Genomic DNA, 48754 nt, shown 5'->3' on the forward strand with positions numbered 1-48754 from the left:
ACCACTTGAACTAAGATCACTTTTATTACATAGATACTGATCGAAGTGGTTCTGATTTTTCATCAGAAAGAACGGAGAGCAGGACTGGCCTCATCTAAACGGTACTACATTTGCTTTCCAAAAAACAATACTATATTATCGGTTTCTGCTAGACAAAAAAAGCTTTCCGGTATGCCCAGAAAGCTTTAAAATATTTAATAAGGAATTTTACCAGTAAATACCGTAAAGGGCTACCAGTAGACCGATAATGATCAAAGCACCAACCGCAAAGCTGGTAGTGGTTTTAAACATTTTCGAATCGATTTCCAATCCTTTAGGATTTACACCGTTTTTATTCTCGAATAAACTGATAATTACCATTCCGATGATACAGAATACGAATACAAAACCCATCCTGTCTAAAAAAGGGATTTCGTAAATGCCCGCTCCATTTTTAACCGAAAAGCCCATGCCTGATAACCAGGAAAGATCGGTCCAGCCTGGAAGGAATTTTAACAGTAAGGATAAACCAAAACCGCCAATGGTTGCAAAAAGTGCTGCGTTTGAAGTTGCCCGTTTCCAGAAGAAACCAAGGATAAACATGGCAAAGATACCCGGCGATACAAAACCGGTGTACTCTTGGATATACTGGAATCCACCTTTTTTATCAATACCCAAATGAGGGGCAATTAAAACGCCCAAAACCATGGCTACAACAACTGCAATTTTACCGGTTAATACCAGGTTTTTTTCAGAAGCATCGGTTTTTAATACTTTTTTATAGATATCTAAAGTAAAAATGGTGGCAATACTATTTGCTTTACCTGCTAACGAAGCTACTACTGCAGCCGTTAATGCTGCAAATGATAAACCTTTTAAGCCTGCAGGCAATAAGTTAAGCAGTACCGGGTAAGCACGATCAGGGTTAACCGATCCGCCCTGCAACATCTCGGTTTGAAAAGCACCATCTTTATATAATACATAAGCAGCAATACCTGGCAATACCACGATAATCGGCATTAGTAATTTTAAGAAAGCCGCGAATAAAATACCACCTCGTGCAGTTTTTAAATCAGCACCTAAAGCGCGTTGAGTAATGTACTGGTTACAGCCCCAATAATTCAGGTTAACAATCCACATACCGCCTACAAGCACGCTCAAACCTGGTAAATCAATATAATTTTCGTTATCCGGTTTTAAAATCATGTGGAAATGCTCCGATGCTTTGCTGGTCATTAAGCTGTAGCCTTCAAAAATACCCGACGTGCCGTAATGTGTAGAAACAAGGTTTAAGGCTAAATAAGTAGTGGCCAGGCCGCCCAAAATCAGGAAAAACACCTGTATTACATCGGTATAACCGATTACTTTCATCCCGCCCAATGTAATTACAATGGCAAAAATAGCAATGGCATACATACAAAAAGTGAGGTCGAAGCCAGAAATACTGCTTACTGCCAGTGCACCCAAATAAAGGATTGAAGTTAAATTTACAACCACATATAGCAATAACCAGAACACCGCCATAATCATGGCTACTGTACCATTATAACGTTGATGCAGGAATTGAGGCATCGTTGCGATCTTGTTTTTCAGGTAAACCGGAATAAAGAAAACGGCAACAATTACCAGGGTAAGGGCAGCCATCCACTCGTAAGTTGCAATTGCCAGTCCCATCTTAAAACCCGATCCGCTCATGCCGATAAACTGTTCGGCCGAAATATTGGATGCGATTAAAGATGCACCGATAGCCCACCAGGTAAGCGATCCTTCTGCCAGAAAATAGTCTTTTGAGCCTGTTGATGCGGATTTTTTCTTATTGTAGATGTACAGACCGTAAGCAGCCACAATGACGAAGTAGATTGCAAAAACAATGTAATCCTTCGAGTCCAATAAATTTTGTTTCATTAATTAATAGCGGTTATTTGGTTTAGAAAGTTAAATGTAATAAAATCATGAAATAATACCTGCTTTTTTTCAAATCAAAAAGTGTTAAATTGACATTTATTAATCCGCAGGACATTAAAAATGAATCTTATGGTAACAGATTAAACCAAAGTTAGTGGTGTGTGAGCATACAGGCCCCGTGGGCTGGACCTTTATCGCTTTCGTTATTTCTACTGTAGTAAAGAAATTTTTAAACAAGATTATGATCTATAGATCTCTCCATTTCGCTATGCTTCAGTCGAGAGGACGGGTTTTATTTAAGCAAATGGTCCGTGAAGACACGGACCACGGCGTGTGGAATTTAAATATACCTGTTAATCAGGTTTTCCAGGTATTCCTGTTTTCCGCTGCGTACTTCAGGCTCACCATTTTCTGCTGCGTAATTTCTAAGATCTTCCAAACTTAATTTACCCTGTTCAAATTCTGCTCCCTTACCACTGTCGAAAGATGCGTAACGGTCAGCCCTTATTTTTTTGTAATCAGATTTTTGGAGAATGGCATCAGCAGTAACCAAAGCTCTTGCAAAAATGTCCATGCCGCCCACATGCGCATAAAACAAATCTTTAGGATCGGTAGAGTTACGGCGGATTTTCGCATCAAAGTTTACGCCTCCGCCCTGAAAACCACCGCCTTCTAAAATAATCAGCATGGTTTCGGTTAGTTCATTAATATCATTCGGAAACTGATCAGTATCCCAGCCGTTCTGGTAGTCGCCACGGTTGGCATCAATCGATCCCAATAAGCCGTTATCGACCGCCACCTGCAATTCGTGCTGAAAAGTATGACCGGCCAGCGTAGCGTGATTAACCTCCAGGTTTAATTTAAAATCGCCCAGCAGATCGTATTGCTGTAAAAAACCTTTAACCGTAGCTGCATCATAATCATACTGGTGTTTTGATGGTTCGCATGGTTTAGGTTCAATAAGGAAAGCGCCTTTAAAACCCTGTTTACGTGCATAATCTTTGGCAGTATGTAGAAATTTAGCCAAATGCTCCTGCTCTCGTTTCATATTGGTGTTTAAAAGGCTCATGTAACCTTCACGTCCACCCCAGAACACATAATTTTCGCCACCCAAAGCAATTGTAGCATCTAAAGCTGCTTTAACCTGTGCGGCGCCGTGTGCCAGTACATGGAAATCGGGATTGGTTGATGCACCATTCATGTAACGTTTATGGCTGAACAAGTTGGCTGTTCCCCAAAGTAATTTCACACCGCTTTCGGCCTGTTTCTGTTTGGCATATTCTACCAGGGTTTGCAGCCTGCGTTCGTTTTCGGCAACATCATCGGTATAATCTACCACGTCCACATCGTGGAAACAGTAATAAGGGATCTGCATTTTAGTAATAAACTCAAATGCGGCATCCATTTTATCTTTTGCCCTTTCTACGGCATCTTTTTTTTCATCCCATGGAAAAACATGTGTTGCGCCACCAAAAGGATCGGAACCATTGCCGTTAAATGAGTGCCAATAGGCACAGGCAAATTTAAAGTGTTCGTTCATGGTTTTGCCGGCCACTACCTTATTGGCATCGTACCACCTAAAAGCTAATGGGTTATCGCTGGTTAAACCTTCAAACCGGACCTGCTCTATGCCTTTAAAAAATTCTTTTGCTCCTGTTACTACTTTTGTCATGTGTTTTTGTTTTTTCGGTTAATCTTTTCGTTGATGGTTTATTGCTTGATAGTTCATGGCCGATAGTTTATTGGATCATGATTTGTTAGTTGATAGCTTATAATAAACTTATCTATGAGCCAATAGACCATGAGCCATGAACCTAATTTATTTTGCTAATTCTTTTTCCAATATTTCTTTCCAATCCTGATAAATCGGCTCATATAATCCCGAATTTTCCGGTTTTAATGTTTTAATTACCTCATGTTTATTAAATGCATCTTCAGCACGCTCAAAAATACCTGCACCAATGCCTGCGCCCAGAGCCGCGCCCACACTTCCATCGTTTTCATATAATTCAACCGGGATACCGGTTACATCCACGAAAGTTTGCGCAAAAACTTCGCTTAAAAAGAGGTTTGCCATTCCGGCGCGGATTACTTTGGGCTCCATACCATTTTCGCGCATAATATCCAGTCCATAGCGGAAAGCAAATGCAATTCCTTCCTGCACTGCCCTGAAAATGGTTGATTGATTATGTGTATTTAAGTCGATTCCCAATAATTGTGCACCGGTATATTTATTGTTCAGCATCCGTTCGGCACCATTGCCAAAGGGCAGCACTTTTAGTCCATTGCTTCCTACTGGTGCTTCGGCGGCCAGGTTATTCAGTTCTGCATAGGTAGCTTTTGGAGCGAAGTTATGTTTGGCCCAGCGGTACATACTCCCCGTGCCATTAATACAAAGGAGTACGCCGGTATGTTTTTCGGCTGCCGAATAGGTTACGTGAGCAAACGTATTTACCCTCGATTGCTTATCGTAGGTTAAACCGTCGCTTACGCCATAAATTACACCCGAGGTACCTGCTGTTGCAGCCACTTCGCCTGGTTTTAATACATTTAAAGAAAGTGCATTGTTGGGCTGATCGCCAGACTTATAAGCAACGGGGATACCTGCGGTTAAGCCTAATAACGAAGCGATATCAGTTTTTAAATGGCCATGTGCAGAAAATAATGGTTTTATGGTGGGGATAAGCTGTTCATCAATACCATAATGGTTCAGCACATCTTTAGAAATTTCGTGGTTTTCGAAATCCCAGAAAATCCCTTCCGAAAGCGCGGAGATACTGGTTGTAATTTTGCCTGTTAGTTTCATGGCAATGAAATCGCCAGGCAGCATAACCTTATCTATCTGTTTATAAATATCCGGTTCGTTTGCCTTTACCCAGGCTAGTTTTGAGGCGGTGAAGTTCCCGGGAGAGTTTAGCAAGTGTTTCAAAGATTTCTCGGCACCAATGGCCTCAAAAGCGCCGTTACCCAGTTCAACCGCTCTGCTATCGCACCAGATTATGCTATCGCGTAAAACCTGTTGATTTTGATCTACCACTACCAGTCCATGCATCTGATAGGCAATACCTATTGATTTGATTTCTTTAGGATCGAACAAGCCGCTGGCATTTAATTTAAGTATCGTCTGCTGAACATTTTGCCACCAATCATTGGGCGACTGCTCTGCCCAGCCCGGTTGCAGTGATTTAATTGCTGTTTCCTCTTCGGGATATTGAACAGTAAGCACTTTTTTTTGCGTGGCCACATCAACAACTGCAACTTTTATAGAGGAGGTACCTAAATCGATTCCTAATAAATACATGTTTAAAATTATTTTATATCTGGTTATGCAAACGGTTGCATAAAGATAAACGTAAAAATATAAATCGCAAATTTTTTATATAATCATACGTATTATCACATCTGCAAATTGATTTTCAACATCCTTAACCAGTGATAATTTATATTTTTGGAGAGATATATTAAAAATTACATGATGGAACAGATTACCTGGGATGATTTTGAAAAAGTAGAATTAAGGGTGGGCACTATTTTAGAAGCGTTTGAGTTTCCTGAAGCCCGCAGACCCGCATATAAAGTAAAAGTAGATTTTGGAGCGTTTGGTATAAAAATGAGCAGCGCACAGATTACCAAACATTATACATTGGAAGAGCTGCCCGGAAAACAGATTGTTGGTGTAATTAACTTCCCCAAAAAGCAGATCGGCAAGTTTATGTCCGAATTTTTGGTTACCGGTTTTGCTGATGAAAATGGTGATATCGTATTAGCTGCAGTGCAAAGCAAGGTACCTAACGGGAGTAAATTGGTTTAGGGCTGACTTACGCCCGACTTCCGAAGTTTTGCCACCGATTTGGGCCATCTAAACTTCGGAAGTCTTCGCACAAACCTTTGTAAAATAGCCCTGATTGAAGTGATTCCGATTTTTCATCGGAAGTAACGAAAAGCAGGACTGCAACAACCGATAAGCACGGAAACTGCGCTTCAAAAAATTATCTTTAGATTTCCGAAATTCGCCTGCGCCTTACCTATCAGAAATTCCGGAAGTCTGGCTGCTTAAAACCCTATATTTGCCCTATGAGTTTTTACAATTTCGAAAATACTGATCCTGAAGAAGAAGACATCCATTACATGAAGCTTGCTTTGGAAGAAGCCCAAAAAGCTTTAGCAGCAGATGAAATCCCGATTGGTGCCATTGTGGTAAGTAAAAACCGGATTATTGGCCGGGGTTATAACCTTACCGAGCGTTTTAACGATGTTACGGCACATGCCGAAATGCAGGCTTTTACCTCGGCAGCCCAAACTATTGGCGGAAAATATTTAAGGGATTGTACTTTATACGTAACCATCGAACCTTGTGTAATGTGTGCCGGTGCCAGTTACTGGACACAGATTGGCCGCATTGTTTATGGTGCCCGAGAAGAAAAAAGAGGATTTATCTCCAAAAATGCAAATCTGCTCCATCCTAAAACGGTGCTGAAAGGTGGGATAATGGCAGAAGAATGCGGCACTTTGATGAAAGGATTTTTTGCGAGGAAGCGATAGGATGCGCTGGCCTGGTGTAAGGATTGGTTCATGGCTTTATAGCAAATGTTAATGGCTCATGGTATTATGGTTGATAGTCTACAGCCTATTTTCAACCGTTTATAGTAAAAGAATCATTTAGGAAATGTTGCGATCAAACTTCGTCTCTGATCCAAAAAACATTGACCATGTACGAAAGAAAAACGCTTTCCTCGTTTAACCTTCCAACATTCAACCCCTCTTACATTACAACATTAGCCCAGAAAACGATTTGATGATAATAACATGAACAAATCTTAACGTTCTAATGTTATATTTGCTACTAGAAATATTTTTAAATCTTAAAACATAAACATTATGGCTTTTGAATTACCTGCGTTACATTACGCAACCGATGCATTAGAACCGCATATCGATAAAACTACGATGGAAATCCACCACGATAAACATCACCAGGCTTACGTTACCAACTTAAACAAAGCGTTGGAAGGTAAACCTGAAGCGACTTCGAGCATCGAGGAAATTGTAAAACACATTTCAAAATTCCCTGCTGCTGTTAGAAACAATGGTGGCGGTCATTATAACCACTCTTTATTCTGGAACATTTTAGGCCCAAATAAAGGTGGCGAGCCAACCGGCGATTTAGCTAAAGCAATTAACGAAACTTTCGGTTCATTTGCTGATCTTAAAACTAAATTACAGGAAGCTGGTGCTACACGTTTCGGTTCGGGCTGGGCCTGGTTATCGGTTGGTGCTGATAAAAAACTTCAGGTTTCTTCTACTCCAAACCAGGATAACCCTTTAATGGATGTTGCTGAAGTAAAAGGTACTCCAATTTTAGGTATTGATGTTTGGGAACACGCTTATTACTTAAAATACCAGAACAAACGCCCTGATTATTTAGCGGCCATCTGGAATGTAATTAACTGGGATGCAGTTGCAGAACTTTATAAAAAAGCTTTGTAAGCTACAATTCAATAAAATTATAAGAAAGTCCTGATGTAAATCGGGACTTTCTTGTTTTAAGATAATTAAGTAACTTTGCGCCTACTAAAATGTTCGAAATGAAAAGGCTTGTGATTTTATTTTTAATTGTTGTTGGTGTAAATGGATTGGTGAGCGCACAACAGAACAAAGTGCCAACACCTACAGAAATTGCACAGAAAAATGTTGAAGACCTTGATAAAAGATTAAAACTTAATGGCACGCAAAAAAGTGTAATTTATAGTTTTACTTTTAACCAGGCCAAAGAACAGGCCGATTTAATTAAAAGACAGCAAGCCGGAAACTCGCGTGAGGAGGATGTAGATAAATTCTATAAACTGCAGAACGAAACCACCAAAAATATCCGTAATGTTTTAAGACCTGAACAGCAGACGGAATATGATAAAATCATTGAAGAACGTTTAAGTGGCAAAGGATTAAAAGCAAAAAACAAGAAAAAGAAAAAAGGAGAGGAAGAAGAAGTGGAGAGCGATATTAAAGGTTTGCTTTCTGGTCCGCCGGTTGAAAAACAAAACCAATAATTTCCATTCCATAAAGGGCAGTAATTCATTAAAAAATGCCAGAAATAATCCTCGGAACAATTGTTCTCGGACTGTTATTATCGCCACAGTTACTCGCTGGTTTTTTAGCAAAAAGAACAGGCCGGAAATTCTGGTTCTGGTTTTTGATTTCCTTCTTAATCCCCATTATTTCACTGATTATATTGATCTTTTTAGAAGATAAAAACCCTGAGGCCCAAAGTTATAAACTGGCAGATCACGTAGATAAGGATAAGGAATTAGCTGCTGAGCTATAAAAAGTCGTCATCTCGGCTGAAATGGAGAGATCTATCGCGTCAGATTTAGCTTCGCTGAGCACTTACGTGGTTCTCGACTACGTTGTGCTCCGCTCGAAATGACGATCGCGGGTAAACTTGCGAAGTTTCCTCCTCGCTCTGCCCCTCAAACTTTGCAAGAAGGCTAAATCCCCACAATATCTTTCTTCTTTTTTTGCTTCATGGCTTTTGGAATGATTTCTAAAATCTCATCTTTTAAAGCATTCAGCATCCGTTTTTTGATAAAATTTTTGTGTGTAACCAGACTGATTTCTCGCACAGGCTCAGGAGATTTAAAATGACGGATTTTACTGGTTTGTTTGGCGTTCAATTCTGCAATGGCCAGTTCGGGTAGCAAGGTTGCACCACCATTTAAATCAACCATGCGCACCAGGGTTTCTACACTTCCGGTATTATATTCCAAGCCTTGTAAACGATTGTTTTTTGTAGAACGGCAGATATTTAGTACCTGGTTCCTCATGCAGTGACCTTCGTTTAACAGCCAGATATTTTCGTCGTTCAGGTCTTCGGCATCTACCGCTTTCTTTTTATAAAGTTTGCTGTTTTTGCTTATGTAACTTACAAAGTTCTCGTAATATAATGGGGTTTCAGTAATATTCGGATCGGTTAACGGCGTAGCTAAAATACCACAATCCAATACACCGGTTTTTAAATGATGGATGATATCCTCGGTGGTATACTCCCAGATTAAAAGTTTCAGTTCCGGATATTTTTCCAGCATGGCCGAAATTACTTCGGGCAATAAATAGGGAGCAACGGTAGGGATAACACCAATCTTCAATTCGCCCAAAACATCCTGCTGCTGACTGCTGATGAGCTCTTTAATCTTACCGCTTTCCTGCAAAATAATCCTTGCCTGTGCAATAATTTGCGAGCCAATTTCTGTCGGACTTACCGGTTGTTTACTCCTGTCGAAGATTTTTACATTAATTAATTCTTCCAGCTTTTGCACCTGCATACTTAAGGTTGGCTGGGTAACAAAACACTTATCGGCAGCAGTTACAAAACTTCTGTAAGTATCAACGGCAACAATGTATTCAAGCTGAACTAAAGTCATATAGTTAAAATTGATTTATAGTATCAAATATATCAATTTTAACTATAATAAAAAATGATCTGAGCAGGCCCGAAATAAAAGCCTGTTTTCGGGATAATCAAATGATGAAATTCTTCATTTATATGAGACGTTTAAACAAAAAATTGAATAGAATATGTAGGTGCTATTGATTTAATTAGCAATTATCTAACCTTCAGTACTTACCGGATTAATTGGGTATATTAGCTTTATGAACAAAATCGCTTTACGCTTATTTCTTCTTGTCGTTTTTCTTCCGCTGGCTTCTGCGACAAATGCCCAGGCTATATTTCCCGCGTGGGCACTAGGACCGTTTATCCGACCGGAAAATGTTAATCCCATTCTTTCGCCAAAAACCGAAAGTCTTTTCTTCGACCCGATGAGCAAACAAAAAATTGCCTGGGAAGCGGGCGATGTATTTAATCCGGCAGCTGCCGAATACAAAAATAAAATATATGTACTTTATCGCGGAGAAGACCGCTCAGGCATTGGTATCGGCAAGCGTACTTCGAGAATAGGCATTGCCGAAAGTAGTGATGGGATTAAAATGAAAAGGAATCCGGAACCGGTGCTTTATCCTGATGAAGACAATCAGAAAGCAGCCGAATGGCCGGGTGGTTGTGAAGACCCACGAATTGCGGTAACGGCAGAAGGATTGTATGTAATGCTTTATACGCAGTGGAACCGCAATATATTTCGTTTGGCTGTAGCTACCTCTAAAGATTTAAAACACTGGACTAAACACGGTGCTGCATTTAGTAAGGCTTATAGTGGTAAATTTAAGGATCTCAAATGTAAATCCGGATCTATTGTAACCAAGGTAGAAAACGGGAAACAGATAATTGCCAAAATAAACGGTAAATATCTGATGTACTGGGGAGAACGTTTCATGAATATTGCTACTTCGGTTGATCTTATTAACTGGGAGCCCGCCTTAAATGCAAAAGGCGATTTGGACTTAATTGTTCAACCCCGAAAAAATTATTTCGATAGCGACCTGACCGAATGCGGTCCACCGGCAATTGTTACCGATAAAGGTATTTTAGTTTTATACAATGGTAAAAACAGGGGCGATGCCGAAAGAGATAGCAATTACGTGGCCAATACCTATTCAGCGGGGCAGGTGTTGTTCGATCTGAAAAATCCTTCAAAAGTGATAGCGCGGCTCGATCAACCCTTTTTCGTGCCTACTGCACCTTTTGAAAAAAGTGGTCAATACCCGTCGGGTACAGTTTTTATCGAAGGACTGGTTTATTTTAAAAAGAAATGGTTTTTATATTACGGCTGTGCCGATAGCCAGGTGGCAGTAGCAATTTATGATCCTGCTGCTAAAAAATAAGGTGTAAATAAAAATGCGCAGGATTTATCCTGCGCACCATAGTAAATTTATTTAGTACCGGCTTTCAAAATCCTGATAAGCCAGTGCAATTCCTTCTCTCAATTCGACTTTATGTTTCCAGCCTAAATGATGCAGTTTACTTACATCCATTAGTTTACGCGGTGTTCCGTCGGGTTTGCTGGCGTCGAATACTAATTCACCTTCAAAACCCAGCACGTCTTTAATGAGTAAAGCCAGGTCTTTAATGGTCAAATCATGTCCGGTACCAATGTTGATCAGGTGCGGTTCGTTATAATTTTGCATCAGGAAATAACAGGCATCTGCCAGGTCATCTGCAAACAAAAATTCGCGCATCGGCGAGCCTGATCCCCACACTACTACCTCTTTTTCGTTGTTCATTTTTGCTTCATGCACCTTACGGATCAGGGCCGGTAAAACATGCGAGTTTTGAGGATGGTAATTATCGTTATAACCATACAGGTTGGTTGGCATCACCGAAATAAAATTGCATCCGTACTGATCGCGGTAAGCATCGCACATTTTGATTCCCGCAATTTTTGCAATGGCATAAGGCTCATTGGTGTGCTCTAAAGTTCCGGTTAAAAGGTAATCTTCTTTTAAAGGCTGTGGTGCCATTTTAGGATAAATACAGCTTGAACCCAAAAACATGAGTTTCTTTACCCCATTTGCATAAGCATTATGAATTACGTTATTCTGGATGGCTAAATTTTCATAAAGAAAATCAGCCCTGTAAGTATTATTTGCTACAATACCACCAACTTTTGCCGCCGCAAGAAAAACATAATCTGGTTTTTCTTTGGCAAAGAAATCGGTTACGGCCTGCTGGTTGCGTAAATCCAGTTCGGCAGAAGTTTTGGTAATGATATTTTCGTAACCTTCTTTCTGCAGTTTACGGTAAATGGCCGAACCCACCATACCACGATGGCCGGCAACATATATCTTAGCTTCTTTTTCCACAGTATTTTTTATAGACTGCAAAAATACGATTCTTATATAAGACTCACATCAATCTTTCTGGCAAAAGAAACATCGATTATTGATTTAATTGTATTTTTGCAGAAAAAAAACTTTTGGGTAAAGATAAACTTAGGCGTTTTGCAGAAATCGAAACATTTGCAAACGTATTTCAATTAGAGGAAGGAAAGGCCTTAAAAGGAACCTGGGCTTCAGCACATTTTAAAAACAACAACCCTATTGTGCTTGAACTGGCATGTGGCAAGGGCGAATATTCGGTAAACCTGGCCAGACTTTTCCCGGAAAAGAATTTTATTGGCGTTGATTACAAGGGTAACCGCATCTGGCGCGGTGCAAAAACAGCCATTGAAGACGGGATTGATAATGTTGCTTTTTTAAGGATACAAATCGAAAATATACTGGATTATTTTAACGAAGGGGAGATCGACGAGATCTGGATCACTTTTCCTGATCCACAGCCACAGGATAGCCGAGAGAAAAAACGTTTAACATTTCCTGCATTTTTGAACAGATACAAAGTGGTTTTAAAACCGGGCGGCAAGGTTAACCTGAAAACTGATAACGACCAGTTATATGCCTACACCTGCGAAAAGGTTGAGGAATTAGGCTTACCTGTACATAAAAATACCGATCATTTATACACTTCGGATTTGGTTGACGATGTATTGTCCATCAAAACCTATTACGAGAAGAAATACTTACTACACGATAAAAATATTAACTATATTCAATTTTCTTTTGAATAATGGATACCAATTTTTACGAACAGGTTTATGAAATTGCCCGGTTGATTCCAAAAGGAAGGGTAACATCATATGGGGCAATTGCCAAAAGTTTAGGTGCGACAAAATCATCGCGGATGGTTGGGCATGCCATGCTTTATGCCGGCACGGCGCATCCCAGGGTACCTGCTCACCGCGTGGTAAACAGCAGCGGTCTCCTTACCGGGAAATTCCATTTTAAACCGCCTGAATTAATGGAAGAACTGTTAAAACAGGAAGGTGTTGAAGTTAAAAACGATAAAGTAGTTAACTTTAAAAAAGTATTTTGGAACCCGATGGAAGAAATCAATCTCGACTAATCCAATTGTCTTCTACATTAACGCCATTCTCTCATTAAAAATTCATTCCTTCAATAATTAAATATGGGAAAGTTAGTAGAAGAATTTAACGGCTATCGCGAAAAAATGAACGATAGGATTATGGAAACGGCGAATACGAACATCAAAAGGTTCTTCGCTTTAGACACCACTTCCTATGCCGATGGCGCCCTGGATGTTAAAACAAAAGAAATGCTGGGCCTAGTGGCATCGATGGTATTACGCTGCGACGATTGCATTAAATACCATCTGGGCAAATGTTTCGATGCCGGCGTAAACAGCGATGAAATGAACGAAATCTTCATGATCGCTAACCTGGTAGGCGGCAGTATCGTAATTCCGCATTACAGGAGAGCTGTAGAGTATTGGGATGAACTAAGTTCGGAGACGGGAGTTTAGAGTGCTATAAGAACAAGCATAATACAGTCGTCATTTCGAGCGGAGTGCAACGCAGCCGAGAAATCTGCCTAGATAGATCTCTCCATTTCGCTACGCTTCAGTCGAGATGACGACCCCATTATAAATCAGTCATTGTTAAGTTATTTCAGCATCTTATCTAAAAATATTGAAATACAATAATTACCGTATGCAAAACTCAACTATACGCTGCTCTTGGGCCACTTCCGATCCCCTCTACATTAAATACCATGATGAAGAATGGGGAAAGCCGGTTTACGATGATAAAATTTTATTCGAGTTTTTAATACTGGAAGGTGCTCAGGCTGGTTTAAGCTGGATTACCATACTTCGAAGAAGGGAAAATTACCGTAAAGCTTTTGCCGGTTTCGATGTGAAGAAAGTAGCTGCCTTTACCGAAAAAGATGTAGAAAGGTTAATGAATGACGAAGGCATTATCCGCAATCATTTAAAAGTGAATAGCGCTATTACCAATGCTAAGCTTTTTATCGAAATCCAGAAAGAATTTGGCAGTTTCTCTAAATACATGTGGAGCTTCGTGCCCGATGGTAAACCGATCCAAAACCATATCGAAAAAATGAGTGATGTTCCGACACGTACCGAACTTTCTGACCGCATCAGTAAAGACATGAAAAAACGTGGCTTTAAGTTTTTCGGCACTACCATCTGTTATGCACACATGCAGGCCACCGGAATGGTTAACGATCACCTGTTAAACTGTTGTGCCAGGTAATTTGTATGCCAGAAGATCCTGAAATCCTTTAATCCCCCAAATCCTGTTTTACTTTTTAGTCGCGTTATACTCCTTTACCCACTCCGTTACATCACGCGTATTAAATTCTGCGCCAACCTCTATTTTAGCTTTTAATGCCGGCTGATCGCCCATTTTCTGTAGCAGGATATTTTTAACTTCCGTTTTTTTACTGTCATCCGTTATTGCTTTCATCGGTACTTCCTGTAAAGGGCCTGCACCAGGTTTTTCGATAAAATAGCGTACAACAGGTGCTCCTGCTGGCCTTTCGGGTGCAGAATTGCGTCCGCCGCCAATGCTGATGCCACCGCCCATACCCATACCACCATAACCGCCTGTTCCTGTACCGATACCTATTGATGGTCTGAATTTTACCTTTTTCTCTTTAACCTCCGGCACCAAGGTACCTCCACCAAAAGAATAAAGATTAACCATACCCATTTCGATTACTTTTACAAAGCGGTATTCGAAATTACGGCCGTTTGCAAAACCCTTGCTTACAAAACTATCACCGTTCCAGAAAAAGTTTTTTACATCCTTTGCAGGTAAAATCACATCCGCTTCATCATTGGCACTAATAAAAACCGAAAAATAATCGGTACCTTTTATCGTTCCACGGATCACATCATCATTGTTTTTAACGATAAAATCCTGTGCCGAAAGCTGATTGACGGTGAATAAAAAAAGAAAGATAGAAAACAGAAATTTCATATAATCAGATTGCTTTTCACAAATAACGGAACTAAATTTCAATTCGTACTAATTCAGGTTAATTTTGATATTTCCTGTTTCTATTGCCGGATGTTCTTTCTGGAAGTTGTTAAACGATTCTTTCATTTTATTTAATGCATAAGCTTTCGCATTGCTGATGTTTTTGCCCAGGGCATAAAATTTATTGATGATGTAGATTTTAAAAAGATATTCTTTTAGCTCTGCCGAAGCCTGTGTATCAGTCATTACTTTTGCTAAATTTTCGCGGTCAACAAAATTAACCAGACCAGCATGCGAAGCAATATAATTGGCAACTTTGTTTAAACTGTCTTGCCGGTTGCCAAAGGCATCTTTTGCTGTATTAATATCGTCAATAGCTTTTAACTGCGGGGCAATTTCTTTGGCTAAAACTTCTTTGTTAAGGGCGGTGAGTCCTTTAGGCACAAAGAACTCCGTATCCAATTTATAGGGATCAACAAAAAGGAATATGGTATCCTTTAAAGCAGGATTTATTAAAGTATACCGGTCTACTATACCCGTAGCCGAATGTTCACTTTTTCTTTTGGTAAAATCAACCCTCGATCCGTCTGGCCAGCGATAAGAATTTTCAAGTTTGGCCATCCTCATGCTTAAATAACTTCTATCGGCTAAGTTTTTAAAGGCACCGGTGCCTATGGGCCGGTTGATAGATGCACCATAACCATCATCAGGTCCTTTCAGGTTTTCAAAAGTGACGTAGGTCATGAGTGTATCAGACGGCAGTTGGGCCTTGGTTAAGGAGGCAATTAAGCAAAAAATTAAGGTATAGCAAGTTTTCATAAAAGCGTTTTTATTCAGATGATGCTTAAAATAAGAGATTTCAATAAATAATTTATTTTTTTGTTGAAAAAGCATTTTAGTGATATGAGTAACTTTGGTTACTTTTATCACTCGATAAATCTATTTGTCGGTGTAATCTTTAAACCGGTGTAATCACATGAATAAAAAACTCTTTCTCCTAGATGGTATGGCGCTAATGTACAGGGCGCATTTTGCATTAAGTAAAAATCCGCGTTTTACCTCAACAGGTATCAATACATCGGCAGTAATGGGTTTTACCAATACCTTATTAGATGTACTGAAGAAAGAAAAACCGACACATATTGCAGTTGTTTTTGATACTGAGGCCCCAACAGAAAGGCATACTACCTTTGAGGCTTATAAAGCACAACGCCAGGCCATGCCCGAAGACCTTGCTGCTGCCATGCCTTACGTGATTAAACTGATCACCGGTTTCAACATTCCTGTAATTACATCTGATGGTTACGAAGCCGATGATATTATTGGTACACTGGCCAAAAAAGCAGAAGCCAAAGGTTTCCAGGTGTATTGTATGACACCGGATAAGGATTTTGCACAACTGGTTTCCGAAAATATTTTCATTTACAAACCTGCCCGTATGGGTAGTGATATGGAAATATTGGGCGTAAAAGAAGTACTGGCCAAATGGGAGATCGAAAATGTATTACAGGTAATCGATATTTTGGGTTTATGGGGCGATGCTGTTGATAATATCCCGGGCATTCCGGGTATTGGCGAAAAAACGGCTAAAGCCCTGATCAAACAATATGGTTCGATGGAGAAAATTATCGAAAACTCGCACGAACTAAAAGGTAAACAGCGCGAAAATGTAGAGAATTTTGCCGAGCAGGGTTTGTTATCCAAAAAACTGGCCACCATTTTACTGGATGTACCTGTTGAGCTGGATGAAGCCAGTTTAGAACTTTGTGATCCGAGCCGCGATTTACTGGAGCCTTTGTTTACCGAATTAGAATTCAGGACTTTAGGCCGCAGGGTATTCGGCGACGAATTTTCGGTTACCACCGCCCGTTTTCAAGAAGGTACCCAAACCGACCTTTTCGGCAATCAATCTGGTGAGACCATACAATATACCAATACACTCGAAGAAGAACCGGCAGAAAAACTTCCAGCCAAAACCATCGAAAATACAGAGCACGACTATCAGCTGGTAGATACCGCCGAACAACGTGCTGATTTGATTAAATTATTGCTGGCAGAAAAACGGATTTCGTTTGATACCGAAACTACCGGTACCGATGCCAACATAGCCGATCTGGTTGGCTTATCTTTTTCTATAAAACCAGGTTCGGGTTATTATATCCCTGTTCCCGCAGTTAGGGAAGAAGCCCAGCAGATTGTTGATGAATTTAGGGTGGTTTTGGAAAATGAATCGATCGAAAAGATTGGCCAGAATACCAAATACGATATCCTGGTATTAAAATGGTATGGCGTTGAGGTAAAAGGAAAACTTTTCGATACCATGCTGGCCCATTATTTAATCGATCCCGACACCCGCCATGGTATGGATGTACTATCAGAAAACTACCTGGGTTATTCGCCCATTTCGATCACCAAATTAATTGGTCCGAAAGGTAAAAACCAGGTTACCATGCGCGATGTTCCGGTAATTGATGTGGTTGATTATGCCGCAGAAGATGCTGATGTAACCTTACAGCTGGCACATATTTTCGAGCCGAAATTAAAGGAACTGAATGCAGCTAAACTGGCCGAAGAAATTGAAAATCCTTTGGTATATGTTTTGGCCGATATCGAAAAAGAAGGGGTGCGTATTGATATTGAAACCTTGATCGCTTATTCGAAAGAACTGGAGACAGAGATTATCAAATTTGAACAGAATGTTTATGATAAAGCAGGAATTAAATTCAACCTGGCCTCGCCAAAACAATTGGGCGAAGTGTTATTTGATAAACTCCAGCTTGATCCAAAAGCTAAAAAGACCAAAACAGGTCAGTACCAGACCGGTGAAGACGTTTTAATGGCTTTAGCCAGTAAAAGTGATATTGTACAGGATATTTTAGATTTCCGCCAGTTACAGAAGCTTAAATCAACTTATGTTGATGCTCTGCCTTTAATGGTTAACCCGAAAACCGGCAGGGTGCATACTTCATACAATCAGGCCGTGGCTGCTACGGGCAGGTTAAGTTCTAATAATCCGAACCTGCAAAACATCCCAATCCGTACCGAACGAGGAAGAGAAGTGCGTAAAGCCTTTATTGCAAGGGATGAAAACCATATCCTTTTATCAGCCGATTATTCGCAGATAGAATTGCGCATCATTGCCGAAATCAGTAAGGAAGAAAATATGCTGGATGCTTTTAGTAAAGGGATCGACATTCATACCGCCACAGCAGCCAAAGTATATGGCGTAAGCATTGAAGAGGTAGACGGAACCCAGCGCAGAAATGCCAAAGCGGTAAACTTTGGTATTATTTACGGTCAGTCGGCTTTTGGTTTGTCACAAAATTTAGGTATTCCGCGTAAAGAAGCAGCAGAAATTATCGAACAATATTTTGCGCAGTATCCGGGCATTAAACGCTACATGAGCGATACCATGAACTTTGCACGTGAGAACGGATTTGTAGAAACGATAATGGGCAGAAGACGCTATTTGCGCGACATTAACTCTGCCAATCAGACCGTACGTGGTTTTGCCGAACGAAATGCCATTAACGCACCAATTCAGGGCTCGGCTGCTGATATGATCAAAATAGCCATGATTAATATCCATAAAGAAATGAAAGCACAACGCCTGCAATCAACCATGACCATGCAAGTGCATGATGAGTTGGTGTTTGATGTGTTAAAATCGGAAAAAGAGGCAATGAAAGCCATTATACAGGATAAAATGGCCAATGCCATAAAATTAACCGTGCCAATTGTGGTCGAAATCGGAGAAGGAGATAACTGGCTGGCTGCACACTAATATGAAAACGCTCTCTATATTTATTTTAAGCTGCCTGATTACTATTGGCTGCCTTGCTCAAAAAAGCGATACGCTGATTACTTACAATTTTGGAGGTAATTATGGTAAAGCTAAATCGGCGGAAACTTTTAAAGTTTACAAGAAAGACAGTGTCTGGATCAGAACAACTTTTAATGCTAAACAGGTATTAACCAAATCTGAAACATTTACCGACCGTAAATTAAAAATGTTAAACGGCGAATATCTGGAGTATGAAAACGGAAAAGTTTCGTTAAAGGGGTTTTACCTGAATAACAAAAAAACTGGCCTTTGGACAAGTTTTGATGCTGACAACAAGCCAAAGGAAACAAAAGTTTACGATCAGGACAAACTTAACGGTGCTTACGCTGCTTATTGGAAAAATGGTGCGCCTAAAACAACGGGAAACTATACTGAAGATAAGAAAACGGGGGAATGGAAAATTAACTATGAAGATGGTAAACCTGCGCTTAAAGAGCTTTATGATAGCAAAAGCAAAGTAACAGACAGCACTTATTTAGATATAGATGGTGAACCGGTAAGCAAAGCCGAAATTACAACAGAACCCACGTTTCCTGGCGGCATGAAGAAGTTTTATATGTTTCTGGCCAAAAGCATCAGGTATCCGGCAGATGCCCGGAACAGCAGGGCGCAGGGAAAGGTTTATTTATCATTTTCAGTATCGGACACGGGCAAAATAGAAGATATTAAGGTTATTTCGGCACCACACATTGGTTTAGCAGAGGAAGCCATAAAGGTATTGGAACAATCTCCAGACTGGATTCCGGCTACCTTATTCGGTAAAACAATAGCTGCACCCTACAACATCTATATTAGTTTTTCCCTTAATTAGTTTTTTAGTTAAATAAAAATATTCGTTATCTTCATTAAAACTTCATATCGATTTATGAATTTTATATCAACAAAATAAACGAGTAAAACAGCAATTATGAAACCTCTGAGTGTAACGAAGAAGCTTCATAACAATTAAAAAACAAATCTAAAAATTATGAAAAAGTTATTGAGTTTAATCGCAATCGCAGCATTTGGTTTAACCACAGCATTTGCTCAAACACCGGCAACAACTCCTGCAAAGGCTAAAACAGTTGCTAAAAAAGAAGTAAAAACTACCACTGCCCCAGTAAAAGCAGGTGTAAAGCAAGAGGCCAAAAAAGTAGAAACTAAAACCACTACTACAGCTGCTAAAGTAAAAGCAGATGGTACTCCGGATATGCGTTTTAAAGAAAATAAAGCAAAGGCAGTAACTAAAGTTGCTGGTCCGACCAAAAAAGACGGTACAGCTGATATGCGCTACAAAGCAAACAAAGAAGCTGCTAAAAAGAATTAGGTTCAGGTTTATAATTTGAAAAGGTCTCCGGTGAAAATCGGAGGCCTTTTTTGTTTTTACGTTACATGGATTACTCCTTAAGTATGCACTTCACAAAAAAAATCGTCATCCCGACCGGAACGCAGTGGAGTGGAGAGATCTACCTCGAGACAGATTTCTCCATTCCGTTGCACTTCAGTCGAAATGACGAATAATTAAACTACAAACTTATCGTCTCACCAATTTCTGGCAATAACAACGTTTTCTTTTCGCGCTCAAATTTATCAACGGCTACTTTAGCATCAATTTCGATTACCGGAAAAGTATTATAATGAACGCCGATTACCTTATCGCAATCAAAATATTTTGTTGCAATTAATGCATCATCAACATCCATGGTATAGTTTCCGCCGATAGGTAAAATGGCATAATCGAGGTTATAAATATCGGCCAAAACCTTCATTTCGATGGTTAAACCAGTATCACCTGCAAAGTAAATCTGCTTGCCATCAAGCTCCAGTACAAAGCCGGCCGGATTACCACCATAACTTCCATCAGGTAACCCCGACGAATGCGTGGCGGGCACCATACGTACCGCTCCCCAGTCGAAGGTAAACTTACCAAAGTTCATTCCGTGTACCTTTTCAATGCCTTGTTTTGCTACCCAGTCGGTAATTTCGGGCATGGCTATAACGGTTGCCTGCGTTTGTTTAGCAAGAGAAACTAAATCGGCCACATGATCGCCATGACCATGACTCACCAAAATATAATCAGCCTCAATCGATTTAATGTCGATATGTTTAGCTAAGGGGTTGTGTGATATAAATGGATCGAATAATAATTTTTTGCCAGCAGCTTCGAGCAGGAAGCAGGATTGGCCATAATAAGTGAATTTCATGATTATAGTATCAAGTATGGGGTTTTGAGTATCAAGTATTGAGACAGGAGTATCAAGACAAACTTGTTTATTGATTATTGGCCAAACATACCGCCTAAGCCACCCAGCATATCCTGTGCTGATGCCTGCATTTCGGCAGCACTTACCTGTTCGGCGCTTGCAAGGGCTTTATTAATTGCGGTCAACAATAATTCTTCAAGCTCTTCTTTATCTGCATTTTTTAGAAATTCTTCGTCAATGGCTACTGCGGTAATGGCTTTATTTGCTGTTGCGGTGATTTTAATTGCACCATTTTCAACTTCACCATAAACCGATATGGTATCCAGGCGTTTTTTGATTTCTTCGGCTTTTTGTTGCGCCGCAAATAATTTATCGAACATATCTTTTTGTTTTATAATAGAACTAAATCCGGCCTAAAATCGTATTCGCCTCATCAAGAAAACGTTCAATTTTTTTAGTGCCTGTAAAGCTTTTAAGGATTAAAGTAGTGGTTTTGTTTTTGGCAGGCACTAAAATCTCTGCCCTGACTTCGGTACCGGAGTAAATAAAATTGGTTGTTTTACGGATAATCTGAAAGCGGACCAGATCGTCAAAAGGGTATTCTTTTACCACACGGCCCCCAAATGTGGAGCGGATAATCTTTTTCTGGCCTTTATCAAAACGGACATTCGAAGTGGCGGCAAAAAGAAGCGCTAAACCAATGGCCGCAGGAAGAAAAGTTAAAAAGATTTTTTGAAAAGCCTTTTCATTGGCCATAAAACCGGGATTAAGCAATATAGCCACAGTTGCACCTATAAAAATCAATCCAAAGATTAAACTGCCCAGCTTGTTATCACGCAATAAATACACGTTTCCTTCTTCTTTAAAGAATTTAAAATCATATATGGTCTGCTTTGGAATTACGGGTGCATTGGCAAAAACCAGTTCGTCAATTTTTGGCAATACCTCCTGCTGAAATTGGATCAGGTTAGGATTACCGGCTTTGCTGTAACCATTAGAAACAATTATTCCCTTACCATGACGGTTGCTCTTTCTAAACAGCCTGTAATTAAATCCACTCCCCAATACTTCGTAAGCCTGTACGGCAGCAATATCATCAAACGGTATTGAACCCGCAGGCAAAAATCCAATCTTTTTATACAGGGTTCTACTATTCCCGTCGAAAATAACTTTTGTTTCTGCTGTAAAAATGAGCAGTAAGGGGATTACCAGCAAAAAGCCATAATAGCCAAAGGTAAAACCCGCAGAATAACCCTGCAGCGTTGCTGACAGATAAAAAATAAAAGCCGCAATTAATACAAAAAAGATCAGTCCAACTATCCTTAAATTTCTTTTCGGATAGATGGTTAATGTATCAGGTTCAATAAGCCACTTTGTTTTTGCCATAAAAAATTAATCTTCGTCAGAGCCAGGCAAACTTCCGTTGCCATGGTAAGCCCCCTTACGGATAATCGGCATATCAAAGTGCTTGTACAGATCGTCGAGATGCATTAAACTTCCGTTGGTGAGGTTTCCTAAAAACACAATAACAATATTTTTGTTTAAATCTCTTACATAAATGTGGCGGAAACCATGCCACCAACCTGTGTGGTAAACCACCTTATCCATTTTTTCGCCATCAAACATCCTCCAGCCGTAACCGTAGTTGAAGTGTCCGTTAACGGGCTTATTACGACCAGTGTAGGCAGAATCGAGGCTTTTTTGGGTCAGTAACCTTCCGTTTTTCAGATATTTATCAAACAATACCAAATCGTGTACGGTACTGTAAATGCCTTTATCTCCAACGGGGCCATCCAAAAAGTTTTGCGCAACAGAATAACGCCAGGTACGATCATGACCAACTACATCAACCGGAATTTTTTCGTACTCGGTTGTGCTATACACATGGGTATGTTTTAATCCGGCCGGTTTAAACACATGTTCCATCATGTATTGCGAATAACGTTGTCCGGTTACTTTCTCGATAATTGCCCCCAAAACCATAAAATTGGAGTTGTTGTAATGGAAACGGTTATCGGGTTTGGTGTAAGGATTGGGTTTACGCTCAGCAATTACGTCCATTACTTCCTGATTGGTTACGCCTTTTTTCATCGGGCGTTTTTCTTTACGCCAGATATCATCGATAAAGTAAACGTAATTCATCATACCGCTACGGTGCGAAAGCAACAACTTAACAGTTATCCCGTCGTAAGGGAAATTAGGATAAAACTTTTTTACATTATCATTTAATGATAGTTTACCAGCCTCAACCAATTGCATAATGGCTGTGCCTGTAAAGGTTTTGGTAATAGAAGCGAGCTCGAATTCAGAATTGATGTTTAAGCTGTCGCGGTGCAGGTAATCGGCCCATCCGATGGCTTTTTCGTAAAGGATTTTTCCATCTTTGGCCACCAGCATATTGCCGTTAAAACCAAACTTTTTATGCAGGTTATCTACAAAATCAGCAATCCACTTATCTCCTTTTTCAGGATTGTAAACCAATAACAGGCTGTCGGCTTTATCGTCTTCTTTGGTACGGATCTTTTTTTCAGCGGCCTTTTTCTCCTCAGCTTTTTTGCCTGAACAGGCGGTTAACAGGGTTGCAGAGAGGGCTAATGCTGAACATATATATCGAAAATTCATTTATTTCAGGGATAGTGTATTTAAAACCCGAAAATTAAAGAATTTTAGACGGTTAAAACGAAAGAGTTTTACACATTTTCGCAATTTTGGTTGTACCAGCACTCAAATAAATGGCCTTTACTGCCATAAACGGGATCACTATCAGGATTTTTTACTTTTGCTATATCTTCGTCCGCCTCCGGGCGCTCATCAGCCTCGCCATATTTCATATTATAATCGGCGCCGTTAGGATAGGCAGCCACGACTGTGAAATCGTCGCTTGAGTTTAATTTCTTGTGTGCCACACCTGCCGGAATGATAATTACATCGCCCTTATCCAGTTCGATACAAACACCATGCTCGCCGCCAAACTGCACATCAGCCTTACCGCAATATACGCCCATCACCTCGTGTGTATTGCTGTGGTAATGGTGATAGTCGAAAATACCATCTACCCATGAGTTGGTATAACCATTCTGTGCAAAAACCTTTCTGATCACATCTTCACTATCATCGGGATGTAACCTGAAAGTACCTTTATAAATCATTAATGGCAAAGCAGGGTTATTTGGGAAATTGCCGTTCTCTTCTATTTTATGCGCAACTAAGTAAGCTTCTTGTATCAATTTATCTTTGTCCATAACCAGGGTGTTTTAATCATTAACAAAGGAATTGGAAAAGGGTTTAGAGATTTGATGAATTGGGTTAAAAAGCGGTCGTCATCTCGACCGGAGCATAGCGGAGCGGAGAGATCTACCTAGACAGATTTCTCGACTGCGCTGCACTTCGCTCGAAATGATGACCTCGTGGTAGGCTATACGCAAATAACGATTATCTCTTATTTCTGGCGCTCCGCCCAGGCATCCATTTTAGCTTCAAAAACAGAAAGCGGGAAAGATCCGTCTTTTAAAACCGCGGTATGAAAAGCGGCCAGTTTAAATTTCGGACCCAGTTCTTTTTCATATTTAATCCTTAGCTCGCGTATTTTCATGGCACCGGTTTTGTAACCTAAAGCCTGCGCAGGCATGCCCATGTAGCGCTCAATTTCTGCAGTGGCACCTTCGGTACTGATGGCTTCATTATCCGTCATGTATTTAATGGCATCTTCCCTGCTCATATTTTTGGTGTGGATGGCTACATCAACTACTAAACGGATGGCACGGTGCATTTCATCGCCCAGTGCGCCCATGTGCTGATAAGGATCCTGATAAAGGCCCAGTTCTTTACCCAACGATTCGCAGTATAGTGCCCAGCCTTCTACATAAGCATTGTGCCCGCCAAAACGGCGGAAGTTAGGCAACGATTTGTTCTCCTGGGTTAACGAAATCTGGTAATGGTGCCCAGGAATGGCTTCATGAAGAAAAAGCGATTCCATCCCTGAAGTAATGTTGAACTTTCTGGCATCTAAAATCGGTACATAAAATATTCCCGGACGCGAGCCATCTGCCGAACCCTGATTGTACTCTGCACTGGCCGACGCAGCCCTGAAAGCTTCTGTCTGGCGGATTTCGAAAGGGGTTTTAGGCTCTACCTCAAACATCTTTTTCAGGTTTGGTTTCATGCGCTGGTGGATATTCTCAAAGGCATCCAAAATCTCTTTCGGCGTTTTATAAGGCATAAATTTTTTATCGGTTTTCATGTATTCGAAAAAGGCCTTTAAATCGCCCTTAAAGCCAACCAGATTTTTAATGCTGTCCATCTGGCCTTTAATACGCGCCACCTCTTTTAAACCGGTTTGATAAATCTCTTCGGGTGTTTTATTGGTGGTGGTTTGTTGTTTTACCAGGTAAGTGTACCAGGTTAATCCACCCGGCATAGCAGAATAACCAGAAGTAGCACGGCTTTTTGGCAAATAATCGTTCTGCAGGTAATCCCCCAGTTTTTTATAGGTTGGGATGATTACATTGGTGATCGAAATACGGTACGCATCGGTTAACCTTTGCTTATCGGCCGCAGAAAAACTGCCCGGCATTAATTTAACCGGGCCATAAAATAAACTTTCTTTAGGTTTGGCCACTACCATGCCCTGCATCTGGGGGATCATTTTTACCACCAGTGCTCTGGGCAGTACAATACCTGCTGCTGCACCTTTTTTGAAGTTTCCGATAGCAGTATCGGCCCATACCGAAAATGCAGCTGCGCGTTTTAACCAATCTTCGTAATTTTTTACGGTTTTAAAGGGCTGGGCACCTGTTCCTGACCCCAGTTGACCAATGGTGAGGGGCAAGGCAATCATCTGGTTAAATGGCAGGTATTCTGAATGGTATTTTAATCCTTCAAGATTGATTTCGAGTTGATCTTTCAGGTAATCGAAAGATAGTTTATCATTTGCGCTTAGCGTTTCACGATCGTATTTACCCAGGCTGTCCAGATAGCGCTGGTTAAGGGCTTTATAATCTTTTAAATAAGCCTGCGATCCATCGTTGGCCAAAAGATCGTTATAACGTTCATCGCCGATGTAAGTGGCATTTAGGGGATTCAATTTTAATCCATCCTGGTAGTACTGTTCGCACAGGGCAGCAAATGCTTTGTTTTCTGCACCATCATTAGAACCGGAACTGTTTTTTTGCTTACAGGCAAGCAATGCGGTAATGCATGCAGCAAAAAGGAGTGTTTTTTTCATTTGGGTTTAAGTTGGTATCTGATCAAAAATAACAAATTATTGACCATATACTAAAAGCCTTAAACACAAAAAAGCCACCCTAAAGGATGGCTTTAAAATAAGAAAATGCTTCAAATATTATTTTTTAATAAGTAAACTTTATTAATGCCTATTTAAAAAAAGGTGTAACGTGTTTATCATTAATATAGTCCTCAACTATTCCAATCTCATCTATATCAACAAATTCCAAGAAATCAGAGTCTCTTATTTGTTGCCACATTAAATGGTTTTTATCATGATTTACTTTTGGCTCTCTTCCCAAAACAAAATACTTTCCATCTTTTTGCCCATCTAATTCTAACGCTTTTGTTAATGCAACAAATCTCGTCACATCATTTTCCAGATTATAATGTTGTTTTTCAAAATTTATAGCTTGCCCAGCAACAGGCACTCCATTAACACCTATAAAATTAACCTCAACAGGTGCAATTAAATTTTTAAAATCATTGGGAGTAACTATTCTATCAACGTTAACTTTTCCAATAATATTAGGATAAAGTTTTGTTTTTACTTTCTTATATATATCAAAACTATTATCCGCCACAATAGCTTCATCATATTGAAATATATACTTTTCAAAAATCCTTTTAAAATTTGATGTGCTAAGTTCAATATCTATCATCTTGGCTTCAGAAAACTGCACTAAGTTATTTGAATATTTTGAGAGGTATGAAATGTAGGAAGTATTTACCCAATTAACTCTGGATGTATTGCCTAACTTAAATAATTCTTCTGCATTTTCAACACCATTATTTAACTCTTTTTCTAGGGTTCTTAAATAAGTTTTTAAGATTATATTACTTTCACTATCTAATAAGCCTTTTATAGCTAGCAATTTAGATGCAGAATACTTGAAGAAATGTTGCTCACCATTAAACATAAGTAATCCAATACTTACCTTTTCATCAAGGATAGCATTAACTGGAACATATAATATGGAAAATAATGTTTTCATTTTAGGAAAGTATTAAAGAATGTATAAAAGCTCTAAAGTGGTCTTCACACTGTTTTTTCCAAGCATCGTTAAACAAATATTGTTCTATTTTTGATCTTATTTCGACAGTATCTATAGCCCAAGAATTTGGCACCAATGCAAGTATGTTAACTAAACTAGTCTCACAGTCTTTCGTGCAAAGGTAAAAATTTTCAATTAGTTTATTTACAGTTTCTCCTAATTTCCTATCATTTGCGAATAACAATCTGGCTAGATCCGTATTTAAAATACTTTCGTTTTCAGTTAAAGCCTGTATTCCGTAATTTAAAAAACTCGAATTAAAAATTGCAACATGATCAATTGCATAAAATGAAAGGCTATTATCTTTCGCGTAATGCATAAGGAGATTATTATTATTGTAATTCCTATCCTCATTTGCTAACCAAAGATCAAATAAAGCTATCTTTAAAAAGTCTGATTTCACTAAAACCTTATCTCTAAAACTTTTTTCTTTAAATAAGGGCGTAAAAGTCAAATCAATCTCTTTTGTGTTTTCAATATATAAAGATCCGAAGCAATCCTTATCAAAAAGATTAAGTTGCAGTTTTGGAAACCTTTCAACGGGAACGTGTTCTCTTTTTACCTTAATTAGGGATGTTTCCGGAATATTAATGCCCCATAATTTTCCAAACTCTGAAGCAACCAATTCATTAAACAAATAATTTGGAAATTTATCGTATTTGCAAACCCAATCATTTAAATCATTACAGGTAACCAATAAAGGATTGCTCCCTGTAGTATTAAACATTTTATGGACTTCCTGAATAGTTTGTAGTTGCTTCACAAATTAGAATTCACTTTTATACTGCAAGATATAAATATTCGGCCCAAAACAAAAAAGCCACCCTAAGGATGGCTTTAAATATTATAGTCAGTGTAAAACTGAAAACTATGAATTGCTAACTGATTAAGTTAATAACCTGATCGGCTCTTCTAATAAACCTTTTAATGTTTGTAAGAACTGCGCTCCGGTTGCACCATCAACCACACGGTGATCGCAACCTAAAGTTAATTTCATTACGTTACCAGGAACAACAGCGCCATTTTTAACTACAGGAACCTGTTGGATAGCACCTACTGATAAAATTGCACCGTCAGGAGAGTTGATGATTGATGTAAATTCATCAATACCAAACATGCCTAAGTTAGATACGGTGAAAGTAGAACCTTCCCAATCTGCTGGCTGTAGTTTTTTAGCTTTTGCTTTTCCTCCGAAGTCTTTTACTTCAGCCGAAATGTGTGATAAAGATTTACCATCAGCAAAACGTACAACCGGTACCAATAAACCGTCTTCAACAGCCATGGCTACACCAATGTTGGTATGCTCGTTAAACCTGATTTTATCGCCACCCCATGATGAGTTAACCGCCGGGTGTTTTTTCAATGCAACGGCTACCGCTTTAATTACGATATCGTTGAAAGAAACCTTAACCGGAGCAACAGCGTTGATTGCAGTACGTGCAGCCATTGCGTTGTCCATATCAATACTGATGGTTAAGTAGAAGTGTGGAGCAGTAAATAAACTTTCGGCCAAACGTTTTGCAATTACTTTACGCATTTGCGAAACCGGAGCTTCGGTAAATTTAACTTCGCCAACATAAGTAGGAATAACCGGTGCTGGTGCAGCAGCTTTCTCTGCAGCCGGAGCTGAAGCAGACTCTGCTTTGGCCGGAGCCGCAGCTGGCTTAAAGTTTTCGATATCTTTTTTAATGATACGGCCACCTTCTGCACTACCTGCTACCTGGGCTAAATCAATCCCTTTATCTTTAGCAATTTTCTTAGCTAAAGGAGATGCTTTAACACGGCTGTCTGAAGAACTTTCTGCCACAGGAGCAGCAGTATTTGAATCAGCCGTTGCAGCTTGTTTTTCTTCTTTTGGTGCTTCTGCACTTTCAGCTTTAGCAGCTGGAGCAGAACCGCCTGCCAAAATTCCACTAACGTCAGTTCCTTCCGGGCCAACAATTGCGATAATTCCGTTTACTTTAGCAGCCTGGCCTTTTTCTACACCGATGTGTAATAAAGTTCCCGTTGCATAACCCATTACTTCCATAGTTGCCTTATCGGTTTCTACATCAGCAAGAACATCATCATCCTTTACTTTATCGCCAACTTTTTTATGCCATTCGGCAATTACGCCTTCTGTCATGGTATCGCTTAATAAAGGCATGCGGATAACCGTAACACCTTTAGCAGCCAATTCTTCTTCGCTTAAACCACCGCCTTGAGCAGGTGCAGCTTCTTCTTTTTTATCATCAGCTTTTGGAGCTTCAGCGCTTTCGGCTTTTGGAGCTTCTGCACCTTTTTCAGCCTCTAAAGCTGCTTTATAATCTTCACCTTCCTTACCGATAACGGCCATGATGGCATCAACAGGAACAGCTGATCCTTCTTCTACACCTACGTATAAAAGGGTACCATCCCAATAAGATTCCATATCCATTGTTGCCTTGTCAGTTTCTACTTCTGCCAAAACATCGCCGCTTTTCACTTTATCGCCCACTTTTTTGTGCCACTTCGCCAAAACCCCTTCGGTCATGGTGTCGCTCATTTTGGGCATTTTAATTACATCAGCCATTATATCTAATTAATTGAAATCTTATTAATATTAGTCCATTACGTAAGGGTAGTTCTCGGTCATGTATACATCTTTGTATAACTCAGATGCATCCGGCCAAGGAGATTCTTCAGCAAATTTCACTGCCTGATCAACAGTTGCTTTTACTTTAGCTTCTACTTCTTCAATCCAGGCTTCGTCTGCATACTTTTCTTTAAGAATAGTTTCTCTAGCAAGTTCAACCGGATCTTTAGCTTTGTAATCTTCTAATTCTTCTTTGGTACGGTATTTAGCCGGATCGGACATCGAGTGACCGCGATAACGGTACGTTCTCATTTCTAAGAAAGTTGGTCCTTCACCTTTACGTGCACGTTGAATAGCCTCATCCATTGCATTGTGAACAGCAACCGGATCCATACCATCCACAGGTGCGCATGGCATATCAAAACCTAAACCAATTTTATAAATATCAGTCATGTTGGTGGTACGTTGTACCGAAGTACCCATGGCATAACCGTTGTTTTCGCAAACAAAAACAACAGGTAATTTCCAAAGCATGGCCATGTTAAAAGTTTCGTTTAATGCACCCTGGCGCACCGCACCATCGCCCATATAACAAATGTTAACATTGTCGGTACCTTTATATTTTTCTGCAAAAGCAACGCCGGCTCCAAGTGGGATCTGACCGCCAACAATTGCATGTCCTCCGTAGAAGTTATGCTCTTTACTGAACATGTGCATTGAACCACCTTTACCTTTAGAGCAACCTGTAGCTTTACCGTACATTTCTGCCATAATACTATCGGCACTAACTCCTAAAGCTAAGGCATGGGCGTGATCACGGTAAGTGGTAATCATTGAATCGCCTTTTTGCATTGCAGATATTGCTCCTGCAACTACAGCTTCCTGTCCAATGTATAAATGACAAAAGCCACGTATTTTTTGTTGTCCGTATAACTGGCCGGTTTTCTCTTCGAATTTGCGCATCAGCAACATCGACTCAAACCACTTTAACCAGGTATCTTTATTTATTTCTACTGCACTCATTTTAGGGTATTTGTTTTTTGCGACAGCAAATCTAATTTTTTTATTGTAATTTTTGGCACTTTTAAGTGTAAAAACATCATAGTATAAGGGCTAAAATCAGAATTAACAGTTGTTTTACAATTAAATAGGTGCTGAACAGGTTAACGAATCAAAAACACCCATTTTATGGTTTTTGGAGTTGGCCATTTATCAAGTCAGCCCATTTAATTTATCATGAAATTTAATTCTGCAAAACGGCAACTGACCATAATTTTTACCTGAAAGACCTGTTTCTCATAATTTTCTAAATATTAACGCCCTATGAAACCAATTTTTGTTGTTTTATTAATCCTTTTCAGCTCATTTTATGGCTTTTCTCAAACAAAACCTCTTAAACCTGGCAACGAAAACTATAAATTAAAGCAAGATTCACTTTTTAAGAACTTCGGAAATCCGGGAACAATTGTCATTAAAGGAAAAGTTAAAAACTTTAAGGATAAATTTTTTGAACTCGCCATTACAGATTATATCAATAACAACGGCAATTCGATAATCGTTAATAAGGATGGAAGTTTTAATCAAAGTTTTCCCATCATTAATACGCAGGAACTTTACTTATATTTAAATAATGATGCCATCACTTTTACGCTTAATGACCAGGATACAATCGAACTGGCCTGGGACAATAAAAACCTATTGAATACCTTTAAAGTTAAAAGCAATAAAAAAATACGGAATGCTCTATTGCAAACAGAATGGGAACTATACCTAAAGCACCGCAATGCATATAATGAACTACAGGATGATCTGTACAAAAAGCGTGATAGCTACACGCCTGATCAAAAGTACGAACTGATCAATAACCAATTTAACGAAGTTGTAAAAACCCTGCTAAAAGCCGAAAAAACTTTCCCTGAGCTTAAAAACCAAATCCCTTACCAAAACCTGATTGTAGGAAAGTACTATAGCTATTTATCTACCTTAAGAGGTAACAACCTGCTGAACAAATATAACCTGAAAGTTAAAGAAGACAGCACATTTAAACTGGAAAAAAGAACCATAAAAGCTTCTGATGGAAAGGTTTATACTTTCACCAAGTACGCGATATTAGACGGAGATCCGAATGTATACAAAATTTCGAGTGAGGAATACCTGAAAAATGTTCCCGATTACAGGAGTTTCATGTATAATTATTTAAGGTTCAATGATTCGGCACCGATTACTCAATATACCAAACTGGTATTTAGCTCATCGCCAATACCCAATCAAACCCTTAAATATTATTATATAGGAAGATCGAGTTTGGCTTCTACCCTTATCGAAGATTGGTTTATTACCCAATGTATTGTTCACAGTTTTAATTATGATGATTTTGACAAAGTAGAAGAAGTTTACAACAAATTTTTACCCGAATGTAAAACAGATTACTTTAAAGATATTTTATTGCAAAGCTATAATGTTGCAAAAACATTAAAACCAGGGCTAACTGCACCAGATTTTACCCTGAAAAATGAAAACGGAAAAGATGTTTCACTTTCCGATTTTAAAGGCAAGGTAGTTTACATCGATTTCTGGGGCGTTTATTGCGGTCCCTGCATTTACGATATCGAAAACTATGTACCTAAACTGCATGAAAAGTATAAAGACCGCGATATTGTGTTTCTGAATATCTGTGTGGATGTAAAACAGGACGAATGGCTAAAGGGGCTAAAGAAATATAAATTAGACGGCATAAACCTGATCGCAGAAGGTTGGGTTAAAAATCCCGTGTGTAAAGCTTATAATATTAATGGTATACCGCATTATGTTTTAATCAATAAAGATGGAACTATTGCCAATAATAATGCTTCGGATCCATCAGGCTTTGGTGGAAGAATAATTCAGGAATTGGATAATGCATTAAAGAAATAGACACTGCAAAACGTTAAAAAAAATAAAAATGTTAATAACTTTCAATTTTTATAACATTACATTTGGATAACATTTGTATAATCAATACTTTTGACAACCAACAATAAGCCCATGTGGTGTACGTTAATGTGTAAGTGAATACCCAAACATAACTGTATAACATGATTAAAAAATTTTTGTTTTCATCCCTAATCGCTATCTGCACGCTCTCAACCGCATTTGCGCAAACAAAAACAAAAGAATCTGGTAAAGAATTAAATGACCCTGATAACCTTGCATCGCAATATTTCTCGCAGGTGATGGGTGTTGCGGTAGATGCAACCTCCAATTTAAAACTTTACAAATTTATATACGAATGGATCGGAACGCCGTATAGTTATGGTGGAAACAGCAAAAGGGGCATCGATTGCTCGGCTTTTACTAAAGCGATTTACGACAAAGTTTTCAACACTACCATCAGAAGAAATTCGCGTGATATTTTCAGCATGGTAGATCCATTATCTAAAGAAGACCTGAAAGAGGGTGATCTGGTTTTCTTCAAAATTAAAAGCAGAAGTATTTCACACGTTGGTATTTACCTTGGCGACAACAGATTCGCACATGCATCAAGTTCGCGTGGTGTGGTAATCAGCAACCTGAACGAACCTTATTACAGCCGTTACTTTTACAAGGGTGGGCGTGTGTTAGAATCGTTCAAAAAAGAATTTGAAGTAGAATAGTTCAGCTGGCAGTTAACAGTGCACAATTTTCAGTTAACAGTCAATCATTCAAAATATACAGTCCTCCTAAAGAAATTTCGGAGGATTTTTTGTTTAACACAATTCCAGACCGTCATTTCGAGCGGAGTGAACATAGTCGAGAATCCCAAGGCTCTGCGAACCAAAGTCTGCAGAGATAGATATCTCCATTCCACTACGTTCCGGTCGATATGACGAGTATAATAAACACCTAATGAAGCTCATCAACACCATCCTGATCTTACCCTTCGTTGTTATCATCCTGATCAGTTGTACCAGCAATAATGCACAGATTATTGCACCCCTTGCCAAAGAAGATACGGTAATCCGAAAAATAAAGGATACCATATCGATCACTGCTGTTGGCGACATCATGCTTGGCTCGGCTTTTCCTTCAAAAACAAACCTTCCGCCTGATGATGCTGTTAACAGTTTTCAGGCAGTTGACAGTTTGTTAAAAGGCGATATCGTTTTCGGGAACCTGGAAGGCTGTTTCCTCAACTCGGGCAATTCGAACAAATGCAATGGCATTAACCCGAACAATTGTTATGCTTTCAGAATGCCTGAACGTTATGCCGGAATTTACAAAAGCGCTGGTTTTAATGTATTGAGCATTGCCAATAACCACGTTGGCGACTTTGATGCCAAAGGAAGAAAAAATACGGCAAGGATTTTAGATTCGCTACAAATCCATTATGCGGGACAGGTAAACAAACCATTTGAAGTTTTTGAAAAAGATAGTATAAAATATGCTTTCTGTGCTTTTGCACCGAATGAAAACACGGTATCAATCAATAAAATCGACAGTGCAAAAGCTTTGGTTGCCCGTTTAAAAACCATGGCCGATATTGTAATTGTATCATTCCACGGTGGAGGCGAAGGTGCCAGGTTTGAACATGTGCCACGCAAAAACGAGATATTTTATAAAGAAAACAGGGGTAATGTTTATGCCTTTGCACATGCCGTGATTGATGCCGGCGCGGATGTGGTATTGGGCCACGGACCCCACGTAGCAAGAGCTGTTGAAGTTTATAAAAACAAGTTCATCGCCTATAGTTTGGGCAATTTCTGCACATACGGCATGTTCAGCCTAAAAGGCAATAACGGAATTGCTCCATTGCTAAAGCTTAAAATAAATGCCAAAGGCGATTTTCTGTATGCTGATGTGGTATCCATCAAGCAGGATAAAATTAACCGTTTAACCCTTGATGAAAACAATGGTGCTTTTAAACGCATCAAAGAACTAACCGATATTGATTTCATTGGTCACCAGCTTAATTTTGCCGATAACAAAATCAGTTTAAAAGATTAATTTTCTACGACATCAATCTCGATTTAATTCAGAATATTTGCTTTATGAAAACGGGATTAATACTTCATTATATTATCGGTATTGCAGCAGCGCTTATGGTTTTGGCAGCAGCATACTATATTCAGCAAAACCCAAAGAATCTGTTATCGGCAGGAATTATCATTCTGGCGGGCTGTTTAGTTGCTTTTAGCCAGTACCAGATTATCAAAAACAAAAAGAGACAAAAATGACCTTCGTTATTTTAGACGCTACGAAGGCCGGAAACTTTAAAGATGGGATTTATCTTGGCCTGGCCATTGGCGCGGCGGTTGTACTTTTTCTGCTGTCCAGAAAATTCAGAAGAAGAGATAAATTAACTCTCATCCTTTGTATTTTTTACAAGGCCTATGCCTGATACAAAGAATATAAGGCCGATGATGCCGTAAACCATCAATCCCCTTGTATTTTGATTGTGATTTACAAAACCATAACCGGCATAAATTAAGCCTATAATCCCTAAAATGGTTAAAATGGTTCCAAAAGTGCGTTTTACGTTCATGGGTTTATCTTTAGGATAAAGACAATATATTCACACTTTTGTTTTTAGAGCACAAAAAAAAGGGCTCAATCATCGATTGAACCCTTTTTTATTAAATGTTATATCTACCAAACGCCCAATCTGTTTGCCGGGGCAATGTACATTTTTGCGGTTGCCGGGATATTGAAAGCTTTGTAAAAGGCTTCCATGTTGTATACCGGTCCGTTAACGCGGAACATTTCGGGACTATGCGGATCTGTTTTTAACCTTACACGCATGCTTTCGTCTCTATTCTTAATCCTCCAAACCTGGGCAAAGCTCAAAAAGAAACGCTGATCCGGCGTAAAACCATCAACCTTTTTGTCTGTTTTTCCCTGATCGGTTAATTTAAAGGCATCGTAAGCAATGTTTAACCCACCAATATCAGCAAGGTTTTCGCCCAATGTTAGCGATCCGTTTACATGCTGATTATCGAGCAGGCTGAAATTGTTATAAAACGTTTCTACCTTACCTGCTTTGGCTTTAAATTTATCCGCATCAGCTTTTGTCCACCATTCTTTTAAATTACCTGCTGCGTCGTACTGGCGACCCTGATCGTCGAATCCATGAGTCATTTCGTGTCCGATTACCGCACCAATTGCACCATAGTTAATGGCATCATCTGCCGCAAAATCAAAAAACGGAAACTGTAAAATGCCGGCAGGGAACACAATTTCGTTAAAAGATGGATTGTAATAAGCATTAACTGTAGGCGGGGTCATTCCCCATTCTGTTTTATCAACATTTTTACCCAGTTTATCCATCATTTCCTTATAGGCATGCCTATCGGCAGATTGAAGATTTGCGTAATAAGTGTTTTTAGAGATTTCTACGTCGTCATATTTTTTCCACTTATCAGGATAACCAATTTTCTTGATAAACGCGTTTAATTTTTCGAGTGCCTTCTTTTTGGTTTCAGGAGTCATCCAGTCTACCTTTTGGATCCTTTCTGCATATACCTTTTGCAGGTTGTTTACCAGTTTAAGCATACGCTCTTTAGCTTCCGGCTTAAAGTATTTTTCGGCATACAGCTGCCCCAAAAGTTCGCCCAAATTATTGTCTGTGGCATTAACAATGGTTTTCCATCTTTCTTTTTGTACCTGCTGGCCATATAATGTTTTAGCAAAAAAATCGAATTTAGCCTTTCTGAAGAGTTTGGTAAAAGCATTGGCCGAACTGTTTAAAGCATCAAATTTTAATTTTTCCTTCCAGATTTCGATTGGCTGGCTTTTTATCAGGGCCGATAAAGCCTGGTAGTATTTTGGCTGCCTTACAATAACGGTATCTGTGCTGGCTCCTAGTTTTTGCAAAACTGATTTCCATTCGATATTAGGGGTTTGTTTCTGAAAATCGGCCACAGTCATTTTATTATAGTTCTTCTGCGGATCGCGCAGCTGAACAGGTGTAGAATGCGACTGTGCAATGGTGGTTTCGAGCTTTAAAATGTTATCAGCATATTTAGCCGCATTTACCGAATCGCCCGCCAGTTTAAAAATAGTAGTGATATACTTCACATACTCTGCCCTGATTTTTTTTGCTTTCTCATCCTGATCGAGGTAGTAACTCCGGTCTGGCAGGTTAATACCCGATTGCGAAAACGACAACGCATTTTTATTGCTAAGTTTATCGTCGGGATCTACACTAAAACCTAAAAGGTCTCCTTCGCCGTTCTTAAAGCCATCGGCAACAAAGCTGATTAAATCCTTTTCATTTTTAATACCATCAATTTTACTTAAAAGTGGCTCAATAGGTTTTATACCTAAGTTTTCTATGGTTAAAGTATCCATGCCACTGGCATAAAAATCGCCTACTTTTTGTTCTGCACTTCCCTTGGCCCCGTTAGCTTTCGAAGCATTTTCGAGAATGGTATTCAGGTTTTTAAGGTTATCGTTGTACAACGTATAAAAAGAGCCCCAACCTGTTTCTGTTTTGGGGATTTCAGTTTTTTTAAACCATTTACCATTGGCATATAGAAAAAAGTTATCGCCAGGTTTTACAGTAGTATCCATTCCGGCTTTATCAAAAAACTCGGTACGCACATTTTCTGTTGCCGAATCAGCATGGTTCTTATTCTGGCACGAGGCAAATAACAAAAGGCCGGCAGCCGGAAGAATTAATTTATTTTTCATTGCTTATAAGTTAGTTAGAAAACTTAAAGCTACAAAATTGCCTGATGGAGTTTGTATGATTTTTTATAACTTCATAAAAAAATCTAATTATGCAATACACCGTTTACATTTTAGTAGCCATAGGAGTAATTATACTGCTAAGCTCATTTGTTACCGTTAAACAGGGCACCATTGCGGTAGTTACCGTTTTTGGTAAGTATCAAAGGCTTTTGAGACCAGGTTTAAATTTTAAAATCCCATTAATAGAGCAGATTTATTCGCGGATATCGATCCAAAACCGTTCGGTTGAACTCTCTTTCCAGGCCGTAACACAAGATCAGGCCAATGTTTATTTTAAAGCCATGCTGCTTTATTCGGTAATTAACCAGGATGAAGAAACCATCAAAAATGTTGCATTTAAATTCGTGGATGCCACCAACCTGATGCAGGCTTTGATCAGAACCATCGAGGGGTCGATCCGCGCTTATGTAGCCACACAAAAACAGGCAAATGTATTGGCACAGCGTAACGAAATTGTGCTTCATGTTAAAGAACAGATTGATCAGGTATTAGATGGCTGGGGTTACCACCTGCAGGATCTTCAGTTAAACGACATTACTTTTGATGAAGAAATTATGCGCTCAATGAGCCGTGTGGTAGCATCGAACAACTTAAAGGCAGCAGCCGAAAACGAAGGTCAGGCTTTATTGATTACCAAAACCAAAGCTGCAGAAGCTGATGGTAATGCGATTAAAATTGCCGCTACAGCTGAGCGTGAAGCGGCGCAACTCCGCGGACAAGGTATTGCCTTATTCCGTGCAGAGGTAGCACATGGTATGAGTAAAGCGGCCCAAGAAATGGAGCAGGCTAATCTGGATATTTCGGTAATCCTATTTACCATGTGGACAGAATCAATCAAACATTTTGCTGAAAACGGAGATGGTAACGTTATCTTTTTGGATGGCAGTACCGAAGGCATGAACAAAACCATGAAAGAAATGATGGCTATGCAGCTGAGCAAACAAAACGAGCCTGCGTCGAAGAAATAGCAATTAATTAGATCACTTAATTTTTAGACCTCGCAGGTTGACAGGCATTGTGCCTATCAAACCTGCGAGGTCTTTTTATAAGAGACTTCCGAAGTCTCCCGGCGCTTTGCCCTTCCGACTTTGGAAGTCAAAAAAAATCCCGCTTCAGCAAAACTAAAGCGGGATTTTTATTAAATATATTTCTTATTAGTTATTCTTAGGCATTAAACCCAAGTTCATTACATAACTACCTGATTGCTGCATAAAATCGCCCATAACCCTTAACGATTCGTCTTCGATAAAATCGAAAGCATCCTGTTTGGTTACTTTATCACCTTTTTTAATGGCTGGCAATCCTCTTAAAGCCCTCAACTCATTTTGTCTGGCCAGGGTTTTAGCTTCCTGCGCCTCGCGTTCTGCTTTAAGTTTGGCTTCGTTTAAGGTTACCGAAACTTCTGCATCACGTTTTTTAAGATCAGCGATATCCTGTTTAAGGTATTTAAAATCTAAAGAGTTTGCTATACGTTGTTCGCTGTTTTTTATCAGCTGTGCTTTAACCGGAGTTAAATTGGCAACTGCTTTAAAATTAGATGTAGGAATTACATCCCAAGGCAATGCAGATGGCTCAGTATCTTCTCCGATTTTATCCATTGGGTAAACAGATGGGAAAACAACATCAGGTGTAACACCTTTATGCTGTGTACTGCTTCCTGCCACACGGTAAAATTTAGCCATAGTTAGGTTAATCTGACCTAAGTTAATATCAGCAGGGTTAGCGCTGCTTGGCGATGTACCCACTGTTTTATCCTTGGCAATTAAACCCGCTATCCTTTGCAGCATATTTGGATTTACCAGTTTATTCAAATCAATAGAAGATTGTACAGTACCTTTACCATAGGTTTGGCTTCCCATAATAATACCACGGCCATAATCCTGAATTGCGCCGGCAAAGATTTCAGACGCAGAAGCACTTAAACGGTCTACCATTACACCGAACGGACCATCCCATGCTACACCACTGTTTTCATCTTCATCAACCTCAATTTTGCCACGTAAATCTTTTACCTGTACCACAGGGCCTTTATCAATAAATAAGCCTGTTAAAGAAATGGCTTCTACTAAAGATCCACCACCGTTACCACGTAAATCCATCACAATTGCACTTACTTTATCGTAGGTTTTTAACGAATCGATCAGTTTCCTTACATCACGAGTAGTACTTTTATAGTTTTTATCACCGGCATTTGCGGCTTTAAAATCAGCATAAAAAGCAGGCAGGGTAATAATACCTATTTTAATGTCTTTACCGTTGCTGCTAATGGTTTTTACTTTTTTCTTGGCTGAGGTTTCTTCCAATACGATTTTATCGCGTACCAGCTCAATAATTACCGGTTTCGACGACATTTCTTTGCCTACAGGAATTACTTTTAAGCGAACTTTTGTTCCTTTCGGGCCTTTAATTTTCGATACGGTATTATCTAACCTCCATCCTACTACATCAACAAATTCCCCGTCGCCTTGTGCCACAGCAATAATCCTGTCGCCGGCACTTAACTGTTTACCTTTAAAAGCAGGTCCGCCGGCAATGATTTCCGAAATTTTAACCACCTCATTTTCTAACTGTAAACGGGCGCCAATACCTTCGAAAGAACGCGACATATCTTCGTTAAACGCAGCGGCATTGCTCGGGTTGAAATAATTGGTGTGTGGATCGATAGATTCAGTAAATGCATCCATTAAAATCTGGAAAACATCTTGGTTATTGGTTTTAGAGGTTTGCGACTGTAAATTCTGATAACGTTTGGTTAAAGTTTCTACATTTTTTGCTTCGGCTGTTCCCGCTAAATTCAGGTTGATTAGTTCGTATTTAACACGTTTTTTCCAGGTATCATTTAAAGCTGTAGAAGAAACTGCCCAGGGTAACTTTTCCCTGTCGTACACATAAGTGTCGTTCTGGTTAAAATCATATTTGGTTTTAATCTGTGCCAACGAATAAGTAAAATATTCATTTAACCTTTTGGCATATACATTATAGATATAAAACGGACCACTTAAATCGCCGTTTTTAAAATCGTCGTCTAAAGTGTATCTGTATTTTTCAAATTCTTTAATATCAGATGCAAGGAAATAATTTTTACCCTGATCCAATGATTTGATGTATTTGTCCAGAATAATAGATGATATAGAATCGTTGATCTGAATTTTCTTGTAATTATAGCTTTCGATCAAATTCACAACTTCCTTGATCACAAGCTGTTGCTGCTGATCCGGTTTCACATTGGTAATTCCCTCAACAATCGGTTGAGTTTTTGGCGCGGCATGGCAGGCAAGTACAGCTCCGGTAAAAATTACAAAAAATATTCTCTTTAACATCTCTTTAAATGATTTAAAATCCATTTCCAATTCTATATAGCCAATATGATACCATTTTAGCAAAAAAACAAAAAAGAGACAGCATTATTACCGTCTCTTGTTAAAACTTTATCAAATCTAACTAAAAGCTTTTTATTTAACAATTTCTTAAGCAGAACGTTAAGCGTTATTTTTTGTTTTAAGAATAACCCGAAATTTGACCAAATACAGACGTATTAAGGCTATTTAAACAATAATTGACGTTATTTTTTGAAAGAGTTAAGGGGCTTAAAGGCAGTTTTAGCTTGGATTTACCTTTTTAGTGGCGGTTTTGCTGGCAATCGTTTCCCTTGCATCTTTAATCTGCGTTTTATACTGGGTTGTTTTGATCGAATTGGCCAGCCACTCTGCAGATTTTAAATCTCTTAGCGCAAGCGTAAAATCTTTCTTTTTGATTTTAACCTGAACAATACCGAGAATTGACTCGATATAGGCGTTATTACTTTTTAATTGTTTGGCCAATATCCCTTGCTGAGTGTAAAACCACATCGATTGGGTATATTTGGTGTTGGCGAGGTAAACTTTGCCTAAAAGGCTATAGGTATTCATAATCCCGGCCCTGTTACCGGTTTTTGAATAATTTTTTAGGGCAACGTTTAATAAAATCTGTTCGGCATCAGTGTAGCGGCCCAGCTGGTAATGCATGCTGCTCATTTTAATAATTGCCTGCCCGTACCTGTTGAAATTTTTAACCGAATTATATTCGAAAGCTGCTTTTCCAAATAAAGTTAAGGCTTCGTTATAATCGCCTTTCCGCTCTAAATCTTCTGCCTCTTCAAAAAAAGAATTCCCATCTTCCAGATCAAATTTAGATACCGCTATGTTAATAGCACTACCTCCATTGGGTTCCTGGATTTCTGTTCTGTCGATGTTTTGAGCCTGAAGTTGTAACGATGCAAAAAGGCCGATTAAAGCCAGTACAATTTTGGTCATGCAACAAAAATAATACTTTAATTGTAATATTAGCTAAATACCTGTAAATTAACATCAAAAGATGCCCAAACCATATAGGGATGCGAATCGCAATGGTATACTTCGCCTGCAGAAGTGATGCCTACAACACCTGCAAAGCCATCAAATGCCTTTAATTCGGCAAAAGATTTATCAGAAGCATCTTTTAAAGAAAAACCATCGGTAACACGGGTAACAATTTTTGCGGCCAGTGCACCACTAACAATATCTTCGCCAACGCCCGTACACGAAATGCCTGCATGTTGATTGGCATAATTACCCGCAACCGTTGCCGAATCGCTTACCCTGCAGGGAATTTCGAAGCCTTTACCCCCTGTAGAAGTTGCAGCAGCCAGATTTCCATCGGCATCAAGGGCAACACAACCTACGGTTCCTTTATTGTTTTTCTGGTTTAATTTAGCTTCGTATTCCGATTGACGCTGTGGCGTGATGGGGTTAAAATATTCAAAACCATTATCGCGGGCAAATTGCTGTGCACCTTCTCCACTTAATACACGGTCATCATAAGTTAAAAGATTCTGCGCAACCTGAATCGGGTTTTTAACATCCTCTACATTGATTACACCACTAAATTTTTCGGTTTTGCCATCCATTAAAGCAGCACTTAACCTTACTTTACCATCACTTTGAATCTGCGAACCGATACCAGCATTAAATAATTCATTATCTTCCAGTAAAGCAACGGTATACACCACAGTTTCTAAAGCAGTATGTGTTTTCAGGTATTTGTGCCCCAGTGTAACAATCGAAGCTAAAGCATCTTGTTTGGCCTTTTTTGTTTCCTGATTGGTAGATGACTCGCTAAAGAAGCCGCCGTGTATGATGAGTTTCATGTTTTAGTATCAAGTATTTAGATTGGAGTATCAAGATGGGAGTAAGCAGATGTGAGAATTTGAGTATCAAGTATCAAGTATCAAGTATTGGGTATCAAGATATGAGACCTTAAACCCTAAACCTTCCACCTTTTAGCCTTTCTACCCTATATGAATAGCCTTTGGATGATGGATTACCAGACTATGGTCATTTAAATCATAAACGTCGCCATCGCACATTACGTGTACCACCATGTTTTTTATCGAAACCGGCTGCCCCATTTCCACATCTGTTAAATTGGTATCGGCCATATTGCGGCCATCAACTAAAATTACCATGCCCGAGCCAATAGCTTCCATGGTATGCCCGTCTGAGATAAAAAGGCCGGTATCTTCGCCAAGGCCAATGCCTAAAATCCCCGGATTGCTGGCTGCGGCATATAATAAACGGCCGATCCTGCCCCGTTGAACGAAGTGAGTATCCACAATAACATCATCAATAAAACCCAAACCGCCGGTAATTTTAACTTCACCTTTAAGCAAGGCATCTTTGCTGCTTCCCTGGTAAATCATATTTTTAGAGCTTGCTGCCGCTCCGGCAGAGGTACCAGCAATTACCACTGGTTCATTTCTGTATTTTTCGAGCAGGATCTGGTGGATTTTTGTGCCGCCAAAAATAGACGAAAGGCGAAGCTGATCGCCACCGGTAAAAATAATTACCTCGGCTGCTTTGATACGTTCATAATTTTCATCCGAATTGGCTTCCTCACGGTTGGTAATATTTAACACCCCCAGGTTATGTACATCCAGTTGTGCATAAGCCTTAATATACTCCTCACCAACTTTTTCGGGCATTAGCGATGCTGTAGTAATAATTTCGAAGCGCGATTGGGTATCTTTAACTGATTCCGTAGTAATCCTTTTTAAAATTCCCCGCTCAAAAAAATTCATGTTTTCTGGTAGCCCAAATTGCGTTTCTGCGAAGCTACCTGTGTTTATTGCGCCACCAATGATGATGAGTTTACCTTTCGGAACCATTCTTTGTGTATATAATTGTATCAAAAAACCCAAATATATAGGCTTATGATAAAAAACACGACTTTTTTTGTCAATAATATTCAATTTATTAACAAACGTTAAAATAATCTAACCTAAAATTAACACAATAGTGCTTGAAAATAAAACAAATACGCGCTAAAATTGATTTACGTAAATAGGAAGCCTAATTTCAAAATAAATGCATATTTTACAGTCATCAATTTCATTCTCAAAATTGAGTTAAAAAGGCTGTCCCAAACCCTTGTTTACCATTAAAAACTAACAAAATATTACATGAAGATATTAAACATACAAGTATTGAGAGGGCCTAATATTTGGTCGATCAACCGGAAGAAATTGATCCAGATGCGATTGGATTTAGAGGATTTAGAACAAAAACCAACCAATGTTATCGAGGGCTTTAGCGAAAGGATAGAAAAGTTATTACCAAGCATGTTTACACACCGCTGCTCAAAAGGTGTTGAAGGCGGTTTTTTTACCCGTGTAAAGGAAGGCACCTGGATGGGACATGTGATTGAGCATATTGCTTTAGAAATACAGACCCTGGCAGGCATGGATACCGGTTTCGGCAGAACACGCATGACCAAAACAGAGGGTATTTACAATGTGGTTTTCAGTTACCTGGAAGAAAAAGTAGGTGTTTATTCGGCAGAAGCCGCAGTAAGAATTGCGGAGGCTTTAATTAACAATGTTGAATACGATTTAGAGCACGATATCCGCAGGATGAAGGAAATACGGGAGCTGGAGGCTTTAGGCCCAAGTACCGCATCAATTGTAGAAGAAGCAGTAAAAAGAAGCATTCCGTGGATCAGGCTAAATAAAAGTTCGCTGGTACAACTGGGATATGGCAAAAACCAGGTGCGTTTTAGGGCCACCATGACCGAAAAAACCAGCAGTATAGCCGTTGATATTGCCAGTAATAAAGAGGAGACCAAACGTTTGCTCACCGAAGCAGCCATCCCGGTAGCCTCAGGTGTAACCATTTCTAGCCCTGATGATCTTGAAGCGTCAGTTAATAAAGTTGGCTTTCCGCTGGTATTTAAACCTTTGGATGGCAACCATGGTAAAGGTGCAACCATTAATGTAAAAACGATGGAAGATGCGGTTGCGGCTTTTGAATATGCCAAAACCTATTCGAGAAAAGTGATTATTGAAAAGTTTATCACCGGATATGATTTCCGCGTATTGGTGATCGATCATAAAGTGGTTGCTGCTGCACAGCGCGATCCGGCCCATGTAAGAGGGAATGGCATCCACACGATCCAGGAATTAATTGATAAGGAAAATGAAGATCCGCGCCGTGGTTATGGCCACGAAAATGTGTTAACAGAAATTGCTGTCGACCGCGATACCCTGGATTTACTGGCTAAAAAAGAATATACTTTAGAAACCATCCCTGAAAAAGGGGAAATTGTTTACCTAAAATCAACAGCTAATTTAAGTACCGGCGGAACCTCTATTGATGTAACCGATATTGTACATCCACAGAATATTTTTATCTGCGAAAGAATTTCGAGGGTAATCGGACTGGATATTTGTGGTATCGATATTATGGCACAAAACCTTACCCAGCCTTTAACCGAAAATGGCGGAGTGGTTTTAGAAGTTAATGCCGCTCCTGGTTTCAGGATGCACCTGGCGCCAAGCGAAGGTTTACCACGCAACGTTGCTGCGCCGGTAATCGATATGCTTTATCCGCAGGGAAAATTATCACAAATCCCGATTATTGCGGTAACCGGAACCAATGGAAAAACTACTACAACACGTTTAATTGCACATATTATCCGCAGCAACGGTAAACGTGTTGGTTTTACCACCAGCGATGGTGTGTATGTGCATAATACCATGTTGATGAAGGGTGATACCACCGGCCCTGTTAGTGCAGAATTTATTTTAAAAGACCCAACAGTTGAATTTGCTGTTTTAGAAACGGCCCGTGGCGGAATTTTAAGGGCCGGTTTAGGCTTTAATGCATGTGATATCGGTGTGGTAACCAATATTCAGGAAGATCACCTTGGTTTATCCGACATCCACAATCTTGACGATTTAACGCGTGTTAAAGCTGTTGTAATTGGGGCGGTACGCCGTAAAGGCTGGGCTGTTTTAAATGCCGACAATGGTTATTGTGTGCGTATTGCCAAAGATGCCCGTTGTAATGTTGCTTATTTTAGCATGGATGAGAATAATCCGGTTATTAAAGAACATTGCCGAAAAGGTGGTATTGCAGCCATTTATGAAAACGGATTTATTACCATTAAAACCGGCGACTGGAAATTAAGGGTAGATAAAGCCACGCACATTCCGTTAACCTTTGGGGGGTCGGTAAACTTTATGATCCAGAATGTGCTTGCAGCAACCTTAGCCGCATATTTGTGGGGCTATAAACCAGAAGATATCCGTTTATCTTTAGAAACCTTTATCCCTTCAGCAGCACATACACCCGGAAGGATGAATATTTTCAGGTTTAAGGATTTTAAAGTCCTGGTAGATTTTGCACACAATCCTGATGGCTTTAATGGCGTAAAAGGTTTCTTGCAGGGCGTAGAAGCTACTGAACATGTAGGGATTATTTCGGCAACAGGCGACAGAAGGGACGAGGATATTATTGAAACAGCCCGTATTTCGGCACAGATGTTTGATAAAATCTATGTTTGTCAGGAGAAATATTTACGTGGCAGACAACAGCAGGAACTGGTTGATTTATTGGTGAAAGGTATTAGAGAGGTTGATCCTAACAAAGAGATCATTATCAATAATAAAAGTACCGAATGTTTAAGAATAGCGATTGAAAATGCCCAAAAAGGTTCTTATTTAACCATTTTAAGTAATACCATTGATAATACAATTCAACGTGTTACCGAACATTTGGATAAGGAATTGGAAGCGTAAAGTCGTCATTGCGAGGAGGCTTTTTCAGCCGAGGAAGCAATCTTACAACGATCGCTACCTGCCTCCGCTTTAAGATTGCTTCGTTCCTCGCAATGACGGGAATTATATTAAAAAAGCTCCTCCGATTAATCGAAGGAGCTTTTTCCGTTTTTATATTTTGCTCACTTATGCCTGACTATCACGCAATCTTTTAATTTCATCATGTGATGTTCTTAAAGTTGCTTTCTGATCGGAAATTAATTCCCTGATGTTTGCGGGAAGTTCTTCTTCCTCTAAAGCCATTTTATAACCATTCTGTGCCGCATCTTCACCAAACTCACAGTTATTTAAAACAGTTTTACGATCGTGACCAGTAAATATGGCTTTTACATCCATCCAGGCCCTGTAAATTTTACCAGAATTGGTGGTTCCTGTTTCTACTTCTTCGCCTAATGCGCTCACTTCCGTTGCCAAAGCCAGTTTATATTTATGACTTTCTTCGATCATATTTAAAAATAGCGTTTTCAGATCTGCATCTCCGCCTTTCAATTCCTGACGGGCTTTTTCATAACCTTCGATACGGTCGTTATTAATCTGGATCAGGTCATTCAATACTTCTGCTGTTGCTGTTGTCGTTTTCATGTTAATATTTTTTATAGTTTCGATGTATATAAGCAACACGGGCAATCAAAAAAAGGTTTGTCATTTTTTTAATAGCCTACAACAAACAGGAATACGGGCGTTATTTTTTTGAGAAATATTGTGCAAGTTTTTCTTTAACAAAACGGCGCACTCGGGTTACCATATTACCTTTACGCTTCGTTAAAAAGGCTTTAATGGCTTTGTAAGCTACAGTATCTTCAGCAATTACGGTTGGAAATTCAACAATTGGTTTGGGATTAATGATTACGTTGTAAATATCATTTATTCCCGAATGCACACCAGTTCCGTCGTGCCCGATGTTGTTTACCAACGATTGTGATGGATTGAGGGTTAAGCCTTCTTTCAGGAAAATAGAAGCATACCACCGGATGGCCCAGCTGTTATTTTTTCCTTTTTTGAATTCCTGCATCTGTTTCCAGAAATTCATTTTATTATCAATAGAAAAAGCAGCTTTTTTCTTTTTATCGAACTGTTTTAAAAGTACATCAATATTGGGTTCGAAGTTTTTCCAGGCCCTTCCCCATGTAGCCCAGCCCCAACTGGTAGCTGCCCTGTAAAAAAACGACTGTGGCAATTCCTCAGCTCTTAAAGGATACATATAGGCGCCAATATGCATTACTTTTTCTTCTTCACTATAACGGTTTAAAGCCTCGTTAAAATAGTGCAGTGTATGCGGAGAGGTTACGAGATCATCTTCAAAAACAATTACCTGATCGTATTCTTCTATTAACTGTGTTACGCCTGCAATTACGGAATTGGCTAACCCTGCATTATCTTTTCTTTCGATTACCTTAACAGATTTAAATCCCTTCGTTTTATTGACGATTTTACGTACCGCAGCAACATTTTCTTCATCGCGGATCGTTTTTGCTCCATCAGAAAAGATGTACAAATGACTTTCGGCCGCCAGTTCGTTCTGTTGCAGGAATTTTAACGTACGCTCGGTATGCTGCGGACGGTTATATACGAAAAGTGCTATGGGAGCAAGGTTTTGCATTTTGTTTTATAAGTTGGATGCAAAAGTATGTCAATAAATTGATTCGTACATTTCGTTTACATAAGTTTTTTGTCCTTCTGTAAATATATGGGTACAATTAAAGTTGATCATTAATCCCATTGGTAATTGCAACAACCTCATGTAGGTTAAAAGTTGTGCCACATGGATAGGTGCAATGTTTTCTACCGACTTAAATTCAACTACCAGAGCACGTTCTACCAATAAATCACATCGAAGGTCCGCATTGATCATTAACCCTTTATAATTTATCGGAACAATGAGTTCAGATTCGAAATTAATATTTCTTATTTTCAATTCATGAACCATACATTGATGGTATGTACACTCTAAAAGTCCTGGGCCTAACATTTTATGTACTTCGATTGCTGCTCCGTTTACCTTATAAACTAAGTCTTTCAAATAGTTTCTAGTTAATAACATTCCTTTTTATTAAAAATTTATTCGGGATGTATTTTTAACCGGGATGCCTCAATTTCACGCTTTATTTTCTAATACTACAATATATTAATTTTATTTCTTTGTATTATAGTTTTAGGCCTATTTTTTAGTATTTAAACAATTGTGGTTTAATTAGAAGTTCGTGCTTTTTAACCATTTAAGACATATAAGTTTCAAATAAGCTCAAAATGGAACATGAGGCGTTAAACCTTCCATTTTGTTATATTCTTTATATGGTAAAATGAAATATTGATAATTAGAATTTCGCGCTTTTTAACCATTTAAGACATATAAGTTTCAAATAAGCTCAAAATGGAACATGAGTCGTTAAACCTTCCATTTTGTTATATTCCTTATATGGTAAAA

45 protein-coding genes are annotated in these 48754 nt (G+C 39.2%); 19 read left to right on the top strand and 26 right to left on the bottom strand.

Going from position 1 to position 48754, the window contains the following annotated elements; all coding sequences use genetic code 11:
- Positions 1–207 precede the first annotated feature (207 nt).
- From DRW42_RS20915 to DRW42_RS20925, 3 genes are all read right to left on the bottom strand, one after another.
- Positions 208–1884 (bottom strand): sodium/sugar symporter, encoded by a 1677-nt coding sequence (locus DRW42_RS20915; RefSeq protein WP_113950784.1) that lies wholly within the window; start codon positions 1882–1884, stop codon positions 208–210.
- A gap of 340 nt (positions 1885–2224) precedes the next feature.
- The gene (xylA, locus tag DRW42_RS20920; RefSeq protein WP_113950785.1) at positions 2225–3556 is read right to left on the bottom strand and encodes a xylose isomerase; all 1332 of its coding nucleotides are present in this window, start codon (positions 3554–3556) and stop codon (positions 2225–2227) included.
- A gap of 147 nt (positions 3557–3703) precedes the next feature.
- Positions 3704–5185, bottom strand: coding sequence for a xylulokinase (locus DRW42_RS20925; protein ID WP_113950786.1), 1482 nt, complete (start codon positions 5183–5185; stop codon positions 3704–3706).
- Positions 5186–5359: 174 nt separating this feature from the next.
- Here DRW42_RS20925 and DRW42_RS20930 point away from each other — a divergent pair, with 174 nt between their 5' ends.
- From DRW42_RS20930 to DRW42_RS20950, 5 genes are all read left to right on the top strand, one after another.
- Positions 5360–5695: a tRNA-binding protein gene (locus tag DRW42_RS20930; protein WP_113950787.1), complete on the top strand. Its 336-nt coding sequence runs from the start codon at positions 5360–5362 to the stop codon at positions 5693–5695.
- Between the two features lie 263 nt (positions 5696–5958).
- Positions 5959–6426 (top strand): nucleoside deaminase, encoded by a 468-nt coding sequence (locus DRW42_RS20935; protein ID WP_113950788.1) that lies wholly within the window; start codon positions 5959–5961, stop codon positions 6424–6426.
- Positions 6427–6762: 336 nt separating this feature from the next.
- Positions 6763–7371 carry a superoxide dismutase gene (locus tag DRW42_RS20940; protein WP_108201324.1) on the top strand — a complete coding sequence of 203 codons (609 nt, stop codon included), beginning with the start codon at positions 6763–6765 and terminating at the stop codon, positions 7369–7371.
- A 98-nt stretch (positions 7372–7469) separates the two neighbouring features.
- Positions 7470–7931, top strand: a complete 462-nt coding sequence (locus DRW42_RS20945; RefSeq protein ID WP_113950892.1) for a hypothetical protein — start codon at positions 7470–7472, stop codon at positions 7929–7931.
- 35 nt (positions 7932–7966) lie between these two features.
- Entirely contained in the window at positions 7967–8206 is a 240-nt protein-coding gene (locus DRW42_RS20950) for a hypothetical protein (protein ID WP_113950789.1), read from the top strand.
- Between the two features lie 163 nt (positions 8207–8369).
- On the opposite strand, the gene DRW42_RS20955 is transcribed toward DRW42_RS20950, so the two are convergent.
- Positions 8370–9302, bottom strand: coding sequence for a hydrogen peroxide-inducible genes activator (locus tag DRW42_RS20955; protein ID WP_113950790.1), 933 nt, complete (start codon positions 9300–9302; stop codon positions 8370–8372).
- 229 nt (positions 9303–9531) lie between these two features.
- Between DRW42_RS20955 and DRW42_RS20960 the strand changes: the two genes are divergently transcribed.
- A complete protein-coding gene (locus DRW42_RS20960; protein WP_113950791.1) occupies positions 9532–10659 on the top strand; it encodes a glycoside hydrolase family 130 protein in 1128 nt (375 codons plus the stop codon).
- A gap of 51 nt (positions 10660–10710) precedes the next feature.
- Here DRW42_RS20960 and fcl read toward each other — a convergent pair whose 3' ends face one another.
- Positions 10711–11637, bottom strand: coding sequence for a GDP-L-fucose synthase (fcl, locus tag DRW42_RS20965; RefSeq protein ID WP_113950792.1), 927 nt, complete (start codon positions 11635–11637; stop codon positions 10711–10713).
- A gap of 113 nt (positions 11638–11750) precedes the next feature.
- Here fcl and trmB point away from each other — a divergent pair, with 113 nt between their 5' ends.
- From trmB to DRW42_RS20985, 4 genes are all read left to right on the top strand, one after another.
- Positions 11751–12401: a tRNA (guanosine(46)-N7)-methyltransferase TrmB gene (trmB, locus tag DRW42_RS20970; protein WP_113950793.1), complete on the top strand. Its 651-nt coding sequence runs from the start codon at positions 11751–11753 to the stop codon at positions 12399–12401.
- Positions 12401–12736, top strand: a complete 336-nt coding sequence (locus tag DRW42_RS20975; protein WP_113950794.1) for an MGMT family protein — start codon at positions 12401–12403, stop codon at positions 12734–12736. The genes trmB and DRW42_RS20975 overlap by 1 nt, the downstream gene beginning before the upstream one ends.
- Before the next feature lie 63 nt (positions 12737–12799).
- The gene (locus DRW42_RS20980; protein WP_113950795.1) at positions 12800–13153 is read left to right on the top strand and encodes a carboxymuconolactone decarboxylase family protein; all 354 of its coding nucleotides are present in this window, start codon (positions 12800–12802) and stop codon (positions 13151–13153) included.
- 187 nt (positions 13154–13340) lie between these two features.
- Positions 13341–13904 (top strand): DNA-3-methyladenine glycosylase I, encoded by a 564-nt coding sequence (locus DRW42_RS20985; RefSeq protein WP_113950796.1) that lies wholly within the window; start codon positions 13341–13343, stop codon positions 13902–13904.
- A 48-nt stretch (positions 13905–13952) separates the two neighbouring features.
- Here the strand turns inward: DRW42_RS20985 and DRW42_RS20990 are convergent, their stop codons facing one another.
- Both DRW42_RS20990 and DRW42_RS20995 read right to left on the bottom strand, forming a co-directional pair.
- The gene (locus DRW42_RS20990; protein WP_113950797.1) at positions 13953–14633 is read right to left on the bottom strand and encodes a hypothetical protein; all 681 of its coding nucleotides are present in this window, start codon (positions 14631–14633) and stop codon (positions 13953–13955) included.
- Between the two features lie 48 nt (positions 14634–14681).
- On the bottom strand, positions 14682–15452 hold the full coding sequence (locus tag DRW42_RS20995; RefSeq protein ID WP_147243787.1) for a hypothetical protein: 771 nt from the start codon (positions 15450–15452) through the stop codon (positions 14682–14684).
- Positions 15453–15609: 157 nt separating this feature from the next.
- Here DRW42_RS20995 and polA point away from each other — a divergent pair, with 157 nt between their 5' ends.
- The 3 genes from polA (at position 15610) to DRW42_RS21010 (ending at position 19783) form a co-directional block, all read left to right on the top strand.
- Positions 15610–18417 carry a DNA polymerase I gene (polA, locus tag DRW42_RS21000; protein WP_113950799.1) on the top strand — a complete coding sequence of 936 codons (2808 nt, stop codon included), beginning with the start codon at positions 15610–15612 and terminating at the stop codon, positions 18415–18417.
- Between the two features lies 1 nt (position 18418).
- Positions 18419–19288 (top strand): energy transducer TonB, encoded by an 870-nt coding sequence (locus tag DRW42_RS21005; protein ID WP_113950800.1) that lies wholly within the window; start codon positions 18419–18421, stop codon positions 19286–19288.
- Between the two features lie 156 nt (positions 19289–19444).
- Entirely contained in the window at positions 19445–19783 is a 339-nt protein-coding gene (locus tag DRW42_RS21010) for a hypothetical protein (RefSeq protein ID WP_113950801.1), read from the top strand.
- Between the two features lie 199 nt (positions 19784–19982).
- On the opposite strand, the gene DRW42_RS21015 is transcribed toward DRW42_RS21010, so the two are convergent.
- The 10 genes from DRW42_RS21015 to pdhA form a co-directional block, all read right to left on the bottom strand.
- Positions 19983–20660, bottom strand: coding sequence for a metal-dependent hydrolase (locus DRW42_RS21015; protein WP_113950802.1), 678 nt, complete (start codon positions 20658–20660; stop codon positions 19983–19985).
- A 74-nt stretch (positions 20661–20734) separates the two neighbouring features.
- The gene (locus DRW42_RS21020; RefSeq protein WP_113950803.1) at positions 20735–21040 is read right to left on the bottom strand and encodes a YbaB/EbfC family nucleoid-associated protein; all 306 of its coding nucleotides are present in this window, start codon (positions 21038–21040) and stop codon (positions 20735–20737) included.
- A 22-nt stretch (positions 21041–21062) separates the two neighbouring features.
- Positions 21063–22046 carry a hypothetical protein gene (locus DRW42_RS21025; RefSeq protein ID WP_113950804.1) on the bottom strand — a complete coding sequence of 328 codons (984 nt, stop codon included), beginning with the start codon at positions 22044–22046 and terminating at the stop codon, positions 21063–21065.
- A 6-nt stretch (positions 22047–22052) separates the two neighbouring features.
- Positions 22053–23282 (bottom strand): serine hydrolase domain-containing protein, encoded by a 1230-nt coding sequence (locus tag DRW42_RS21030; RefSeq protein WP_113950805.1) that lies wholly within the window; start codon positions 23280–23282, stop codon positions 22053–22055.
- 68 nt (positions 23283–23350) lie between these two features.
- Positions 23351–23902: a cupin domain-containing protein gene (locus tag DRW42_RS21035; RefSeq protein ID WP_113950806.1), complete on the bottom strand. Its 552-nt coding sequence runs from the start codon at positions 23900–23902 to the stop codon at positions 23351–23353.
- 197 nt (positions 23903–24099) lie between these two features.
- Positions 24100–25884 carry a DUF885 domain-containing protein gene (locus DRW42_RS21040; protein ID WP_113950807.1) on the bottom strand — a complete coding sequence of 595 codons (1785 nt, stop codon included), beginning with the start codon at positions 25882–25884 and terminating at the stop codon, positions 24100–24102.
- Between the two features lie 148 nt (positions 25885–26032).
- Positions 26033–26878 (bottom strand): hypothetical protein, encoded by an 846-nt coding sequence (locus tag DRW42_RS21045; RefSeq protein ID WP_113950808.1) that lies wholly within the window; start codon positions 26876–26878, stop codon positions 26033–26035.
- A gap of 1 nt (position 26879) precedes the next feature.
- Complete coding sequence (locus tag DRW42_RS21050; protein ID WP_147243788.1) at positions 26880–27701, bottom strand: HipA family kinase; 822 nt, start codon at positions 27699–27701, stop codon at positions 26880–26882.
- Between the two features lie 123 nt (positions 27702–27824).
- Positions 27825–29489: a pyruvate dehydrogenase complex dihydrolipoamide acetyltransferase gene (locus tag DRW42_RS21055; protein WP_113950810.1), complete on the bottom strand. Its 1665-nt coding sequence runs from the start codon at positions 29487–29489 to the stop codon at positions 27825–27827.
- 30 nt (positions 29490–29519) lie between these two features.
- Positions 29520–30515 carry a pyruvate dehydrogenase (acetyl-transferring) E1 component subunit alpha gene (gene pdhA / locus DRW42_RS21060; RefSeq protein ID WP_113950811.1) on the bottom strand — a complete coding sequence of 332 codons (996 nt, stop codon included), beginning with the start codon at positions 30513–30515 and terminating at the stop codon, positions 29520–29522.
- Between the two features lie 300 nt (positions 30516–30815).
- On the opposite strand from pdhA, the gene DRW42_RS21065 reads away from it, so the two are divergent.
- From DRW42_RS21065 to DRW42_RS21080, 4 genes are all read left to right on the top strand, one after another.
- Positions 30816–32405 (top strand): TlpA family protein disulfide reductase, encoded by a 1590-nt coding sequence (locus DRW42_RS21065; protein ID WP_113950812.1) that lies wholly within the window; start codon positions 30816–30818, stop codon positions 32403–32405.
- 161 nt (positions 32406–32566) lie between these two features.
- Positions 32567–33124 carry a C40 family peptidase gene (locus tag DRW42_RS21070; protein ID WP_113950813.1) on the top strand — a complete coding sequence of 186 codons (558 nt, stop codon included), beginning with the start codon at positions 32567–32569 and terminating at the stop codon, positions 33122–33124.
- A 232-nt stretch (positions 33125–33356) separates the two neighbouring features.
- Positions 33357–34454, top strand: a complete 1098-nt coding sequence (locus tag DRW42_RS21075; protein WP_113950814.1) for a CapA family protein — start codon at positions 33357–33359, stop codon at positions 34452–34454.
- 44 nt (positions 34455–34498) lie between these two features.
- Positions 34499–34684: a hypothetical protein gene (locus DRW42_RS21080; RefSeq protein ID WP_113950815.1), complete on the top strand. Its 186-nt coding sequence runs from the start codon at positions 34499–34501 to the stop codon at positions 34682–34684.
- A 122-nt stretch (positions 34685–34806) separates the two neighbouring features.
- Here DRW42_RS21080 and DRW42_RS21085 read toward each other — a convergent pair whose 3' ends face one another.
- Positions 34807–34992, bottom strand: a complete 186-nt coding sequence (locus DRW42_RS21085) for a hypothetical protein (RefSeq protein WP_113950816.1) — start codon at positions 34990–34992, stop codon at positions 34807–34809.
- Positions 34993–35096: 104 nt separating this feature from the next.
- A complete protein-coding gene (locus DRW42_RS21090; protein WP_113950817.1) occupies positions 35097–37139 on the bottom strand; it encodes a M13 family metallopeptidase in 2043 nt (680 codons plus the stop codon).
- Positions 37140–37228: 89 nt separating this feature from the next.
- Between DRW42_RS21090 and DRW42_RS21095 the strand changes: the two genes are divergently transcribed.
- A complete protein-coding gene (locus tag DRW42_RS21095; protein ID WP_113950818.1) occupies positions 37229–38167 on the top strand; it encodes an SPFH domain-containing protein in 939 nt (312 codons plus the stop codon).
- A gap of 186 nt (positions 38168–38353) precedes the next feature.
- Here DRW42_RS21095 and DRW42_RS21100 read toward each other — a convergent pair whose 3' ends face one another.
- From DRW42_RS21100 to DRW42_RS21115, 4 genes are all read right to left on the bottom strand, one after another.
- Positions 38354–40519 (bottom strand): carboxy terminal-processing peptidase, encoded by a 2166-nt coding sequence (locus DRW42_RS21100; protein WP_244215340.1) that lies wholly within the window; start codon positions 40517–40519, stop codon positions 38354–38356.
- 279 nt (positions 40520–40798) lie between these two features.
- Positions 40799–41491, bottom strand: a complete 693-nt coding sequence (locus DRW42_RS21105) for a hypothetical protein (RefSeq protein ID WP_113950820.1) — start codon at positions 41489–41491, stop codon at positions 40799–40801.
- A 29-nt stretch (positions 41492–41520) separates the two neighbouring features.
- A complete protein-coding gene (locus DRW42_RS21110; protein ID WP_113950821.1) occupies positions 41521–42363 on the bottom strand; it encodes an isoaspartyl peptidase/L-asparaginase in 843 nt (280 codons plus the stop codon).
- Positions 42364–42504: 141 nt separating this feature from the next.
- Positions 42505–43404, bottom strand: coding sequence for a cyanophycinase (locus DRW42_RS21115; RefSeq protein ID WP_244215341.1), 900 nt, complete (start codon positions 43402–43404; stop codon positions 42505–42507).
- 270 nt (positions 43405–43674) lie between these two features.
- Here DRW42_RS21115 and cphA point away from each other — a divergent pair, with 270 nt between their 5' ends.
- Positions 43675–46290, top strand: a complete 2616-nt coding sequence (gene cphA / locus DRW42_RS21120) for a cyanophycin synthetase (RefSeq protein WP_113950823.1) — start codon at positions 43675–43677, stop codon at positions 46288–46290.
- A gap of 165 nt (positions 46291–46455) precedes the next feature.
- On the opposite strand, the gene DRW42_RS21125 is transcribed toward cphA, so the two are convergent.
- The 3 genes from DRW42_RS21125 to DRW42_RS21135 form a co-directional block, all read right to left on the bottom strand.
- A complete protein-coding gene (locus tag DRW42_RS21125; protein ID WP_113950824.1) occupies positions 46456–46911 on the bottom strand; it encodes a ferritin-like domain-containing protein in 456 nt (151 codons plus the stop codon).
- A 100-nt stretch (positions 46912–47011) separates the two neighbouring features.
- Positions 47012–47929 (bottom strand): glycosyltransferase family protein, encoded by a 918-nt coding sequence (locus DRW42_RS21130; RefSeq protein WP_113950825.1) that lies wholly within the window; start codon positions 47927–47929, stop codon positions 47012–47014.
- A gap of 30 nt (positions 47930–47959) precedes the next feature.
- Positions 47960–48349, bottom strand: coding sequence for a GxxExxY protein (locus tag DRW42_RS21135; protein WP_244215342.1), 390 nt, complete (start codon positions 48347–48349; stop codon positions 47960–47962).
- Positions 48350–48754: the final 405 nt, after the last annotated feature.

This window comes from Pedobacter miscanthi (assembly GCF_003315595.1).
Taxonomy (GTDB): Bacteria; Bacteroidota; Bacteroidia; order Sphingobacteriales; family Sphingobacteriaceae; genus Pedobacter; species Pedobacter miscanthi.

Excerpts from the sequence above, each read along its gene's own strand:
- DRW42_RS21040 (WP_113950807.1), bottom strand. The coding sequence starts at position 25,884 with ATGAAAAAAACACTCCTTTTTGCTGCATGCATTACCGCATTGCTTGCC.
- DRW42_RS21015 (WP_113950802.1), bottom strand. The coding sequence starts at position 20,660 with ATGAAATTCACTTATTATGGCCAATCCTGCTTCCTGCTCGAAGCTGCT.
- DRW42_RS21075 (WP_113950814.1), top strand. The coding sequence starts at position 33,357 with ATGAAGCTCATCAACACCATCCTGATCTTACCCTTCGTTGTTATCATC.
- DRW42_RS21035 (WP_113950806.1), bottom strand. The coding sequence starts at position 23,902 with ATGGACAAAGATAAATTGATACAAGAAGCTTACTTAGTTGCGCATAAA.
- DRW42_RS21070 (WP_113950813.1), top strand. The coding sequence starts at position 32,567 with ATGATTAAAAAATTTTTGTTTTCATCCCTAATCGCTATCTGCACGCTC.
- DRW42_RS20980 (WP_113950795.1), top strand. The coding sequence starts at position 12,800 with ATGGGAAAGTTAGTAGAAGAATTTAACGGCTATCGCGAAAAAATGAAC.
- DRW42_RS21055 (WP_113950810.1), bottom strand. The coding sequence starts at position 29,489 with ATGGCTGATGTAATTAAAATGCCCAAAATGAGCGACACCATGACCGAA.
- DRW42_RS20915 (WP_113950784.1), bottom strand. The coding sequence starts at position 1,884 with ATGAAACAAAATTTATTGGACTCGAAGGATTACATTGTTTTTGCAATC.
- DRW42_RS21090 (WP_113950817.1), bottom strand. The coding sequence starts at position 37,139 with ATGAAAAATAAATTAATTCTTCCGGCTGCCGGCCTTTTGTTATTTGCC.
- DRW42_RS21025 (WP_113950804.1), bottom strand. The coding sequence starts at position 22,046 with ATGGCAAAAACAAAGTGGCTTATTGAACCTGATACATTAACCATCTAT.
- DRW42_RS20950 (WP_113950789.1), top strand. The coding sequence starts at position 7,967 with ATGCCAGAAATAATCCTCGGAACAATTGTTCTCGGACTGTTATTATCG.
- DRW42_RS21065 (WP_113950812.1), top strand. The coding sequence starts at position 30,816 with ATGAAACCAATTTTTGTTGTTTTATTAATCCTTTTCAGCTCATTTTAT.
- DRW42_RS21045 (WP_113950808.1), bottom strand. The coding sequence starts at position 26,878 with ATGAAAACATTATTTTCCATATTATATGTTCCAGTTAATGCTATCCTT.
- polA (WP_113950799.1), top strand. The coding sequence starts at position 15,610 with ATGAATAAAAAACTCTTTCTCCTAGATGGTATGGCGCTAATGTACAGG.
- pdhA (WP_113950811.1), bottom strand. The coding sequence starts at position 30,515 with ATGAGTGCAGTAGAAATAAATAAAGATACCTGGTTAAAGTGGTTTGAG.
- DRW42_RS21130 (WP_113950825.1), bottom strand. The coding sequence starts at position 47,929 with ATGCAAAACCTTGCTCCCATAGCACTTTTCGTATATAACCGTCCGCAG.
- xylA (WP_113950785.1), bottom strand. The coding sequence starts at position 3,556 with ATGACAAAAGTAGTAACAGGAGCAAAAGAATTTTTTAAAGGCATAGAG.
- DRW42_RS21005 (WP_113950800.1), top strand. The coding sequence starts at position 18,419 with ATGAAAACGCTCTCTATATTTATTTTAAGCTGCCTGATTACTATTGGC.
- DRW42_RS21110 (WP_113950821.1), bottom strand. The coding sequence starts at position 42,363 with ATGAAACTCATCATACACGGCGGCTTCTTTAGCGAGTCATCTACCAAT.
- DRW42_RS20925 (WP_113950786.1), bottom strand. The coding sequence starts at position 5,185 with ATGTATTTATTAGGAATCGATTTAGGTACCTCCTCTATAAAAGTTGCA.
- DRW42_RS20975 (WP_113950794.1), top strand. The coding sequence starts at position 12,401 with ATGGATACCAATTTTTACGAACAGGTTTATGAAATTGCCCGGTTGATT.
- DRW42_RS20955 (WP_113950790.1), bottom strand. The coding sequence starts at position 9,302 with ATGACTTTAGTTCAGCTTGAATACATTGTTGCCGTTGATACTTACAGA.
- DRW42_RS20990 (WP_113950797.1), bottom strand. The coding sequence starts at position 14,633 with ATGAAATTTCTGTTTTCTATCTTTCTTTTTTTATTCACCGTCAATCAG.
- DRW42_RS21105 (WP_113950820.1), bottom strand. The coding sequence starts at position 41,491 with ATGACCAAAATTGTACTGGCTTTAATCGGCCTTTTTGCATCGTTACAA.
- DRW42_RS21100 (WP_244215340.1), bottom strand. The coding sequence starts at position 40,519 with ATGTTAAAGAGAATATTTTTTGTAATTTTTACCGGAGCTGTACTTGCC.
- DRW42_RS21085 (WP_113950816.1), bottom strand. The coding sequence starts at position 34,992 with ATGAACGTAAAACGCACTTTTGGAACCATTTTAACCATTTTAGGGATT.
- DRW42_RS20960 (WP_113950791.1), top strand. The coding sequence starts at position 9,532 with ATGAACAAAATCGCTTTACGCTTATTTCTTCTTGTCGTTTTTCTTCCG.
- DRW42_RS21010 (WP_113950801.1), top strand. The coding sequence starts at position 19,445 with ATGAAAAAGTTATTGAGTTTAATCGCAATCGCAGCATTTGGTTTAACC.
- DRW42_RS21095 (WP_113950818.1), top strand. The coding sequence starts at position 37,229 with ATGCAATACACCGTTTACATTTTAGTAGCCATAGGAGTAATTATACTG.
- DRW42_RS20995 (WP_147243787.1), bottom strand. The coding sequence starts at position 15,452 with ATGAAAACTTGCTATACCTTAATTTTTTGCTTAATTGCCTCCTTAACC.
- DRW42_RS21030 (WP_113950805.1), bottom strand. The coding sequence starts at position 23,282 with ATGAATTTTCGATATATATGTTCAGCATTAGCCCTCTCTGCAACCCTG.
- DRW42_RS20945 (WP_113950892.1), top strand. The coding sequence starts at position 7,470 with ATGAAAAGGCTTGTGATTTTATTTTTAATTGTTGTTGGTGTAAATGGA.
- DRW42_RS21125 (WP_113950824.1), bottom strand. The coding sequence starts at position 46,911 with ATGAAAACGACAACAGCAACAGCAGAAGTATTGAATGACCTGATCCAG.
- cphA (WP_113950823.1), top strand. The coding sequence starts at position 43,675 with ATGAAGATATTAAACATACAAGTATTGAGAGGGCCTAATATTTGGTCG.
- DRW42_RS20930 (WP_113950787.1), top strand. The coding sequence starts at position 5,360 with ATGGAACAGATTACCTGGGATGATTTTGAAAAAGTAGAATTAAGGGTG.
- DRW42_RS20935 (WP_113950788.1), top strand. The coding sequence starts at position 5,959 with ATGAGTTTTTACAATTTCGAAAATACTGATCCTGAAGAAGAAGACATC.
- DRW42_RS21020 (WP_113950803.1), bottom strand. The coding sequence starts at position 21,040 with ATGTTCGATAAATTATTTGCGGCGCAACAAAAAGCCGAAGAAATCAAA.
- DRW42_RS20985 (WP_113950796.1), top strand. The coding sequence starts at position 13,341 with ATGCAAAACTCAACTATACGCTGCTCTTGGGCCACTTCCGATCCCCTC.
- DRW42_RS20940 (WP_108201324.1), top strand. The coding sequence starts at position 6,763 with ATGGCTTTTGAATTACCTGCGTTACATTACGCAACCGATGCATTAGAA.
- DRW42_RS21080 (WP_113950815.1), top strand. The coding sequence starts at position 34,499 with ATGAAAACGGGATTAATACTTCATTATATTATCGGTATTGCAGCAGCG.